The organism is Streptomyces sp. Mut1 (genome assembly GCF_030719295.1).
In the GTDB taxonomy this organism is placed as follows: domain Bacteria; phylum Actinomycetota; class Actinomycetes; order Streptomycetales; family Streptomycetaceae; genus Streptomyces; species Streptomyces castrisilvae.
The window spans coordinates 1-57,671 of record NZ_CP120997.1 but is presented as its reverse complement, the minus strand read 5'-3'; the positions used below and the strand labels follow the sequence as shown (position 1 = coordinate 57,671).

Below are 57,671 nucleotides of genomic sequence, written 5' to 3'. Positions count from 1 at the left end.
TCGTGGACCTTCGCCGCGTCGTCCAGCTTCTCCCGCGCGGTGCGCGGCACCCCGGCCTGCGCGAAGACCTTGAACCGGGTTCCGGAATTTCCGTAGCCCCAGGACGGGGTCTCGATCCGCTGGCCGGCGAGTGCGGCCTTCACGGCGGCGATGTCAGGCATGTTCACCTCTGGAAGTACGGGTCGCCCCGGGCGGGCTGCGTGGGCAGCGAGGGTGAATCGATTCACTTCGTCGGTGAAACTAGCCCCCACAGCCGGAGGCCGTCAAGAGGGCCGGACACTCAAGCTGCCCCGGAAATCGGGGAGTCCAGCCACTGGGCGCCGCGTTCCCGGCACACCGCATCAACCGCTGGACGGTGGGCAAAGAGGTGGATAGAGGCCAAGGACGCCCGCCGGCCGCGCCGGATTCCGCCCGACCTCTTGACCCGCGGATCGGGCGAGGCTAATTTCCGGGCAACCTCGTTGAAACAATTCATCCCGACGGGTGGCGGGCGCACATTCCCCGAGACGTCCCCCGAGCAGCTTTCCGAGCCACTGCCTGCACTACTCACGGAGACACGCAATGACGCATCCAGAACCGGAGCGGATTCCGGTGCTCGCGCTGGAGGGGGTGAGCAAGTCCTTCGGCGCCGTGCGCGCCCTGCGCGAGGTGTCCCTGCGGCTGTACGCCGGTGAGGCGCATGCCCTCGCGGGTGAGAACGGCGCGGGAAAGTCGACCCTGATCAAAACCCTGACCGGGGTGCACCGCCCCGACAGCGGATCGGTCCTGCTCGACGGCGCTCCGGTGGAGTTCCACGGGCCGGCCGACGCCCGGGACGCGGGCGTCGCCGTCATCTACCAGGAACCGACCCTCTTCCCCGACCTGTCGATCGCCGAGAACATCTTCATGGGCCGGCAGCCACGGCGCTCGTTCGGCCGGGTCGATCACCGCGCGGTCAAGGACGCCACCACCGCCCTGTTCCACCGCCTCGGCGTCGACCTCGACCCGGACCGGCCCGCCCGCGGCCTGTCCATCGCCGACCAGCAACTGGTCGAGATCGCCAAGGCCCTGTCGTTCGAGGCCCGCGTCCTGATCATGGACGAGCCAACAGCCGCCCTCACCGGCAGCGAGGTCGCCCGCCTCTTCGGCGTCGTGGAGACACTGCGCGAACAAGGCGCGGCCGTGCTGTTCATCTCGCACCGCCTGGAGGAGATCTTCGGGCTGTGCCGGCACGTCACGACCCTGCGCGACGGCGCCCGGGTGGCGAGCGAACCGCTCGACGGCCTGACCGAGGACGACCTCGTGCGACGCATGGTCGGCCGCGACCTGGACGAGCTGTACCCGAAACAGGAAGCCGAAACCGGCGAGGTCGCGCTCAGCGTCCGCAGGCTGACCCGCGAAGGCGTCTTCACCGACATCTCCTTCGAAGTGCGGCGCGGCGAGATCGTCGGTCTCGCCGGCCTCGTCGGAGCCGGCCGCAGCGAAGTCGCCCGCGCCGTCTTCGGCGTCGACCGGTTCGACGGCGGCGAGGTCGAAGTGCTCGGGCGCACACTCGAACCGGGCGCACCGAGCCTCGCCATGCGCGCCGGCCTCGCCCTCGTCCCCGAGGACCGGCGCGCCCAGGGCCTGGTGATGGACATGTCCATCGAACGGAACATCGGCCTCACCGGCTTCGCCGACACCAGCCGGGCCGGCCTCATGAACCGCGGGGCCGAACGCAGCCGCGCCCTCGACTGGTCGGTCAGGCTCCAGGTCAAGTACGCCGGGCTCGGCGACGTCGTCGGCACACTCTCCGGCGGGAACCAGCAGAAGGTGGTCCTGGCGAAGTGGCTCGCCACCGCCCCACAGGTGCTGATCGTCGACGAGCCGACCCGGGGCATCGACGTCGGGACGAAGGCCGAGGTACACCGCCTCCTGTCCGCGCTCGCCGCCGACGGCGTCGCCGTCCTGATGATCTCCTCCGACCTCCCGGAGATCCTCGGCATGGCCGACCGGGTGCTCGTGATGTACGAGGGCCGGCTCACCGCGGAGCTGCCGCGGGCCCAGGCGAACGAGGAGAGCGTGATGGCCGCGGCCACCGGCCGCACAGCCCCCGGAGGGAAAGCGGTATGACCGTCACCACGCAGCCGGCGGACCGTGGACCCGCTCCCGAGGGCGAAGCCGGCAGGCGCCTCATCGACCACGTGTTCAAGGCCCGCGAGGTCGCCGTCGTCGGCGTCCTCGTGGTGATGCTCGCCGTCACCCAGCTGACCAACACCGAGTTCCTCTCCGAACAGGGCGTCAAGGACCTCCTCCTCAACGCCACCATCCTCGTCCTCGTCGCGACCGGCCAAGCCGTCGTCGTCATCACCCGAAACGTCGACCTCTCGGTCGGCTCCGTCCTCGGGATCTCCGCGTTCGCCGCGGGCGACTACCTCCAGAGCGGCGGCAGCCCACTCGTCGCCGTCCTCTACGCGGTCGCCGTCGGAGCCGTCTTCGGGGTCCTCAACGGCGCCCTCGTCAGCCTCGGCAAAGTACCCGCCCTCGTCGTCACCCTCGGAACCCTCTACGTGGTCAGGGGCATCGACTCCATCTGGGTCGGCTCCCACCAGATCGTCGCCGCCGACCTGCCGGCCACCTTCGTCGACTTCGGACACGACGGCCTGTGGATCGTCCCCTACCTGGCGCTCCTCGCCCTCGCCGTACTCCTCTGCGTCGGCTTCTACCTGCGCCACTACCGCACCGGACGCGACCTGTACGCCCTCGGCTCCAGCCCCGAAGCCGCCGTCCTCGCCGGCATCCGGGTCCGCAAACGCGTCATGACCGCCTACGTCCTGTGCGGTGCCCTGGCCGGACTCGCCGGCGCGCTCTACCTGGCCCGCTTCGGCAACGTCGACTCCGCCACCGGCAGCGGCTACGAACTCACGGTCGTCAGCGCCGTCGTGGTCGGAGGCGTCGCCTTCACCGGCGGCTCCGGCACCGTCTACGGAGCAGCCCTCGGCGCCCTGCTGCTGACCTCCATCAACAGCGTCCTGCCGGCCATCGGCGTCAGCTCCGTCTGGGTCACCGCCATCAACGGAATCCTGCTGCTCCTCGCCATCGCCGTCGACCGGATCCTCGCCCTGCGCGTCGCCGCAGTCCTCCGCAAGCAGGCCGCACGGATGAGGAGCGCCCGCCATGCCTGAGCCCACCCACACCTCCCTCGCCACCCGCCTCAGCGGATCCGTGCGCTGGGACACCACGGTCGGAGCCCTGCTGATCGTCCTGCTGCTCTGCTCGTTCTCGTTCGTCGACAACTTCGGCAACGCGCTCAACGTCTCGTTCCTCATCGGCAACACCCTGCCGATCGCCCTCATCGCCCTGCCCATGACGATGCTCGTCGTCTCCGGCGAGGTCGACCTCTCCGTGGGCTCCACCGTCGGCCTCTCCAGCGCGGTGATGGGCTCGCTCTGGAACAACGGCATGGCCATCGAGACGATCATCCCGCTGTGCCTGCTGCTCGGCCTCGTCTGCGGCCTCGTCAACGGACTGCTCGTGACCCGCCTGGGACTGCCCTCCCTCGCCGTCACCATCGGCACCATGGCCGCCTACCGGGGCATCGCCCAGATCGTCCTCGGCTCCGACTCCGTCACCGACTTCCCCGGCCAGTACCTCGACTTCGGAGCCGGCCGGTTCGGCGACACATTCATCCCGTACGCCGCGCTGCCCCTGGTGATCCTGTTCGCCATCGCGGTCGTCGTACTGCATGGCAGCCGCCTGGGCCGCTCCCTGTTCGCCATCGGGGCCGGAGAGGAGGCCGCCCGCTTCTCCGGCATCCGCGTCAAGCGCCTCAAGCTCTCCATGTTCGTGACGACGGGCGCGCTGTCCGCGCTCACCGGCGTCTTCTGGACCCTGCACTACGCCAGCGCCCGCTACGACAACGCCACCGGCCTGGAGCTGTCCGTCATCGCGGCCGTCCTGCTCGGCGGCATCGACTTCGACGGCGGCAAGGGAACCCTCGGCGGCGCGATCGCCGGAGTGTTCCTGCTCGGCACACTGCAGAACGTGATGAGCCTCCTCAACGTCTCCGCCCAGTCCCAGATCCTCGTCACCGGCGTCCTGCTTGTCATCTCGGTCCTCGCACCGCGCATCGGCCGGCAGATGGCCACGGCCAGAGCCCGCAGGAAGAGCGCGGCCGCACCACCAGCGGTCCCGGCCGCGCCCTGAACGAGCACCCGGCATCTCCACCCCCGCACCTCCTCAACCGAAGGAACGTCATGAACCGGACCGTCACCGTCAGGACCCGGCGCCTCACCCTCGCCGTCGCGGTAGCCGTCGCCCTCGCCACCGCGGCCACCGCCTGCGGCGGCACCACCAAGAGCGACACCCGGAAGGAGGACGGCAAACCGGCGGCCGTCGGCACCGCCGACCCGAACGCCCCCCTCAAGAAGGGCCTCACCGTCGCGTTCCTGCCCAAGCAGGTGAACAACCCGTACTTCACCACGGCGGACGCCGCAGGCAAGAAGGCCCTCCAGGAGCTCGGCTCGGCGTACAAGGAAGCCGGCACCAGCAGCGGCACCGACACCGCCGGGCAGGTCTCCTACGTCAACACCCTCACCCAGCAGCAGGTCGACGCCATCGCCGTGTCCGCCCAGGACCCCGGCGCACTGTGCACCGCACTCAAGCAGGCCATGAAGAACGGCGTCAGCGTCGTCACCTACGACTCCGACACCAAGACCGACTGCCGCAACATCTTCGTCTCCCAGGCATCCGCCGAAGACCTCGGCCGCTCCCAGGTACAGCTGCTGGCGAAGCAGATCGGCAACAAGGGCGAGATCGCGATCCTCTCGGCGGCCCAGACGGCCACCAACCAGAACACCTGGATCGACTACATGAAGGACGAGCTGAAGAAACCTGCATACAAGGACATCAAGCTCGTCAAGACCGCCTACGGGGACGACGACGCCCAGAAGTCGTTCCAGCAGACCCAGGGCCTGCTCCAGGAACACCCGAACCTGAAGGGGATCATCTCCCCGACCACCGTCGGCATCAAGGCGGCAGCCCAGTACCTGTCCGGCTCCAAGTACAAGGGCAAGGTCGAACTGACGGGCCTCGGCACCCCCAACGACATGCGCGCCTACGTCAAGAACGGCACGGTGAACGCCTTCGAGCTGTGGGACCCCGCCAAGCTCGGCGCACTCGCCGCCCACACCGCCGTCGCCCTGGAGTCGGGCCGCATCACCGGCAGGGAGGGCGAGAAGTTCGAGGCCGGCGAGCTCGGCGAGTTCACCATCGGCAAGGACAGCGTCGTATCCCTCTCCACGCCGACCGTCTTCGACAAGAAGAACATCGACGACTTCGACTTCTGACCCGCGACCCGCACGTACGTACGCGGGGCCGCCCGGAACAGCGCATGCGGCCCCGCACTCGCCCCGACGAAGCGATGACGCCGCTCACCGAGGTGCTTCACCTCGCCTGCCCACCCTGCCTCGCCCTGCCTGCATGGCAAGGTAGCCGCAGGACGGGGAGGAGCGGTCACAGCTCCTCCCCGTCGCGCTCGACACACAAGGAGGAGATCACTGATGTCCCGCTCGGTATCTCGGACGGTTGGAATCAAGGATGTGGCGCGGACGGCCGGTGTGTCCGTCGGCACAGTCTCCAACGTGATCAACCGCCCCGACAGGGTCGGCACCGAGACGCGGAACAAAGTGCTGTCCGCCATCGAGCAACTCGGCTACGTACGCAGCGAATCGGCACGTCAGCTACGGGCCGGCGAGAGCCGCATCATGGGCCTGATCGTCCTCGACATGGGCAACCCCTTCTTCGTGGACGTCGCCCGCGGCGCCGAGCGCACCGCACGGGACAAAGGGCTCGGCGTCATGGTCTGCAACAGCGCACAGAATCAGAGTGACGAGGCGGAATACCTCTCCCTCTTCGCCGAGCAGCGGGTCCGCGGGGTCCTCCTGACACCGGCCGACGCCAGCGGACGCAACATCGAGACCTTCCGCCGCTCCGGCATCCCCTTCGTACTCGTGGACCGGGTGGGGGACGACCCCGACACCTGCTCCGTCTCGGTGGACGACGTACAGGGCGGCACCCTCGCCGTGCGCCACCTCCTGGAGGCCGGACACACCTCGATCGCGTACGTCAGCGGCCCGAGGACACTGAGCCAGGTCAGGGACCGGCGCACCGGGGCACTCCACGCGCTGCGCGAGGCCGGCCACACCCCCGACGCCCTGCGGGAGGTGACCACCGAGCGGCTCGATGTCTCCGCCGGCCGCGACGCGGGCGCCAGGCTCCTGGGCCTCGCACACCGGCCGACAGCGGTGTTCTGCGCGAACGACCTGCTGGCACTGGGTGTACTCCAGGCGATGTACTCGGCGGGCCTGAGCGTTCCCGAGGACATCGCGATCGTGGGATACGACGACATCGAATTCGCTGCCGCGGCGGCTGTTCCACTCACCTCGGTCCGGCAGCCGGCGGTGGCGATGGGCACGCTCGCCGCGGAACTGCTGCTGGAGGAGACGGATGGCGACGCGCACGAGCACCGCAGGGTGGTACTCCAACCCGAACTGGTGGTCCGCAGATCCAGCCTCGTCGCCTCACGACCCCGCCGAACCTGAGCCGGCAGCCGCCCTCCAGTGCGGCAGCGAACTCGACCGGAAACGGGGAGGAAAAAAAATGGGCCTGATCTACGGCTACGACATCTATCTACGCCCTCGGAACATCGCCGGGGCTCTGGCAAGTCTGGCGGAACTGGCGCCACCGGCCCGTGCCGTGCCGCCACCGCTTGAGATCACCCTGCCCGACGGCGACCGGCTCGCCCTCCCGTTCACGTCGAACTTCACGAGCGACCCGGTCGACTGCTCCACGAGCGGCAACCTCGACCTCGACACGACCCTCATGTTCGACGTCGATGACGCACTGCGTGAGTACGCGCGGACAGACGGCCCTGAACCCGAGCCGACCCGACGCATCCAGGTCGGGTACATCTACGTGACGATCCGCTTCGAGTCGCGACTGCACCCCGACTACGCGTCGATGGAGTGCTGGGCAGCGACATCGGAGATGAGCCGCTTGTTCGCGCGGTCGACCACCATCAGGAAGGCGTTCACCGACCTCACCGCTGCCGGCGGCGGAGTGTGCTGCCTCTTCGACACCGGCGACGGAGCCCCCGAGCAGGTGTGCTGGCTCAACGGCGAACCCACCCGGGAAACAGTCCCCGGCCCCCGCTTCCCGGACCACCAAGCACTGGTGGCGACCTGGCCCCACCCCGAGAAGTGATCACGCACGACTGAGGCCACAAGACCAGCATCTGACTCTACGACCCGGCATCCGGTATCCGTCAGGCGCCCCGCAGCCCGGCGCCTTTCGAACTCGCCCCGGCGGATCGACGATCACTGGGCCGAACGGCCAACCGTCAGACCCACCACGCATGGCGGCCCCCCCGCTCGGAGCAGATCCTCGCCCGCCCGCACTACATGAGCAGCGGGGACCGAACCGGGCTTCGCGTCCTCCCGGAGAGTCGCACGGCTGTGCCTTGTCTGCGACGAGTCTGTGTCATTCCTGCCTCAGTCTGAGATGGGCGTCACGGCGCGCCTCGTTGACGCGCTGCCGTCGCCGTGTCGCTCCGGCGCGTCCGGTCGTACGGCCGGACGTCTCGTCCAGTTGTTGCACGTTCCGGCTGTCGCACCGCGCAGCCCCCACCGCAAGTTAGGTAAAAATGACACACATGCGACGCATAGTCTTCGCGGCTGCCCTCACCACCCTGGGCCTCGGGCTCACGGCCTGCAACGACGGCGAGGACTCTGCGTCGGCGCAGGACTCGCCCTCGGCCTCCGCCTCCGCCCCGGCCTCGTCCGACCCGAGCAGCGAGAGCCCGTCCGCAGACCCGAGCGACGAAGCTTCCGCCGCACCCAGTGGTGACGTCGCCGCACCGGGCACGAAGTTCAAGATCGGTGACCGAGCGGTCCTGCCGTTCAAGTACGGGACCGAGAAGAAGGGCACCATCGCCGTGACGGTCACGGCGATCGAGAAGGGTGCCGAGGCCGACATGGCCCCATTCGGTGACAAGGCGAAGGGCATGACGCCCTACTACATCCGGATGAAGGTGGAGAACGTCGGCGGCACCGACCTGTCCTACTCATCGCTGAGGCTGCGCGGCAAGCTGGAAGGCGGCCGGCCCACCGGCGTCATTCTGATCGGCGACCTTCCGGGCAAGTGCGACAACGAGACGGCCCCCCGCGACTTCAGCACCAAGGGCGCCTCGTACGAGACCTGCTCGCTCAGTGCCACGAAGACCGATCCCATCGCGGTCGCCTCGTTCGAGGAGGGCGACGGCTACAGCGGCAGCCCCGTCCTCTGGACCAGCTGACGACCCCTTCCCGTGTCCGCACACCGGGCATCTCGTCCGCGACGGGATGCCCGGTCTGCGACCGGCCCTCGCGTCCTGCGCCAGGTGCGGTGCGCCTCCGGCCGGATGGCGGATCTCGGAAAACGCCCGGGCCGCCGGAAGCGCGGCCATGCCCCGTCGGGCTCGGCCTCCTGGCCTCCTCATACCGATCCGTCCCCACTGCCGCCCTGACGCAGGGTGGTCCGGGCCTGGACCTGCGACAAGGCAATGCGGCGGCGCGCTATATCGACCCCAATGATCTTCACAGTGAGGGCGTCACCGACCTCGATGCCCTTCTCGGACGACTCATTCAGCTCGCTGTTGTGCACCAGCCCCTCGAAGCCGTCCTCCCGGTCTTCGACGCGGACGAAGACGCCGAACGGGACGATCCGGGTGACCGGCCCGGTGACCACCCGCCCGATTCGCTGTGCGATCCGCGGCCACGGGTCTTCCTGCAGCGCTCGGAGCGAAAGCGGCACTCGTTCCCGGACCATGTCGACGTCGAGTACCTCGGCTGTGATCTCCTGGCCGACGCTGACGACGTCGGACGGGTAGTTGATCGGATGCCAGGACAGTTCCGGAATGTTGATCATCGCGGTGAAGCCGCCGATGTCCACGAACGTGACGCCGAAGTCGGCGATGAGTGTGACCGTGCCGGTGACGACCTGGCCGCGCCGCAGGGTCTTCAGGAACGCCCAGTCCCGGTCGCTGGGCGTTGGTTCGGTCTGCCGGCGTGCACGGAGAACGCCGTCGCTGTCGGGCAGTACAGCGGTGAACAGCGGATGCCGCTCATCGGTGGCCAGGGATACGACGCCGGCGGCACGCGCGCCGGTGATCCGGGAGGCCGCTGCCTCGAATCGGGTCTCGTCCACGACCATGCTGGTGATCCACCCGTCCTCGTCCTCCCAGAGGATTTCCACCAGCCCCTCCTCGGGCAGAGAGTCCATGGCCGCGTCCACGCCGGTGAGCAGGTCCGGCCAGACGGCCAGTTGGGCGCGAGGGGCCAGCTGGGAGCGCACTGCCTCGATGTTGTCGCGGGTGAGGCGGTGCCAGCGGGAGGCGTTCCCGGCGTAGGTCTCCTCCAGGAACGTGGCGCGGTGGCTGCTGACCGTCCACCGCAGGCGTGCCCAGAAGTCGGCGTCGGCCGGGCGCTGTAGGTGATGTGGGTCATCGGGGGCGAAGTCGTACGGCGACGCGTGCAGGCGTTCCGGGAAGAGCCCGAGCGAGCGGGTGCGGGCCAGCGCCGCTTCGCAAGGGCGGCTGCTGCCGATGTAGAGGTACTGGTCCCAGCCGACGTGCACGGTGAATGCTCCCTCGGCCTCCAGCCGGCACCAGGCGCCGTGGTCGCGGAGCATGGCCCGGACGAGTTCCAGGCCGGCGGCCATTGGTACCAGGGCACCGTCGTGGAACCCGGTGAGGCCCGCAGGAAATACGTCGGCCAGGCCGTAGCCGTCGATCGGTGGCTCCAGGCCGAAGTGGGCGAATCCGCCGATCTCTGGCTCACGGACGGACAACTGCTCGACACCGGATTCTTCGGCGAAGGCGACGATGGCCTGGAGGTATGCGGTTTCGACCGGTCCGTGGTCACTGGTCGCAGGCTCGACGCCGGTGTACCGGCCGTGCTGATCGCGGTCGGCAGGATCGTACTTGGTGACCTGATAGACGTAGGGCAGCACGTCACCGCCCACCGAAGGCTGACGCTGCTGCTGGGGCCTCGACGGAGTTCGGCGGGAAAGCGGCTTCGACGTGCTCAGTGCGAACCCGGTACCGGGGCCCGTCCCCGTGGCCCGGTTGTGTGCTGTGGCTCATCGGGCGAGTGTGCCGGGCTGAACCGTCCGGCTCAACTGGGTTCCCTGGGCACCCTTCACGGCGGGATGTGGTTCATAGGTCGGGTTCGTACGTCGGGATGGTCCAGCGCGGTACTGCTTCGGTTGAATCGGTGGAGTAGACGTGGGCGTCGGCGGTGACCATCAGCCCGTTGCCGGGGCCTTACGACCACCCCGCACGCCTACGGGCGGGTGCCCCAGCCCCGAGGGCGCCGGCGCTCAACAGGCGTGCGCCGATGCCTGGTCCGGCCCGCTCGCAGGCTGGAGTCGATCGGTAAGGTGTTCGTATGACTACAGGGGTGGGCCGCAGAACGGGCGTCGAGGAGTGTCGTCGGCAGCTGACCGGCGTCGCGCTCGCCCCGCTCAGCCGCCGCTCGCCCGACAGGGTCCACACCGACGGGACAGCGTCGACCGCGGGCATCTCACGCCCACTGGTCCACCACCACTTCCCCGGCAAACTCAGCTCGTACGAGGCCGCGCCGAGGCGAACCGCGGATGATCCGACGGCCCGGTTCGTCACGCCGGTGACGCGGTGAGCGAAACGGGCGTGTGGGGCCTGGTCGTTGAGACGACCGTGGGCACCGGGGAGCGCAAGCACACGGAGGCCCAGGTGGTGGGTCACGTCACGGGGTCCCGGGAGGAGGCGCTCGCGGAGCTGGAGCGACAGGCGCGGCGCTACTCACCGACCCACCCCCTCAGCCCCAAGCGCCGTCGACTCCTGCGGGTCGGCGACGGATGCCTGCTCGTCGTGGACGGGGCCTGGCAGTCGTTCATCACCCGGTTCACGGTGGCGGAACTACTGGAGGACTCGGCGGCGCCGAAGGCCCCCGAACCCGTGGTCGAGGCGCCCCCGGAGCCCGTACCCGAGGCACCCCCGCCCGCTCCCGCACCGGCGGAGCGGGAGCCCGAGCTGGACGCGGACGGGGTGCCGGTACGGCCGGCCTGGCTGGGCCGCCGCGACCTGCCGTGAGGCCAACTCGCGTACGACGGGTCAGGTCGGGCCTCCGCCCAAGCCCCGCACTCCGTCTTCGCCACCCGGACGACCCGGCCAGCGGGTGCCGGCCTTCGAGCGGAGTGACCGGCCGCGCTGGAGAAGCCTCGCCGCACATTCTCCCTCTCCCTCGCCGCGCTCCACGAGGTCGCCGAGGAGCGGTAAGGCCGCCTCGCCGCTGCCGTCAAGCGTCTCATCGGCCCAGGCGGGTGGCCTTGATCGCGCGTCGGGCGAAGACGTCATCACGGAGGGCTTCCATCTGCCGCAACGCCTCCTTGCGGTCCCGCTTCGAGAGCCGGTCAAGATACGTGTGGCCGACGAGGTGATCGGTCTCATGCTGCAGACACCGGGCGAAGTAACCCGTCCCCTCGATGACGAGAGGGTTGCCGTCCTGGTCGAACCCACGAGTGACAGCGCGATCGGTGCGGGGGACCGCCATGGTGGCACCGGGCACGGACAGGCAGCCCTCGAATTCGTCGACAAGCCGCCGACTCCTCGGATCGGGCAGGTCCAGGACGGGGTTGATGATGTGACCGACATGCCGGATTCCATGGTCGTCCGGGCAGTCATACACGAACAGCCGCAGGTCGACGCCAACCTGGTTGGCGGCCAGACCGGCGCCGTCGGCGACGTGCATCGTCAGGAACATGTCGTCGATCAACGCCGACAACTCCGGAGTCCCGAACTCGGTCACCTCCCGGCACGGATGACTCAGTACCTCCTCGCCCACCACCGTGACCCTGCGAACTGAACCCCGTTCCGCCTCAGGCGGCAGAGCCGGATACGTGTCCACTGCGCGGCCCTGGACACGGACTCGTCTGTCGACGGCACGGGACCGCTCGTGACGAACAGACATGGCTGTCTCCCTTTTGCATACGCCACAAACGCCGCGGAGGTCACCGCGGCTGATGCCTTCGGCAGGACTGCTGCTTGCCAAGCGCTTTGCAAAGTAGCAGACTTTGCAAAGTGACTGAAGATGATGTCAACGCCCCTGATGACCAGGCAGCCGGCACGGGCCAGGAATTGCGCGAGCATGAGGTCCGCACCGCCTTGCTGGACCTGCTCGCCGAAGCAGGCGCGGTCACGGCGACCGAGGCCGCCTCTCAACTGGGCTACAGCTCCGGCCTCTGCTCATTCCATCTACGGCAACTCGCACGTCACGGATACATCGAAGAGGCCCCCCACAGCGGAGGCCGCGCACGTCCCTGGCGTTTGAGGCAGCAGGCCCCCGATGTCGACGGTCCCGTCGAAGAGCGGTTCGGCGACTTGGCCCGCGGGCTGGAGGACGAGAGCTGGCAGCGATGGCTGACTCAGCGAGACGAAGCGCCGTCCGAATGGCGCCTCGACGAAGCCTTCAGCGCTGTCGCCTACCTGACACCGGAAGAGGTGCACCGGGTCGCGAGCGTGATCCGACGGGCGCTCGCCCCCTACCAGGACCGCGAACAACGCACCCTGGCCCGGCCCGATGGCGCTCGACCGGTGGCCCTCATCACTCGACTGTTCCCACTGCTTCCCCCCACAGCGGACCACACGGACCAGGGCTGAGGAGCCGTCGTAGGCGCGGCACATCACCTAAATCCATCCGCCAGAACCATTGACCAACATATATATGACTTCGTATCTTTCCTTCTAGTGCACGCCACAGTGCACCCGACCGCGGGTTACACCGCGGAGCCGAAGGGAAATGGCTATGAGTCGAGGTTCGATCTTGATTGTCGGTGGTGGCATTGGTGGTCTGTCGACCGCTATTGCCGTCCAGAAGATGGGCTACGACACGACGGTTGTCGAGCTCCATTCCGACGTCCACTCGTCCGTCTACGGTGTCGGCATCATTCAGCCGATGAACGCTCTGCGCGCGCTCGACATGATCGGTGTCGCCCAGGACTGCGTCGCGGCCGGCTACCCGGCCAAGCGCTGGGGCGGGCTCTACTCGACCGACGGCACCTTCATCAAGGAGATGCCGGGCACGCCCGTCCCCGGTGTCGACCTGCCCCCGATGAACGGCCTCACCCGGCCCAAACTGCACGAGATCCTGACCTCGCACGCCGTCGCGGCGGGCGTGACCATCCGGTACTCGACCACCTTCACGGAGCTCAAGGACGACGGCGACGGTGTCGACGTCGGCTTCACCGATGGGTCCACCCGCCGCTTCGACATCGTCGTCGGTGCCGACGGCGTCTACTCCAGGACCCGCGGCCACGTCGTCGAGGGCGAGGTCGCGCCCTACTACATCGGACAGTCGGCCTACCGTGTCAACATCCCGCTCCTGCCCGAGATCGACAGCATCATCCTGCAGGCCGGCCCCGAGGGCATGGCCGGTCTCGTCCCGATCGGCAAGGACCTGGCCTACCTCTTCTACAACGCCCGCATGGAGAAGCAGGAGCCGGACTCGGGCCTGGACAGCAGCGAGAAGCTGCGCGAGTACCTCGCGCCGTTCGGCGGTTTCATGGGCCGCATCCGCGAAGAGTTCGTCACCGACGACTGCGACATCGTGCTGCGGCCGGAGGAGTCCCTGATTGTGGACGCCCCGTGGCACAAGGGCCGCATCGTCCTGATGGGCGACGCCGTCCACGCGATCACGCCGCACCTCGGCCAGGGAGCCGCTCAGGCGATCGAGGACGGCGTCGTGCTCGCCGACTGCCTCGCCGAGCATGACGACCTTGAGGAGGCCTTCGCGGAGTACACCGACCGCCGCTTCGAGCGCTGCAAGCTCGTCGTCGACACCTCGCTCGACATCGCGGAGTGGGAGATGGGACGCAAGCCGGGCTTCGACAACGTGGCCGCCACCGATCACGTCCTGGAGGTCATGGCTCAGCCCCTCTGAGCCGTACTCACACGCGAGGCGGGCCCATTAAGATAAGCGGGATGAGCCTTCCCTCTCGCCGACGCGAGTTGGCCGACGTCCTGCGTGAGCTCGGGTGGACCGTCCACCGACGGTCACCCGAGCGCGCGGGCGTCGGCCCGATCCCCACCACCGAACTGGCCCTGCTCAAGCAGGTCATCGACGCGCCGGGATCCACCGTCGGCGAGCTGGCCCAGGCGCTGGGGCTGCGCCAGCCCAACGTGAGCGCGGCGATCCGCGTCCTGGTCGGCCGCGGCTTCGTCGTCAAGGAGTCCAGTCCCGAGGATCGTCGCGTCACGCGGGTCAAGTCCACCGCAGCCGGGCGTGCGGAGCACGAGGCCATCGCGGAGAGCTGGGCGGCGCCGATCCGGGAGGCCCTGGACGGGCTCGGTCCTGAGCACCGGGCGGCGATTGAGCAGGCTACGGAGGCGCTGGCGGCTCTCCACGAACGCCTCCAGGTCCTTGAAACGGGCGGGTCGGAGATCGACGCCTCCGTCTAGGGCGTTCGGGGAGGGGTGCCCCTCCTGGCGGGCGCCTCTTTTGCTGCGGCCCGCCTCTGCCGGGCCCGTCCCCGGCGGCGGGCGGGGAAGTCCTCACGCCCTCGGTCCGATTACCGGCTCACGGCCCGGATCCTTTCCGGAATTCCGGCGCTCTCTTGCATATCGGCCGTCGTGGCGACGGCGAACAAAACCAGAGAATCCTTCTGGACGAGACGAATGTCCGCGCGGCCGAAAAGGCTCAGCCGTGAAATCTCGCGGGCGAGCCTTTTTGGTCGTCCGTAATTGCGGGAGCGGCACCCCGTCGTTGGACCGGGGCCCGGCCACTCACGGCTCTGCATTTCTCTGCCACGGGATTTCCCATCCGGGTTGCCCCCTGCGTGCGGTGCCCGCTCGTGCCTGACCGCCGAGCCGCCCTTGACCGGCCGCCCGGCGATCATCGACTTGTTCGACGCGTCGGTCAGTGCTTCACATAGACCTCCGGGACGTACCACCCCTCGGTTTCGAGCGGGGCGTCCTCGGCCGGCCGGTTCGACTCCAGCCGGCGTCGCAGGTGTCGGCCGTCCGGGCCGTGCCGCGCGTAGTGGTCGATCAGCAGGTCGTGACCGAGGTCGTTGTTGAGGTCACGCCAGACCGTGTGGACGTGCTGGCCCGCTGCGACCGCGTTGTCGGCCTCGATGAGCAGGTCACGCGTGGAGATCCGGTAGTAGTGGGCGGTGTTCGCCTCCCGTCCGCCCGCCCAGGCGAAACGGATGTCGCGCGGGTCGGCCGCCAGTACCTGCTCGCGGTACTGCCGGGCCAGCTCGTCGGGACCGGTCTCCACGTAGTAGAGGAGAAGGTCGCGGACCGCGTGGAGCTGATCACCGGTCAGGTCGGCGCCGCTGATGCCCGACGGGTCGGCCTTCACGAAGCGCAGGCGTTCGCGGTCCTCGTCGGTCGTCTCGTAGCCGGCGATCCCGAGGTCGACCCAGTCGGGCCATTCCTCGGCGCCGACGCGGGGCACCTGACGGGTCACGAAGTCGGCGGGCGCGACCTCGTGGATGACGGCCTGCTCCTGGGCGTCGGGGGACAGCGAACGCAGGATCGCCAGGGCCCGGCGCTCGTTCTCGCCGAGTGCGTCCAGCACACCCGCGCCGACCGGCTGCGCGCCCATCGCCAGCGGGGTGACGGTGAGGTAGCGCTGGGCGATGATCGTGTAGCTGAGTGAGAGATGGTGACCGATGACCCGCCAGCCCCACGTGTCCTCGAAGCCGGGCCGTCCCCAGAAGCTGAACCAGTAGCCCTCGGGGTCCCGGAAGTTGCCGGCCAGCACACCGAAGCCGCGCTCGATCACCTCCAGCTCGCGCAGCATGTTCTCCGTGGCCATCACGGACAGCGCCTGGCTGTAGCCGCGCATGCTGAGGCCGGCCTTGAGCAGAGAGTGCGCGATGACCTTCTGGTGCCGGTCGAGGGCGTGCAGCGGGATGCCGGCCCGGTCGGGCTTGGGGATGAAGTCCCAGTCCTCACGGCCCGGAGCGTCCATGTCGGGCACGACGGCCGCGGTCTTGAGATCGGGGCGCAGCGAGTCGAGCAGCGCCCAGGTGGCGAAGAGCATCCGCTTGATGGTGACGGGTGCCTCGTAGGTCACGGCGCCGGGGGAGGAGCCGCCGGGGGTGGGCAGATGAGTCATGGGTCCTTCCTCAGGTGCTGAGCACTGCGAGCAGGTCGCAGTGGACGACGGCGCCGCGGTCGAGCCGGGCCGCGATCGCCTGCCGGGCGGGGCGGCTGTCCGGGTCGGGGAACATCGCCAGCCACTCACGGTTGAGTGCCTCGCGGTCGCCGGGGTCGGCGAGGTGGAACGTCATCTTGAGGATGTCGTCCGTGGTACCGCCGAGTCCGGCCAGCAGGGTGCGCACGTGTGCGAAGACGTGTGCGAACTGCTGGTCGGCGTCGCGGGCCATCTCGCCGGTCACCGGGTCGCGGCCGGTGATGGCACCGGTCGCGACGAACGGGCCGATCCGGCTGGCGGCCGGGATCGGGTTGACGTGGCTGAACCCGGGCAGGCCGATGCTGGTGCGGGTGCTCATGGCTGCTCAGCCCTCGGCGATGACGCGGTTCTCGATGTGGCCGAGGCCCTCGATCTCCGCGCGGACGACGTCGCCGGTCTTGAGGAAGTCGCCCGTCGGCGCGCCGATGCCCGCCGGCGTGCCGGTGGCGAGGATGTCGCCGGGCATGAGGGTGAAGACCTGCGAGAGATAGGCGATCTGCTCGTAGATATCGTGGATCATGTCGTTCGTCGGCCAGTCCTGGCGGATCTCGCCGTTGACGGTGAGCGTCATCCGCAGGTTGTGCGGGTCGGCGATCTCGTCGTCGGTGGTCAGCCACGGGCCGATCGGGCCGTGGGTGTCGAACGACTTACCCAGCGTGAACGTCGGCGACTTCTTCTGCAGCCAGTCGCGGACCGACACGTCGTTGGCGACGAGGTACCCGGCGATGACCGAGCGGGCGTCCTCGACGGACACGTGCTTGCAGCGGCGGCCGATCACCACGCCGAGCTCGATCTCGTAGTCCAGCGCGTCGGACAGGCGGGGCTTCACAATGCCGTCGTAGGGGCCGGCGATGCAGGACACCTGTTTGTTGAACCACATCTGGTTCTCGGGGATCGGGATGCCCGCGGCACGCGCCTCCTCGGCGTGCTCCCTGTAGTTCATGCCGATGCCCAGGTACTTCTGCGGGGTGTCGATTGGGGCCTCCAGGGCCACGTCGGCCAGCGAGTGCGACGGGCCGTCGGCGGCGAGGACCGCCTGCTTCAGCGAGGGCAGCAGAGGCAGGATCGCCCGCAGCGACGTGTTCCCGACGACGTCAGAGATGTCGGTGACCCGGTCACCGTCGACACGGCCGAGCCGCGTCGGCCCCTCCGCGGTGTGGAAGCGTGCGATCTTCACTGCTGCTCCTCCTGAGCGATCCTGTCGAGGCCGGCCTTCTCCTCGGCGGTGGGGGCCCAGACGTGCTCGCCATCCGGGGTCATCTGGAAACTGACGAAGCGCCAGGCGCCGTCCTCGCATTGCCGCAGCACCTGGATCACCTGGCCGGCGACCGTGCGTTCGGAGCCGTCCGGGCTGCCGAGGCGGTTGATCAGACGGCCCGTCATGATCGCGACGCCGCCGATCACACGGATCGTCAGTTCGCCACGGGTCGCGCCCCTGTAGGGCGCGCGGGTGGCGATGTGTTCCAGGAGCTGGGCCTTCGTGTGGGTCAGGCCGGGCGCGTGGGTGTGGATCAGCGAGTCGTCGTACAGGTCGCGGAGCGTGTCGAGGTCGACCTCCAGGAGTGCCCGCCGGCGGCGTTCCTCCACGTCGAGGATCGCCGCGCTCGTGGCAGCGTCGGCGAGGACCACCGGGGCGACGGTCATGCCCTGGCTCCGTACTCGTCGAGGTCGTCGGTGCGGTAGCCGGTCGCCTCGCCGGCCTCGAATCCGGGCCGGGGTGAGCCGACCAGCGCGTGGTACTTGCTGAAGATCCCGTCGGCCTCCGCGAGCGGGAGAACCTCTTCGATGTCCTTGAAGCGCGTGCCCCGGGTGCGCTCGGCGACCATGCGCCGGATGACCTCGTAGCCCTCGCCGCGCATGTTCATCACGATCCGGTTGACGCCCTCGCGGCGGGCCGCGTCGTACGCGACGAAGGCCGCGTGCGGGTCGTCGGGGTGCTCGGCGAGCTTGTCCACGATGACGCGGGCGTCGAGCATCGCCTGGGTGATGCCGTTGCCGCCGCGCGGGTACATCGCGTGGGCGGCGTCGCCGAGCAGGACGACCCGGCCGTCGACCCAGTTGTCGAGCGGGTCGTGGCGGATCAACGGGAAGAGGTAGACCTCGCGGGCCTCGCGCATCATCCGCCGGACGTCGAGGAACGGCAGATCGACGGTGTCGAAGAGCGGAATGACCTCGCTGATGTCGCCGACCTGGTTCCAGTCCTCGATGGTCTCCTCGCCGTTGGTCTCGGCGACCCAGTTGACCAGTGTCTTGCCGGTGCCCTCGAAGTTGTCGGCGATGGGGTAGACGATCATCGAGGCGGTGTTGGGGTCGCCGATGTGCAGGATCGTGTGGCCGTTGCGGAAGGGCTCCATGACCGTGGTGCCGCGCCACATGGTGATGCCGGAAAAGTGCGGCTCGGAAAGGTTGGGGAACATCTGTCTGCGGATGGCGGACTTGATGCCGTCACAGGCGATGACCGCCGCGTGGCGCACCTGCTCCGTGCGGCCGTCGTCGTGCCGGAGGTCGAGCGTCACGCCCGTGTCGTCCTGCGCGTAGCCGGTGACACCGGCGCCCAGACGTATCGCGTCCGCGCCCAGCCGCTCCAGCGCGACCTTGTGGAACAGCATCTGGAGGGTGCCGCGGTGCACGAAGCGCTGTTCGTGCAGGTAGCCCATGTGCACGCCGCACTTCTCGGCGTAGATCTCCTGGCCGAAGTGGTTGTAGAAGATCGAGTCCTCCGCGTCGACGGAGATCGCGCGGAACTCCTCCAGCAGGCCGAGACCGTCGATCTCGGCTGTGCCGACGGTCTTGATGTCGACGCCGACGCCGAGCGGCTTCAGTTCGGGCACAACCTCGTAGACGACCGGGCGGAAGCCCTTCTGGTGCAAACGGAGCGCGGTGAGCAGGCCGGCCGGCCCGGCGCCGATGATCGCGATGTCGAGATCGCTGGTGGTCATGTCATTGTCCTCGTCTTGTGTGGGGTGTGGTCGCGTGGTCAGGACGCCGGAGCGGAGAGCTCGGCGAGGAAGCCGGTGGTGGCCGCCCAGGCCCGCGCGGCGCTGCGCGCGTTGTACGCGAACAGCTCGGGCTCGGGGGAGGCGGCGGCCTTGGGGCTGGTGAAGGCGTGCGTGGTGCCGCTGTAGACGTGGAACTGGTGGTCCAGCCCGGCGGAGCTCAGGTGCTCCTCCAGCCGGCTCCGCATGGCAGGCGTCGCCATCGGGTCGTCGGCGCCGGTCATCAGCAGCACGGAGCCCGATCCCGGAGTGCTCCAGTCCTGGCCGAGCAGGTCGAGCCCGGGGTGCACCGCGGCGACGCCGGCGACGGCCGCCCCGGTGCGCAGGTACTCGAGCGCCGAGGAGCCGCCGAAGCAGTATCCGAGGAGGGCCAGGGGACGGCCGGTGAACTCCGGATCCGTGTCGACTACCGCGTGGGCGGCGGCGACGCGCCCCAGCCACCGGTCGCGGTCCCGGGTCATGGAGCCGATCAGCGGTCCGATCTCGGTGACCGAGGACGGTGTGGCGCGTTCGCCCCACACGTCGGCCAGGAACACCGGATGTCCGGCCTCGGCGAGCAGTGTCGCGTTGCCGATCATCTCCTCGCCGAGGCCGAAGGCGTCGTGGATGAGCAGGACCCCGGCGGCGGAGGAGTCGCCGGCCGCTCCGCCCGGACAGGTGATGACCAGGCCCCGCATGCGGGTGCCTCTGTGCTGGTACTCGACGTCACGGACGACTGTCTGGGGCACGGGTCCCCTGCCTCTCTGCACACGGGTTGTGGCATGTGCCACAACGTGATCCGAAACCGTAGGCGAGATCGTGTACGATTTCAACCACGATTTGCGGCGTCCGTAGGTCTTGTGTTGTAGGCGATTCTGTATATGGTTTCGCACACGATCCTGAGTGTTCGGCACCACAGCCCGTACGTACCAGCCAGGGAGCGCCCGATCCCATGTCAGAGATGTCCACGGTCACCGGCGTGAAGTCGCCGTCCGTATCAACCCCCGCACCGGACGCCCCTGTGAAACACGGCGGCGGCTGGGCCTGGTTCGCCTCCCGCTTCGCCGTCATCGGCGTCTGGATCGCGCTCGCGGTCCTCTTCTCGGTCCTCCGCCCCGACACCTTCATGACGTCGGGCAGCCTCAAGGTGATCTTCGGCAGTCAGAACCAGTCGGCGCTCGTCTTCCTGACCGCCGCCCTGCTCTGCACGATCATCGTCGGCGAATTCGTCGACATGTCGATCGCCTCCAACTTCGGGCTCGCCGCCATCATGCTGACGATCCTCAACGTCAACCACGGGTGGAACGTGTGGGCGGCGGTGCTCGCCTCGCTCGCCCTGTCCACCGTGGTGGGCGCCGTGAACGGCTGGCTCGTGGTCAAGGTCGGCGTCAACACCATCGTGGTGACGCTCGGCATGGGCACCTTCCTCCTCGGCATCGCACTGTGGGTCTCCGACCTGATGCCGGTCAGCGGTCTTCCCACGGATTTCAAGGACATCGCGCTCCTGCCCGTCGCCGGCCTTCCCATCAGCTTCTTCTACGGGCTCGCGCTCATGCTCGGCCTGGCCTACGTCCTGCACTTCACGCCGCTGGGCCGCACCATGCGCTTCGTCGGTGAGAGCCGCGAGGTCAGCCGGCTGGCCGGTGTGCGCGTGACACGTCTGCGTATCGGGGCCTTCACGACCGCCGGCCTCATCGCCGGCGCCGGAGGGGTGCTCTCCGCGGCGGCCACCGGCGGCTTCGACCCCAACGTGTCGCAGAGCTACCTGCTGCCGATCTTCGCGGCGACCTTCCTCGGCACGGCGATCCTGCAGCCGGGGCGGTTCAACCCGATCGGTACCCTCATCGCCGTCTTCTTCCTGGCCACGGGCGTGCTCGGACTCCAGCTTTTGGGCGCGACCTCGTGGGTCACCAGCGTCTTCTACGGCGGCGTCCTCGTCGTCGCCGTCACCATCTCGACCGTGTTGCGCGGCCACTCGCGCTGATCACCCGCCGGTCACCCCTGGACCAGCAGCCCTGCCACCGCGTCAATCTCAGCAGACAACGGAGTTCGCCATGAGACCCGCACGTCACACCCGTCGCGCCCGCACCTGGCCCGCGGCCGCAGGCATCGCCCTCCTCGCCGGTTCCCTCGCCGCCTGCGGCGGTGACGCGGAGGACACCGCGTCCACCAGCAACGACGGCCCGGCCTCCGTCGCCAGCGGCAATCTGGCCACGGCGCTGAAGCCGCTGAACGCCTACCCCGTCCCGACGGAGAAGCTCGACAAGGCCGGCTCCATCGCCGGAAAGACGATTTTCTACGTCCCGATCACCAAGCAGGCGCCGCAGTTCACCACCACGGAGAAGACGCTCGCCGCCGCCGTCAAGGCCGCGGGCCTGCGCCTCCAGGTCTGCGACGGCAAGGGCACGCCGACCGAGATCGGCGGCTGTATCGGCCAGGCGACGGACGCCAAGGCCGCGGCCATCATCGCGGACGCCATCCCGTACGGCCTGGCGGCCAACGGCTTCGACGCCGCGCAGAAGGCCGGCATCCCGGTCGTCATCAGCAACCAGGTGCCCGACCCGGCCCACCCCGCCTCCAAGACGCTCACCTGGATTCCGGTCCCCGGGACCGAGCAGCAGACCCGCATCTTCGACTGGATCGCCGCGGACGCCAAGGGCAAGGCCAACATCCTGGTCAATCAGAGCTCCGACGGCCCGTCGCCCGCCGCATACGTCACCGGAGGCGAGGCCGCGCTGAAGAAGAGCTGCCCCGACTGCAAGCTGACGGTCAACAAGGTCACGTCCTCCAACTTCGCGCTCGTCCCCTCCTCGACCAGCGCCGCGCTGCTCAAGGACCCGAGCATCAACTACGTCGACGCGCAGTTCGAGCAGTACCTGCAGCCGACTCAGGGCGGCGTCCAGCAGACCTCGCGCACGGACATCAAGGTCGTCACCGGCTCCGCCTCCCTCGGCGGCCTGAAGGCCCTCAAGTCCGGTTCCCTGGCGGCCGCCACCGCCCAGGCCGCGGCCTTCCAGGGCTGGGTCGACACCGACGCGGCGCTGCGCCTGATCGTTGGTCAGCCGGTGCCGGAGTACAACATCCCGACCCGACTGTTCACGAAGGACAACATCGGCGACGTCAAGCTGACCGAGGAGGCCGAGCTCTCCGGCGAGTGGTTCGGCCCGGCCACCTACACGGACGACTTCAAGAAGCTGTGGGGCGTCGCGTGAGCGGGCTCGCCGGCCGGGCCCCGACGGAACGGACCGGTTCGCCGCAGGGCCCGCGGCTCGCCGTCGAGGGGGTCTCGATGACCTTCGGCAGCGCCACGGTCCTGCGCGACGTCGCCATGGATGTGCGTGCCGGGGAGATCCACGCCCTCATCGGGCAGAACGGGTCGGGCAAGTCCACCCTCGCCAAGATCCTCACCGGTCTCTACCGCCCCGACGCGGGCAGCCGGATCACGGTCGACGGCATCGGCCTGCGGCTCCCGGTCCGGCCCGACGAGTCCCGTGCCGCGGGGGTCGCGGTGGTGCACCAGAACCTCGGCCTGGTGCCGGACGCCACAGTGCTGGAGAACACCCGCCTCGGCAGGTTCAAGGGCTCGCGCTTCCTGCGCCGGATCGACTGGAAGGCCGAGGCCGAGGCGACGCGGGCCGTCTTCCAACGGCTCGGCCCGCACCGGATTCCGCTCGACAGCAAGGTCTCGGATCTGCACGAGGACGAGAAGGCGGTCGTCGCGATCGCCCGTGCCGTGCAGGACCTCGAAGACGGCCGCGGAGTCATCATCTTCGACGAGTCGACGCGTGCCCTCGGCCGTGAGTCGCTCGAGCGGTTCTACACCCTGCTCGACCGCATCGTCGCGACCGGCACCGCCGCTCTCCTCATCACGCACCGCCTGGAAGAGGTCGTGGAGGCCGCCGACCGGGTCACCGTGCTCCGCGACGGCGAGATTGTCGTGGCCGGCAAGGACGTCGAGGGCATGACGAAGTCCGACCTCGCCCACCTCATGCTCGGGCGTGAGGTCGAAGGCCTCGAACACCGCACGGCGGTCGGCGCCGCGAACGACGACGTCTCCGTCGTGGTCGACGGCCTCACGGGACCTACCGTGCGCGAGTTCTCCCTGCGCATCCGGCCCGGCGAGGTCGTCGGCGTCACGGGCCTCAGCGGGGCCGGCCACGAGGACGTCCCGTACCTGATCAGCGGTGTCAGCGAGGCGGACGGCGGCACCATGACCCTGCCCACGGGGCCGGTCGCCCTCAAGGGCCTGTCGCCGGCCTCGGCGATCAGGAGCGGAATCGCGCTCGTCCCGGAGGGCCGCGAGTCGGCCGGACTCGTCGGCGCGATGACCGTGACGGAGAACATCTCGTTCCCGCAGACCTGCACCGCGACCGCCTCGGGCAGGGTGCGGCCACTGCGCAGCGGAGCCGAGAAGCAGCTGGCGGCCGACTGGATCGAGCGACTCGACGTACGCCCCCCGTGGCCGCACGCCGTGCTCGACAACATGAGCGGGGGCAACCAGCAGAAGGTGCTCCTGGCCAAGTGGCTCGCCACCGATCCGACGCTGCTGGTGCTCCACGAGCCCACCCAGGCCGTCGACGTGGGCGCGCGCAAGACCATCGTCGAGGCGGTCCGCGGGGCCGCTCGCGAGGGCCGCGCCGTTCTCGTCGCCAGCTCCGACGAGAACGAGCTCGCGCTGCTGTGCGATCGCGTACTCGTCTTCAGCAACGGTGCCGTCGGGCGTGAGCTCACGGGTGAGTTCACCCCGCACGACATCGTCGAAAGCATCTACACCGACAGCTCGCGCACCAAGCTGCGCGAGCGCAGCACACAAGGAGTGTCATGACCGTCGTCGACATCAACATCCACCACCTGCCCGAGGACCTGTTCACGAACGAGAAGATCCTCAACGGCTTCCTCAACAGCGCTCCGCGCGGCTTCGGCGAGATCGCCCGTGTCATCACCATGGAGGACGGCAAGAAGCAGCTGGTTCTGGAGAAGCCGAAGGGCTACGCCAACCTCAACTACGTCGAGGGCGACTACTCGACCGAGGCGAAGCTGAAGGCCATGGACGACGCGGGTGTCGACTACGGCATCATGCGCGTCCCGGTCTGGCAGGAGTGGCTCGGCCTTGAGACCTGCAAGGCCGTCAACGACAACGCCGCCAAGATCGTCGCCGAGTCCAACGGCCGGCTGTTCTCGACCGCCTGCCTCCCGCCGTGGGGCGGCAAGGAGAACATCTACGAGCTGGAGCGCTGCCTCGACAACGGAGCCGTGGGCGTCCAGCTCGCCTGCCACTACGGCCAGCTCTACCTCGACGACGAGGCGTTCAAGCCCTACCTCAAGGTGCTCAACGACAAGAAGGTCCCGGTCATCGTCCACCACACGCCGCTCCCGGTGGAGTGGAAGTCGGTCATCGAGTACCAGAACTTCCGTCGTGAGTACGGCCGCATCATGGACCAGGGCATCGCGGTCGGGCGCGAGCTGTTCAGCGGCATGTTCGAGGAGTTCCCCGACCTGAAGTTCATCCACACGATGCTCGGCGGCAACTGGTTCGCGGCCACGGACCTGCTCACCCCGCACGCACCCAAGGCCGGCGAGGCGATGCAGCGCCTGTCGACGACCGGCGGCGACAAGATCAAGCAGTACTTGGAGAACAACATCTTCTTCGACCTCACCCACCCGCACTCCTGGGGCAAGATCCAGGTCGAGGCGGCACTGAAGATCAACGGCGCCGACCACTACATGTTCGGCTCCTCGTTCCCCGTCTTCCGCTCCTGGATGAGCCAGGGCGTCGAATTCGTCCGGAACGAGCTTGAGATCAGCGACGCCGACCGCGAGGCCGTCTTCCACGGCAACGCGAAGAAGATGTTCAACCTCCCGATCTGACACCCGAGCAGAGTGAGACCGATGAGCGCCCTACCTGACGAGGACATCGACGGCTTCTTCACGACCTCCCGCACGACGGGCCGTGAGGAGGCGGTCGAGCTCACCGACGACAGCTATCGCACCTTCCTGCTCGACCTCGACGACCCCAAGCTCGCCGAGGTCCGCGGGATGACCTATGAGGAGTTCGCCCAGAACCGCTACCAGGCGCCCTTCCTGCGCGACCTCCTCACGTACTGGGACGGCCTCTACCGTGAGCCGTTCGTCGGGATCACCTCCGACGGCGCGGTGCGCGAAGGGCTCTACGCCCTGAGCTCCGCCGCGCCGTCGGACACCGGGGGCGGGCCCGCCGAGGCCGCCGACCGTTTCCTCGGGATGCTCACCCCCGGTGAGCTGGACGCGGTCCGCTACGACATCGACGCGCCGCAGTGGCGGGCGTGGAGCAACCCCGAGTTCATGGTCTACCGCGTGGGATTGAGGATGGAGGTGCTCACCGACGACAAGAAGGCGGCGATCCACGGCGTCCTCCGCGCGTCCCTCAGCCCCGAGGGCTACGCCCGGGTCGAGGGCGCGATGGAGCTCAACGGCCGGCTCGGCGACCTGGTCGGCCTGCCCACGGTCATGAACCGGCACAGTTACTGGTTCTCCGTCTTCGGCGACCCGGCGGCGGGCGCGGCGGGTGAGCCGTGGGGCTGGCAGCTCTTCGGCCACCACGTGGCCCTGAACTTCGTCTCCGTGGGGGGCCGGCACGTCATCGCTCCGGTGTTCCTCGGCGCCGAGCCCGCGCTCATGGACGACACAGCCGGCCACCATGAGCCGCTGTTCGCGGAGCGGGAGCGGCTCGCCCTCGAATTGGCGGGCTCCCTCACGGCCGCCCAGCGCGACCGGGCCGTCGTCTTCGAGTCCGTACTCGACCCGGCGATGCCGGAGGGACGGCTGCACCCCGCCGACGAGCGGCACGTCGCGGGCGCGTTCCGCGACAACCGGGTGATCCCGTACGAGGGGATCCCGGCGGACGAACTCGACGAAGCGCAGCGCGACCTGCTCCGCCGTGTCGTCGCCGACTTCCTGCGTCTGCTGGTCGAGGGGCAGCGCGAACTCGCCCTGGCGGAGTACGACGCGCACCTCGACGAGACGTGGTTCTCCTGGTACGGCGCGACGGACGGCTCCCAGCCGTTCTACTTCCGGGTGCACAGCCCGGTACTGATCGCGGAGTTCGACGACCACGCCGGGGTGTGGCTGAGCAACAAGCTGCCCGCGCGGTTCCACGCGCACACCACGCTCCGGCACCCCAACGGCAACGACTACGCCAAGGCGCTCATCGCCCGGTGGCGCGAGCGGGGCGAGTGAGCCGTGCCGCTTTCAGAACTGCTGGTCGGGCAGGGTGGCCTCGTACGTCGTGACCGCCTCGATGGTGTTGATCTCGTGCTGCTTCGCGGCCGCCTCAACGGCCTCGGCCGACGCGCCGGCCTCGATGAGGTGGAGGATGCCCTCGTGCTCGGCGATGGCGGCCTGGGCGCGACCGGGGGCGTACCAGAAGGCCGACTTGCGGACGATTTCGAGCCGGGCCCATTCGTTGTCGACCATGTCGACGAGACGGCGGTCGGGGCAGCGGCACGCGAGCAGCCGATGGAACTCCCGGTTGAGCCGGCCGAAGCGGGCCGGGTCGAAGGCGGCGAGCGCCTCCTTCATCTGCCGGTCCAGTGTATGGGCCGCCGTCAGGTCGGCCTCGGTCAGATGGGGCGCCGACAGCGCCGTCGCGTAGCCGCCGAGGCGCGCCACGATCTGCAGACCCTGCTGCCACGCGTCGGTGTCGAACGTCGCCACCAACGCGCCGACGTTGGGCACGATCTCCACCCAGCCCTCGGCCTGGAGCCGGCGCAGGGACTCGCGCCACGGCACCGAGCTGATGCCGTGCTCGCGCACCAACTGGTCGATGACCAGGCGGTGCCCCGGCCCATAAGTACCGTTCATGATCCGTTCCTTGAGGATCATGAATGCCTGTTCGGTCTTGGTCGCCATGCAGCAGATCCAACCACAATTCCGTACACGATATTGAAGTGAGCCCTTCCTTGAACACCACACCCGCCTCCCCCCTCACCCCAGCACTACGGGCGAAACTCGCGTCGGTGCCGGTGGCCGGACTCTCGGCCCAGCTGCGCCGCCGGGGCCTTGAAGGCGTGTTCATCGACGGCGTCCGTCCTCTCGTGGCGGGACAGAAGTTCGTCGGCACCGCCCGGACGCTGCGTTTCGTTCCCTTCCGCGAGGACCTCTTCCGCAGCCACGGAGGGGGCTACAACGCGCAGAAACGCACCTTCGACTCCGTGGCGGAGGGAGAGGTCCTCGTCATCGAGGCACGCGGCGAGAGAGGATCGGCCACGCTCGGTGACGTCCTCGCCATCCGCGCCCATGCCCGCGGCGCCGCCGCCGTCGTGACCGACGGCGGCGTGCGCGACGCCGAAGCCGTCGCCGCCGTCGGCATCCCCGTCTTCACCGCGGGGCCACACCCCGCCGTGCTCGGCCGCAAGCACGTTCCCTGGGACGCCGACCTCACCATCGCGTGCGGTGGTGCCACCGTGCAGCCCGGCGACATCCTCGTCGGCGACACCGACGGGGTCGTCGTGATCCCGCCGGAAATGGCGGAGGCGGTCGCCGACGCCGCCATCGCCCAAGAGGAGGAGGACGGCTGGATCGCCGGAAAGGTCGCCGAGGGACACCCCGTCGAGGGGCTCTTCCCGATGAACGCCGAATGGCGGGCGACGTACGAGGCCGAGCACTCCGCCCGGCCGGAGACGGCGCCGCCGGACGCGGCGTCCGCGGGCAGGGCGCCGTCGGACACGGCGCGGACCGACTCGTGACCCGGACCCGGCCGGCACCGGCCGCGAGCAAGTCACGGGTCGCCTACGAGTGGATCCGGGAGCGGATCACGTCCGGGGCGTTCGGCCCCGGCTACCGCCTCGTCCTGACGACGCTCGCCGGCCAGCTCGGCATGAGCGTGGTGCCGGTCCGCGAGGCCATCAGCCACCTCACGGCCGAGGGCCTGGTGACCTTCGAGCCCAACGTGGGCGCGAGCGTCTCCATGGCCGACCCGGACCGCTACATCCACGCGGTTGAGGTCATCACCGTGCTGGAGAGCGCGGCGACGGCGCTCTCGACTCCCCACCTCACCCGGCGGGACATGGCGCAAGCCCGGAAACTCAACGCGGCCATGCGCACCGCGCTCGGCCAATTCGACTTCCGGCGCTTCACCGCGCTCAACCAGGAGTTCCACCACACCCTCTACTCCAGGTGCCCCAACCCCCGGCTGCTGGACCTGGTCGACGGGGAGTGGTCCCGGCTGGGCCACATGCGCGACTCGATCTTCGGGCTCGTCCCCCACCGCCCCAAGGAATCGGTGTGCGAGCACGACGAACTGCTCGACCTCATCGAGGGCGACGGGACGCCCGACCGGGTCGAACAGGCGGTACGCCTGCACCGCACACGCTCCCTCGACGCCTTCCGCACCCACCAGCCCGACGGCGCACACAGCCCGCACCACGACGACCGCGCCGGCCAAGGAGCCTGACGATGCTTCCCGACAAGACCCGTGCCGACCTCGCCGCCGAGATCGAGCGGGCACACACCGAACGCACCGTGCTGCCGCGCATCACCGCCCGGCATCCCGAGGCGACGGTGGAGGACTCGTACGCCATCCAAGGGCTCTGGCGCGACCGGCGCATCGAGGCCGGCCGCCGCCTCGTCGGCCGCAAGATCGGTCTGACGTCCAGGGCGATGCAGGCGGCGACGGGCATCTCCGAGCCGGACTACGGCGTCATGTTCGACGACACAGTCTGGGACAACAGCGCCGTCGTCCCGTTCGACGCGTTCTCCAACGTCCGCATCGAAGTCGAACTAGCCTTCCTGCTCAAGGCACCGCTGAAGGGCCCGCACTGCACCGTCTTCGACGTGCTCCGGGCGACGGAGTACGTCATCCCCGCGCTGGAGATCCTCAACTCACACTTCGAACTCGCGGGACGCACGATCGTCGACACCATCGCGGACAACGCCGCCTACGGCGGCATGGTGCTCGGCGGCAACCCCGTCGCACCCCACGCGGTCGACCTGCGCTGGATCTCCGCGCTGCTCTACCGCAACGAGACGATCGAGGAGACCGGCGTCGCCGCCGGTGTGCTCAACCACCCCGCCACGGGCGTGGCGTGGCTCGCCAACAAACTCCACCAGCACGGCACCGGCCTCGACGCCGGCGAACTGATCCTCGCCGGGTCCTTCACCCGGCCGATGTGGATCTCTCGCGGCGACTCGGTGCTCTGCGACTACGGAACGATGGGAACGATCTCGTGCGCCTTCCGGTGAACCTTCCGCCGAACTTCCGCGATGCGCTCGCCGCCTCCGACCGCCCCCTGGCCGGCATGTGGGTGTGCAGCGGCAGCCCGCTCGTCGCCGAGATCTGCGCGGGCGGCGGCCTCGACTGGCTGCTGATCGACATGGAGCACGGGCCCAACCAATTGGAGTCGGTGCTCGCGCAGCTCCAGGCGGTCGCCGCCTACCCGGTCAGCCCACTCGTCCGCGCGCCGGGCCTGCTGCCGGTCATGATCAAGCAGATCCTCGACCTCGGGGCCCAGAACATCCTGATTCCCATGATCGACACCCCGGAGCAGGCGGAGACGGCCGTGCGGGCGGTGCGCTACCCGCCACGCGGCAACCGCGGGGTCGGCTCGGCCCTCGCCCGCTCGGCCCGCTGGAACCGCGTCGACGACTACCTGGCCAACGCGGACGAACACGTCTCGCTGTTCGTCCAGATCGAGTCGGTCACCAGCGCCGAGAACGCTGCCGCGATCGCCGCGGTCGACGGCATCGACGGTGTCTTCGTCGGCCCGTCCGACCTCGCCGCGTCAATGGGTCTGCTCGGCAAGCAGACCCACCCCGAGGTGGTGTCCGCGGTCGAGCGCACCTTCGACGCGGTCCGCAGCGCCGGCAAGCCCGTCGGCGTCAATGCCTTCGACCCAGCCGTCGCGTCGGCCTACCTCGAACACGGTGCGTCGTTCGTCCTGGTCGGCGCCGACGTCGCGATGCTCGCCCGAGGCTCCGAAGCCTTGGCCGAGCAGTTCACCGGCGCGCCCGCCCCGGGCCGCGCAGGCAAGTGAAGGAGCACTCCTTGTCCCTTTCCCCGGACTCAGGCCGCCCCGGTGGCCAAAGGCCTCCCCGAGGCGAAGCCCGTCCCGGTGGCCCGCGCCGCCGTCCGCCGCGCCAGGTCGAGGTCGTCGACGTCCGGCCGCTGACCCCGCGCATGCTGTCGGTGGTGTTCGCGGGCGAGTCCCTCGCCGGATTCGCCGAGCCCGCCCCGACGGCGCACATCAAGCTCTTCCTGCCGGACGCCGACGGCAACGTCGCGCGGCCGGTGGCCGGCCCGGACGGCCACCTCGCATGGCCCGACGGCCGACCGGTGATGCGGACGTACACGCCCCGACGCTTCGACGCCCAGGCCCGCACCCTTGAGGTCTGGTTCGTTCTGCACGGCGACGGGCCGGCCGCGCGGTGGGCCGCGCAGGCCGAGCCCGGCAGCCGAGCCGCCATCGGCGGCCCGGGCGGCGGCTTCTGCGTCGACCCGGCGGCGGCCTCCTGGTGGATCGGCGGCGACGAGAGCGCCCTGCCCGCCATCGCCACCCTGCTCGAAGCGCTGCCGGACGATGTCACCGGGCAGGTGCACCTGGAAGCGGCCGGCCCCGAGGACCGCATCGGCCTGCCGGCACCCGCTGGTGTCGTAGTGACCTGGCACGACCGTGCAGGCGAGCCGGGCGCCGCCCTTGTCGACACCTGCCACCGGGCCGACCTCGCGGACGACACGCACATCTGGATCGCCTGCGAGGCATCGGCGGTCCGCAAGGCCCGCTCCTACCTCCTCGGCGAGCGGATGCTGCCGCGCCCGCAGGTGACCACGCGCGGCTACTGGCGCGTGGGCGAGGCCAACCACCCCGACCACGACTTCGGCGAGGACTGACGGACGCGCCCCTCGTGGGCCGACACGTGGAGCCGTCCGGCCCCGCCCGGCCATCCGGCGACCGTGCGTCCTGGAAGCGAGGCCCGCATGGGGGAGGAGGCACGGGGTGACGATGAGGGGGCGGCCGAGGCGGGTTCCTTCCAGTCGGCCACGGCGTCCTGGAGGCGGTCCAGCCGTTCGTACAGGACCACGTAGCGTACGGTCCGGGCCCCGAGAAGGCCGCTGTGGACAGTCGTCAGCCTGGCCCATCACGTATTCGGCCTCAGCGAACAGGCGCCGGCCGTAGTCCTCGGGCAGCGCGACGGCGAGCGCCCGGACCGAGGAACTCCGGTCAGAGACCGATCGCCACGTGGTCGGACGGCACGTGATGTCCAACGGAGTTCCGCGCTGCTTGTGCAGGAGCTTCCTGCATCCGTCGCTGGTCAGCCTTGGCGAGCACCCCGGGCACCGCGAGCACCCCGGGCACCCCGGGCACCCCGAGCACCGCGGACGATCCGGTCGATGACGGCTGCGGCCTGCCTGCTGCGGATTGTCCTTCAGCCACCTGCCGAGGTGGTCCTGGACGGCCTGTCCGGCGCAGGCGCGTACGCCGGCGTTGCCCGGCAAACCGCGCCTGGAGCCCTAGAACTCGGGACGGTCCAGCTACACCGAAACGACCCCAGTCAGGCTCCCGCCGATCCGATCGGCGTCGAAGCCGGGGCCCGCGGCTGTCAGCAGCCCGGCAGGGCATCGAGCCCGGGACCGCCCCCGCCCCCGCCCTGTCGTCGGCGACACAGACGCCGCCGTCGGGCGTGAGAGTGACACCGACAGACGGGGAACAGCCGTCCAGAACCTCATTCACCGCCCGGCCCGCGGCCGGCCTTGTAGTGCGGGGTCGGGTCACAGGGGTGAGCAGAGGTGACCTCTGGATGCCAGCACCTGAACAGCAGGTCGCGTGGCGGTCCGCAGGTGGAAGGTCCGCCATGGCTCGTGGAGGGCAGTTCCTTCCGGAAGAGTGCGGGAACGACGCGGTCGAGTGGGTGTTATTCCAGCCGGAGAGGCCGGTCGCGGACATCGCCCGGATGCTGGCGGGCACAAGGCAGAACTCGCCATCTGGATGGAACGCGAACTCGACCGGTACCTTTTCCGACTCCCCGGCCGGGCGGGCTGCGGCCGCTACGGGATTCGGACACCGCCAACGACGAGTGACGATGACATTGGCCGTATCTCGTCTGCCGCCCCCCGACCCCGCACAGGCTTAATGATGCTCCCGCGCCATGCACTGCGCGGGCGGTCGTGACGACAGCACGGGGGGACCATGGATCACACAGGCGGCATCGGCGTACCACCACCTCCCGAGCCCCCGTCACAGCCTCCGCCCTGGCCCCCGTCTCAGCCGCCTCCGCAGGTCCCGCCGATGCCACTGCCTCCCCGCAAGGGAAAACCGCTGGAACTCCGGGTCCAGCGACAGATCCTCTGGGTGGGGTCGGCGGCGGTGCCGTTGCGCAATGTCAGCTGGGTCGAAGTGTTCAGGCTGAAGCCCGCCTGGGGCAAGGCCGGCGTCTACTTCCTGCTGTTGGTGATCCTCGCTTTCTTGATCTCCGCCCGGCTCGACTCCACGGACGGGGGCGGCTCCGCCCCGGGCGTCCTGATCCTGTTCACCCTGGCCATTGTCTGCGCTGTCCTGTTCTGGTCGAGGAAGCCGGTACTGGTCGTCGAACTGAACAGCGGTTCCAGGGTGGTCCTGACCCTGCCGACCATGGATGAACTACGGGCAATCGCCGGGCAGATCGTGTACGCGATCGACCACCCGGAATACGAATTCTCCGCCGTCCTCGAGCAGTACAACACGACGAACAACTTCGGTTCCGTCGTCAACATGAACGGCGGCAGGGGAAATACAGGGATCAAACTATGAGCGACACATCGAACTACTACGGCGACGTCGTCAACGTGAACGGCGGCGAAAACGTCATCGGCATCAACCACGGCACCGTCGTCCACAACGACCACACCGCCCAGGACATCGAACTCCAAGCCGCGGTCACAGACCTCACCCGCCTCCTCGACGACCTGCGCCCGAACCTCACCCCGGGCCAGGCCCAAACCGTGGAGAACGCGCTGCCCGCGCTCACTCCCGACCGGTCCGCCCTGCGCGAGCGCGGCATGATCCTGGCGTCCGTCTCGCAGATCGCGGCGACCGTGGGAGAGGTGGGCAGGCCCGTGATGGAGGCGCTGGGGCGGCTGCTCGCGCTGCTGAGCTGACGGATCTTCCCCGGTGGATACGGTCTGGCCCCCACCGCAGGCAGTACAACGAGCCCGGACCTTGAGGCAGGGCGTCGCCACGACGATCGAGTTCCTCCGCAGCTTCCGCTGGGGCCAGTCGCATCGGGGGAGCGGTCGTTACGGTTTTCAGGGGATGCGGGTTGCGCGTTCCGTGCCGGTGACGCGACAGTCGCCGCTCGCGTGCGTCAGGTGAACGACAACGGCTGTGCTGGTCTGGTTGTTGACGGTTGTCACGAGGGCCGTGTTGTCACTGGACAGCTTCGATGATTTGGCCTTCCAGGCTTGTGACGCCCCGTACTTGTCGTCCGGAATGGGGTTGGCCTTGGCCTCCTCCATCGCACTCTTCATGGTCTCCTCCACTTCGCGAACTTCATGAAGCAGATGCGCATCAAGGACAAGGATGCGTACTGGCTGGATACGCGCATGGATGACGGCGGCACCTGCCGTTACGGTGTCGGCGGCGGTCAGCCCGTGATCTGCGAATTCGTCGCGCAGTAACACCCCGGCGCCAACACGCATCGGCCCACACCCTGACCGTCAGGGTGTGGGCCGAAGCCGTTGTGCGGGCGCGTGCGGCTCAAGGAGTGAGGAGGTGGACGGCGGGGAGATTCCCGGCCTGAGCGGCATCCTGGTCGATGCTCAGCCCCGTGTACGCGCCCAGCGCGGTGAACACCAGGGTGGGCAGGCGCGTGCCGTGCTGTTCGTAGTAGGCGGTCACCTCGTCGGCGGTGGCGTCGGGGATGGAGGGGAAGACGGCACCGGCGGCGGTGAGCGCCGCGTCCAGCGCCGACTCGTGGCCGGTGGTGGTGCCGAACTCTGCGCGCCGTATCACCTCGTCGCCTTCGACGTGCAGGATCGCGGCGGGCGGGCTGTACAGGTTCCGGCTGGCGCACAGGATCTCTTCACCCGGGCCGGGCCTCATCGAGGGGACGCGGCGGAAGCCGGTTGCCCAGGTCGCGGCGTGGTCGTTCTCCAGCACGTACGTCCACTCACCCTCGCTGCCGTACATCGCGTAGGCGTAGCGGGTGGGGTCGTGGCCGGGCGGGGTGGGCTGGCTACGCAGTTCGGCCAGCGGGGTGCGGGCGGCGAGCTGATCGAGGTCGGCCCCGAGGTTGATGAGGAGCTCGTCAGCGTCGATGCCTCGGGCGAGTGTGAGGGAGATGCCGCCGCGCATTCCGGGGACGGGCGTGGCGGTGTGGGCGTGGGCGCCTATCCAGGTGAGGCCGTTGGTCATGGAAGGGGGGTCCGTTCGCTGGTGAGGGCAGGGTCTTTGAGGAGTGCCAAGGTGGGCTGGTTTCACCTGTTGAGCGCGGGAGGTGACGGCTCGTCGACTTCAGCCGGCAGCGACCCTGGACGCGGAACAGGCATGGCCGCTGGTGATCATGTGGGTGTCGAGTCCGTATGAGCACCGAGCGAGTCCATGCCTGCGCACCCATCTTTCCGCATGCCGTCATGCCTCCGGCAACTGGGGGACTCCGTCCCGCCCCGTTGGAGACAGTCGCTGGCCTGCGGAGATATCTGGCCACGGCCCCTGCCCCGCGGGCCCGTCGCGGCATCCGCTAACCCTGGGCGACCCTGGCCGCCGCCGTCCTGGCCGGCGCCGCCTCGATCACGGCGATCGGCGAGTGGATCGCCGACGCTCCGCAGAGCGTCCTTGCCCTGCTCGGGTTCCGCCCCGACCCGCCGACCGGACTGATCCGCCCGCCCCACGCCACCGCCGTCCGCCTCGTCCTCGTTGCCGCGGATGGCGACGCCCTCGAACGCGCCATCGGCGACTTCCTCCAGGCACGCAAGGCCCCGGCCCCATCCTCGGGACGGAAGACGATCGCTGCCGACGGGAAGACACTCCGCGGTTCCCGCACCGCAAGGCGCACGGCCACCGCTTTGATCGCCGCGATGACCCACAGCGGTGAGGTCCTCGCCCAACGACAGATCGACGGGAAAAACAACGAGATCCCGGCCTTCGTCCCGCTCCTGGACGGCATCGACCCGACCGATGCCCTCATCACCGCCGATGTCCTGCACACCCAGCACGACCACGCCGCCTACCTCCACGAACGCGGGGCTCACTGCCTGGCCGTCGTCAAGCGGAACCATCCCGGACTGCACGAGCGCATCCGCCGCCTTCCCTGGCGCGAGATCCGCCGCCTGAAGACCGCCGCCTTCGCCCACACGACTACTACCCGCACGCCCGCCAGGCCCTCCAAGCCGTGCGCTGGAGACGCAATCTGGGCACGGGCAAGCTGACGATTGAGCGGATCCACCTGGTCACGAGTCTGCCGCCCGGCGCGGCCGACGGCAGCGAACTCACGGCCTGGATCCGCGGCCACCGGCGCATCGAGAACCAACTCCACCACGTCCGTGACCGGACCGTCCACGAGGACGCCTCGCACATCCGCACCCGGCACCTACCCCGCGTCATTGCCGGCCTGCGTAACCTCGCCATCGGCGTCCACCGCCAAGACGGCCACACCAACATCGCCGCTGCCCTCCGCCGAACCGCCCGCGACCACCTGTGGCCCCCTCACCGCCCTCGGCCTGGCATGACGAACCCGGACACAAGATCACTTCTCAAAGACCCTGTTCCTCAACGTGTCTCCGGTCCGGACTTGGGCCGGAGACAGGTCGATCAGCGCTTGGCCGAGGCGATGATGATGCCGATGACGGCGGTCCGGCCGGTGAACAGGGCCAGCCTCCGCGCCGTCTCTGCTGTCAGGTCGACGGCATCGAAGCCGTCGGCGGATTGGACGAACTTCATCGCGATGTCGTGGAAGCGCGGGCCGCGGAAGTAGGAGACGTGCGTTTCGTCGGGGGCCAGAGGCTGGCCGCTCTCGTCGGACACGAGCGTGTGGGACGCCTTGCGGGACTCGTAGCAGGTGTTGACCTGCGGCTGGATCTCGGTGCGCATCGCGGCCGGCACGCGCCGCCGGTGGGTGGGTGCGTCCAGGCACTTCTGGTACGAGAAGGCGACTTTGCTGCCGTCGACCAGGACCGCTTCCGGGCCTTTGCTGTGACCACGTGGGGTGGGGATGATCCGGAACGGGTCCACCCCCGGACCGACCTCCGCCGCCGCGTTGGGGTGCATGTCCAGCAGGTCCCGCAACAGCAGGTCGTCGTCCTCTTCCTGTCGGGCCTACTTCGTCGCGTAGCAGCGCGGGCCGATCCAGACCTCGGGCACGATGGGCTCCTCTGCCAAGCGGGTGACGGGAGCGCTCACGCTAGAGCACGTTCCCCGGTCCGGACGGAGCTTCGCTCTTGCTGTCAGCCTGCCGGGGGCAGGGAGCCGATTGATGATTCCCCGTGATCTTGGACACTTGTTCGTTATGCCGCGAGGGTGTGTTGATGCCGCTGCCTGGTCTCGGCCGGGGTGAGGTAGCCGAAGGGCTTGTGCTTGCGTAGGCGGCGGCGGTTGTAGAAGGTCTCGATGAAGGTGAAGACCTCTGCGCGGGCGGTGGCCCGGTCGGGCCAGGTCCGGGTTCCGATCTCTGCCTTGAGCAGGTCCCAGAAACTCTCCGCCGCGGCGTTGCCGAAACATGATCCGGTGCGTCCGCAGCTCTGCTGCCGCGTCCCCAACTCCCGTATTCGATCTATGAATTGTGCCGATGTGTACTCGCTGCCGCGATCGCTGTGGATCACGCATTTGGGCTCCAGCCCGCCTCGGCCGTAGGCCATGGCGAGGGCGTCGACGACGAGCTCGGCGCGATGATGATCGGCCATCGCATAGCCGACGACCTCGCGGGTGGCCAGGTCCAGCCAGCAGACGAGGCAGAGCCAGCCCTCGGCCGTCGGGAGATGTGCGATGTCGCCGACCAACTCGATCCCGGGACGCTCGGCGTGGAAGTCGCGGCCGATCAGGTCCGGGGCCGGCCTCGCCTTCACGTCCGGCCGGGTCAGCGAGCGGTGCTTGCGGCGGGTGACGCCACGGATGTCGCGCTCACGCATGACACGGGCGATGCGCTTGCGGTTCACCCGGTGCCCCAGACGCCGCAGCTCGGCGTGGATACGCGGAACGCCGTAGGCGCGACGGGAGGCGGTGTGGAGCACGGTGATCTCGTGGGCGAGCGCGTCGTCGGCCGCCCGGCGAGCCTGGCGGGCGGCCTCGCCCTCGCGCCAGGCGTAGTAGGAGGAGGAGCGGGCCGCGTGCAGCACCCGGCACAACAGCACGATCGGGTAGTTCGCCTTCTCCGTTCTCCGCATGGATCAACCGGTACAACATGGTCACCGGTCGCTCTCTCAATCGCGTCCCGCTTGAACTCCTCGGTGTACCGGTTCGTGTGCTTGCTTCCCACCTGGTGCTACTTCCTCTGGAACCTCAGGTCGCGGTCTCCAGGTGTCCATGATCAAGGGGAAGCTTCAGTATGGTGCTTGCCCGTTTTCCCGTACACACGCCATCTGTGTGCACAATTACTTCACATTTTCCATGCCATCAACGCGGTGTGTGGTGGCATGGTTGATCGGCTGGCGAGCGCCATGCCAGTACGTCTGCTTTGGGGGATTTTTCATGCGTGTCCGCGCCGCTGCCGCTTCTGCAGTCATCGTTCTGCTCGCACTGTTGGGTTCAGCGGCCTGCTCGGCCTCTTCGGGTGACGCTCCGTCATCCCGCGGTTCGGAGTCCGTGAAGGAGGAGGTCAAGCAGGAACAGGTCTCGCGGAATGAGCCCGCAGTCGATCCTTCTAGGTGCGCGGTTCCTGCCGACGAGATGCCGGAGGAATGCGAGGTCCACCCATCCTTCGCGGTGACCCAAGAGGGGGTCCCGGCCGAGGGGATGCCGACACCGGCGCCCAGCAACTAGGACATGGCGGGAGGGTCGAGTCATGGGTCCCCGCCCTGCCCCTTCACCCCGCTCGCCCCACCCCGCCGAACGCGCCGCACCTTCGCCCAGACCGTGCAGCTCCTCGAACTCTTCGTCCACCGGGGAGGCCGCGCCGCCACCGCCCGCGAAGCGATCACCGTGGACGGCGAGAAGGTGCAGATCGGCCTGTGGCTGGCCAAGGCCCGTACGAAGAAGCGTGCGGGCCGGCTGCCCGTCGAGCACGACCATCTGCTCGCACTCCTCTTCGAGGGCAACTGGGCCGACGACACAGTTCAGCCCGTCGCCCTGGCGTAGCCCGATGACACCGCACCGTCGTCCAAGGAACTTCCTGCACCCAAGCCCCCGCCGCAGTGGCCCCCGTCCGGAGATCCGAGGACGCCGCTCTACGAGTGCTCGGGCCGGCCCCGGCCATGCCACGCCTCCATGCCGCGACCGAGGGCATCATGGGATGCGGAGCCCGTCCGCAGCCCTTCGCACGCCGGGGCCGCACCGCTGGCCGCCTCAGACGGACGGGCCCCAGCCGGACTCTCACGAGGCAGCACCCCACATGACTGAGTGCCCAGCCGCTGGCTGCCGTCAACCGCATGGACGCCTCCTCGGTCGGCGAATGACGGGCCATCGTTGCCCGTACTTGGGCAGGGCTTCAGAACGGTGGCTCTTCGGACCACAGGTGTGTCGTTGGCACGACCGGTGGCGGGGTCTTGTGGAGGAGAGTGGTCAGGGCCTCCTCAACGCGGCCGAGGTCGACGAGGTAGCCAGCGAGGTCGTGGCTGTTCCTACGGTCGTGCTGTCGGAGAACGGCGACGGCTTCTTCAATGCGCCCGGCACCGGCGAAGAGGTGTGCAATGTGTTCCGCCGCGTACCAGGTGTTGCCTTCGGGGTGAGCCCGGGCCCGTTTAACCGCCTCGTCGATCCCACTGCAGGCGGCGATCAGCGGCAATCGCATCCAGTACAGCTCCCACTCGCCCTCACCCCCGCGCTGGGCGTCGAGGGCGTCGAGGTGGGCCAGGCCGTCGGCGGGACGATCCTGTCCCAGGCACAGCTCGGACAGGGCGTGGAGAATCCAGTCGTCGTTGGGGTGGGCGTCGGCCTGGGCGCGCATCACGGCGATCGCGTCTGCGCCCCGTCCGTTTCGGGTCAGGAGCTGCGCGAGCTCGTAGGCCGCGTTCGGGTCCCGGGCCGCTGGGCCGTCGGCCTGCCCGTATACGGCGATCGCGCCCTTCACGTCGCTGTCCTCCTCCAGCAGCTCCGCCAGCTGCTGTACGGCCTCCCCATGTCCGTCCAGCGCGGCGTAGGCGCGCAGTTCCTCGATCCGGCCGTGCCGCGCCAACAGGCCGGCGAGTTGGTCTCGGCCGTTGACCGAGGTGATTTGTCGGCGGCGGAGCAGAGCGATGGCCTCAACGATGTGGCCCTGGCGCTCGCGGATCGTCGCGAGCAGGCCGAGCGCCGTGTCGGGATCAAGGCCGCGGCAGCACCATGGGCCGTCGCAGCAGTGGTCGGCCCGAATCCGGGCGGCGAGCAGCGCGACCGCCTCCTCGTCGCGGCCGGCAACGGAGGCGACGTCGACCAAGGTGGTGGCGAGCACCCAGTCGTCGACGTGCGGCACGAGCAGGTTGAACGCCTCCTCGGCGCGGCCGTGCCGGGCAAGCAATCTCGCGTAGGCCTCCAAGGCCATCGGGTGCCCGGCTTCCATACGGATCCGGGTGACGTCGATCGCCTCGTCGATGCGGCCCCAGCCCTCCAGCAACTCGGCCGCGGCAACAACAGCCGTCCACCAGCCCGTTGCCACGTACGGGGCGAGCGCCTCCCACGCGTCGGCCTCTCGACCCTGACCACTCAGCACCCGAGCCCACGCCAGCGCGCAGAACCACTCCCCGCGTCCGGCCTGCAACTCCACCACGTCGTCATGGCCTCGCTCGAGCAGCCGCGAGACCAGCTCCGGCGGGATGCAGCCGGACCTCGTCCGGGCGCGGTAGTCAAGATCAGTAGCGTCCACGGCCAAGGACCATAGCGTTCGCCCTGAGCCAGGCCGACACCACCGCCAGGTTCGAACCCAGCACAGATGGAATGAACCTCATCCCGTTGTACCCCCGGCAGCATTGTGGCGGCTTCGCTGGTTCGGTGCCCGGCCGATCTGCTCGGCGACGCCTTGGACCTCCTTCTAGTCGTAGGCGGTGCGCACACCGGAGAAGCTGTAGCCGGCGTGCCGGGCGAGCTCCTCCAGCCGAGGGCAGCCTCCTCATGCACCGGGACTTCACCAGGGCCTGCTGCGAGGACTTCACTGCTCTCTGCCTGGAACTGGCCCGCAGAGCCAGGACGGACAGCGCCCTGCACCTAACCGCGGCCATCGCCTCCAGCACAGGATCCGCCCCCCTGACAGCGGTCGTCTCCGAGTATGGCGGGGCTTTCATGAGCATCCCCGCCTATGCCCGCCGCCCGCACCGCATCCAGCCCGTCACCGCGGTCCTGCCCCCGACATCCAGCGACACGGCACTGGATGAGGCCACCCACGACCTCTTCACCGACCTGATGAACCAGTTCGGCCTCGACCCGCAGCTCTGAGACACTCCACCCGTACGCGAAGGCAGAGACACCCATGTGCCAAGAGACCTCGATCTACCGACGCATGGTCTGACTCCGGCGGTGGGAAACTTGCGAGTTCAGGCGTGGAAAACCGCCGTTCATGGACGCGGTGGACCGCTAGGTGTTCTGTCCTGGGAGGTTGTGGACGGGTGAGGTAGGTCTCGGCTGAGGGATCTTGAATGGGTGAAGGCCTTCCGGGTTCGGTGTGGATTGCGACATCTGCACCGACCAGAAAGGCCCTCGTGGTCCACCGTAATGCACCCCTGACCGAGACCGGCCGTCTGCGTCTGGCCCGCTTGCGTCGTCGAGGACAACTGGCCCCTGCGGCGGGCCGCCGAACGCTTTCAGGTCTCACCGACCACGGCCCGGCGATGGGCCGACCGCTACCGCCGGTCCGGCGAAGCCGGCATGACCGACCGCTACTCCCGTCCGCACACCAGCCCTCGGCGGACCCCGACCCGCACCGAACGCCGGATCATCAAGGTCCGGGTCCTGCGCCGGTGGGGACCGGCCCGCATCGCGCACCTGCTCGGGCTGGTGCCCTCCACCCTCCACCGCGTCCTGACCCGCTACCGCCTGGCCCGCCTCACCCACCTGGACCGGGCCACCGGCCGTGTCATACGCCGCTACGAACGTGACCGGCCGGGCGAACTCGTCCACGTCGACATCAAGAAGCTCGGCAACATCCCCGACGGCGGCGGCCACAAGGCCCTCGGCCGGCAAGCAGGCCGCAAGACCCGCTCGAACGCCGGCCACAGCTACATTCACACCGCCGTCGACGACCACTCCCGCCTCGCCTACAGCGAGATCCACACGGACGAGAAGAATGGAGACCGCCACCGCGTTCCGGACCCGCGCCCAGACGTTCTACGCGGCCCACGGGATCACCGCCGAACGGGTCCTGACCGACAACGGCGCCTGCTACAAGTCACACGCCTGGCGCGACCTCCTGGCAGCGGCCGGGATCACCCACAAGCGAACCCGGCCCTACCGGCCACAGACCAACGGCAAGGTCGAACGCCTCAACCGCACCCTGCTCGACGAATGGGCCTACGTCCGCCCCTACCACTCAGAGCAGGAACGACGCGACGCCTTCCCCAGCTGGCTGCACACCTACAATCACCACCGCGGACACACCGCGCTGAAAGGCCAACCACCCGCCAGCCGCGTCCCCAACCTCACAGGGCAATACAGCTAGTGCTCGTCTTCACACGGGTGGTCTCCCCAGTCCAAGGAACCGCGGGAGCGGTCGACCACAAGCTCTCCATGATTGAGGGTGTACGGGGGTGCTGCCACCTCCGGATCGGCCATGATGATCACTTGGACCCGCCCCAAGACGTTCATGTCGATGGCCTCCTCGGCGCCGAGGAGCACTTGGTCGTGGTAGGCGGCGTAGTGCCGGGCCGCGCCCGGGCGCCGGTCCAGAGCGAAGCGGGCCGCACGGAGTTCTGCTTCGGTGAGTTCACCGGCTTCGCGGCGGCGCCGGCAGCTGCGGCACAGGTGGATCAGATGCCAGGGGTTGGGGGCCTCCGGCCTCAGGCCGGTCTTACGGAGGAACGCCGGGGTCCTTCCCGCGGCGGGGTCCTCCAGGGCGACGATGTCGTGGGGCTGAGGGAGCTGCCGGGTCGGGTGGGACATAGAGCACTCCGGGCTGAGCGCGAACAGCAGCCTCCGAGTGGCGTCGGACATGCGAGGCGGCTCCCCCTGGGCGGCAAGCGCCTCCTCCTCGCGCTTGGCCTGATACCACAGCCGTTCGAACCGACGGAGGGCCTTCTCGATACCAGTCGCCTGGCTGATGCCCACCCCCCAGTCGCGGACCTGCAAAGTCAGCCAGTCGACGATCGCCATCGTCAGACGCTGTTCGGGCACCTTCGCCAGCCGGAACGCATTGTGGACCCCACTGGGGCTCTTGCCGATCGCCTCGGCCAACTCCCGGACACTGGGCAGCCCGGCCCGGCGATGCAACAGGTGAAGCTCCTGGTTGAGATCTCGGCGAGCACCGGATGGCAGATCCGGCCGTTCGATAACTCCGAGGCGTCCCATGTCGCCCTTGCCCTTCTCTCGTGCGGATTCGTTGTGTCAGCGGGCTGCGGGGTTACGTCGAGTGCGAGCGGTGCGACGACGGCGCCATTCGAGCCGGACCCGCCGGGCACCCCAGACAGCCAGTGCGACGAGGAGCCCAGACGCGACGTTCTCAACGATGTTCATGGTGAAACCCTCCCAACGCCTGTGGGGCTAATGGACAGATCTGAACAGCGAACTCGCGACTCCCCCGATCGACACCAAGAGGCCCTGGGCGATCACACCCAGGGCCTCTCTGCACTCTGCGCTTGACCGCCCAGCTCAACGACCGACGGCAACCGGTGTCACGCCCACTCCATGCCGAGCTTCCGTAGCGCGTTGTCCAGGGGCGGTTTTTTTGATCAGTGGGTGGTGGGTCGGCCTGGGCTGATCAGTTTGGTCCGGGGTGTGGTGCGGGGTGGAACGATAGGGGGGTTGAAGAGCGGGAGTCCTTGGGCCGGGAGCTGGGCTGCGGGTTTGTCAGGTTCGGGGGTTGTTGGTCAGGTGGGGTCAGTCTCATTGCGTGTTGATCAGGTTCGTTGAGCGTTGTTATGTGGTCGTGTTGAGCCAGTACAGGGCGGTGTCCATGTCTCGTGCGGTCCAGTTGCGGATCGGGGCTGGAGCGTAGGCCAGGAGCTGGTCGATCGCTTCTATGTAGCGGCTGTAGCGGCCGGGTGCGTGGCTGAGGGTGATGCCTAGGGTGCGCAGCCCGCTGTGGGCTCGCCGGTCGTAGACGGCCATGCGGTCTGGCGCGGCTGCTGTGAGGACGGCGGAGGCGAGGGCGTCGCCGGTGCGGAAACCCGGTAGCGAGGCCAGGGCTGCTCTGCCGGCTTGTGCTGCCGAGCTGCGGCTGAGAGTGGTGTCCCGGGCGGCGATCGTGGCTGCGGCCGTTACGCGGCGTACGTCGGCGTCCGCGAGCGCCATGAGTTCGGCGGCCCAGGGCGTATCGGCTCTGAGCCGTTTCCACATCAGCAGTGCTCCGATGTCGGCTTTGCCGATGTCCCCGCTGACACACGCACGGTGGGTCACGTCTTGCAGTGTCTCGTCGTAGTACGGACTGACAGCGTCGGTGTAGGCCTGGCGGGCGGAGGAGAGGCGCTGCCATTGTTCGGGCGCGGGGGCGAAAGGGCTGTCTGTCACGGCTTGCTGCTCCGTCTTGCCGCAGGAGGTGGGTCGGGTGGTGGTCAGCCGTTGCTCGGGGCGTTGCCGCGGTGTTCGCGGAGTGCCTGGAGGATGCGCGTCCGGTGTTCGTCCTGGGAGTTGTCGGGGTTGGTTGCGGGGGCGTCGAGGAGTGGGCCGAGGTGGTTGTGCAGCGCTTCGAGGCCGATGAGCGCGTCGAGGCTTTGCAGGGTGTCGTGGTTGATGACGGGGAACAATGCCCGGTCGGGAGGGAGAAGTACGGCGACGAGGTCGAGCGTGGTCCATGCCTGGTCGAGCCGCTGGTTGATCCAGGTCCGGGCGGCCTCGGGTTTGGTGTGGCGCCATGCCCAGATGAGGGTGATCTCCCGCTCGGTGAGTTCGTCGACGGACCGGCTTGCGGAGGGGGCGAGGTGCCGTGCGATCTCGTGGCTAATCAGTGAGCGGGCCTCATCTATCCAGTCGAGGGTGGCTGCTGCCTGTGTGTGGTCTGGGCTGTCGGAGTCGTTCCGGGCGGTGACGCGTTGCAGAGTGCGAGCAGCCAGCACGGCTCCGTCAGGGGTCTCGGCCATGATCTTGAGGATCGCGGGCCGGTCGGGCTCGGCAAGGTCGGTCAGGAGGTCTTTTGCGAGGAAGTCCATGGCGCGGTCTGCGGTGAACAGGCCGAGAGCCCCTTGCGGGGCGGCGGTGAGGTGGCCGTATTGCGGGGCTGCGGCTTTGAGGAGCGCGGCCGCCGGTAGGGGAGTGCCGGCGGCGCGTTTGTAACCGATGCGGCGGGTGATGCGCTGGGTGTCGTCGCGCAGGCGCAGGAGCAATTCGTCCGCTTCGGTGCCTGGGGTGTTGTCGGCCAGTTGCTGCAGGGCGGTGTCGAGGGTGTGCTCGGGAAGGTCGTCGTCGGGGACGCCGAAGACCATGTACCGGTCGAAGTAGTCGATGCTGCCGATGCCGCGCCGCAGCGCGATGGCCTGAAGGTTGATGCCATGGCCGAGAGCCTGCCGGACTGGTGCGAACAGCATGCCCATCAGGCCGATCACGCCGTCCAGGTGCTGTTCGGCGACGCCGGCGCTCTGCAGCCTGATGCGCCAGCGGTCGATGCCCTGTTCGGGCCGCTCGTCGCGGTGCGAGGGCAGGTCCATGCTGGTGCCGGTGAGTTCGGCTCGGTGCTGCCACAGCAACTGGTAGGCGCGGGGCTCGCTGGTGCGCAGGAAGGTGACGAGCAGGAAGTCGACGATGTCGACGTTGCCGGTGAGCTGGCCGAGGGTGGCGTCCACCTGGCCGAAGAAGCGCTTGATGGCCCGCGGGGTACGCAACCGGGCCTGTAGGTACCGGTAGTAGGCCTCGGAGAGCCTTTCCTGATCGTTGGGTGTCAGGGTCAGGCTGTGCGAGGCGAGGACTGCGGAGAGGGAGCGGTTGACCAGGGTGTCGGCGTCGCGCTCGCGGAACGCGGGAAGGTCCATTCGGACCTGGATGATCTTTTCCATGAAGTCGCGTGCGCGGGGCTCGCTGTTGCCGACCAGCTCACTGCGTTGCAGGACGTCCAGCAGGGTCCGTTCGTCGAAGCTGATCAGGTAGTACACCCCTGGGAGGTGGCCTACCAGGCGTACCAGCTTGAAGACGACGAGGAGCTCTTCGGGGGTGAGGCGGTCCAGGTCGTCCATGACGACGAGGACAGGGTGGCCCGCTTTGCGCAGGGCGTCCTCGGCTTTGTGTTTGGCGGCGGATGCGCTCGTGTCGCCGCTGATGCGGTTGCTGACCTCCTGGATCAGTCCCTCCGAGTCCAGGCCGAAGAGAGCGGTGACCTTCCCCAGAGGACTGATGGCCTTGCCGAATCCGCCGATCTTCTCTCGCGCCTCGGACCACCGTCCGTCATTCGGGAGGGCTTCGCGGATCTCGCTGAACAGTGCCAGCGTCAACGACTCCAGGTCGGAGTACAGCCATGGGTTGAGTTCCGCGACCAGCCAGCCGTCATCGTTGGCTGTCTCCCGTAGACGGCGTGTCACCTTGCCCAGGACGCTGGACTTGCCTGAGCCCCAGGGGCCGATCAGCGCGAGGACTCCGGTTTCGGTCTGGGCTCGTACCCGGTCCAGCAGGCTGATCACATGCTGGGCGTACTGTCCGTGCCCGAGAAGGTCAGGTCCTTCCTCGTGGTCGAGGAAGGGCTCGTCGTTGAAGAAGTGCGCGTCGGCCATCTGTTCATTGTCGGGGCAGGCCTCGGCTCGGGTACGGGCGTTAGCGAATCAGGTTGGGGGCGATGCCGATGCTGACCAGGAGGTGCTGTTGGTGGGGGTGGAGGAGGGGCCAGGCGCGGCGTTGTCGGTCGAGCCAGTGGCGGGCTGCTGGGTGGCGGGGGTGGGTGTGGGCTTGGTGGTAGGTGCGTTGCCACAGGATGGGCCAGGGCGGGTTCCACCAGGGGTCGATCGCGGCGAGTGCCTGCTGGGTGGGTAACGCTGGGAGGGGGGCTTGTTGGTGTGAAGCGAGGTAGCTGGTCTGGGGTGTTGCTGTTTCGCTGAGAGGTGGAATTGGCGGCTCGGGCAGGTGGGTGGGGGTTTCTGAGCTGGAGTTATGTGTTCTGTGCTGAGTGGGGCTGGGTGTGTTGTAGGTAGTTCTGGCGTGTAAAGGCCCGGTTGGTGTTTGTGCTGGTCAGGGCTGTTCTGTTTGCTCGGTGGGCTTATCGGCCTCGGCGGGGGCGGTGTTGGGTTTCGGCGAGGTGGTCGAGGCGGATGGTGTCGAGGGTGGTTTTGGTGATGCGTTCGGTGCCGTCGCTGATGGCGGTGATGGCGGCTTGGCGGATGAGTCGGGTGAGGGATCCGATGCGGCCTGCGGTGCGCTGGTGGAGGTAGGGGGCTTGGCGGGGGAGGGTGCCGGGTTTGTGCTGCTGGAGGTCGAGGGCGTTCTCGATGTCGGTGATGACCTCGCGGAAGGGTTCACGCTTGCCGTGGCGGGCGGGGAGGGGGCCGCAGTCGACGAGGGTGGCGCGTCCGGCGAGTTGGGCGCCTCTCACGCCGGTGAACAGGGGTGTGTCGGTGACGTTGATGCCGGCGTAGACGAACGTCGCTGGAAGGCGTTCGCTCAGGTCTTTGATCAGGTCGGCGGTTTGGGCGCCGGTGGTGGTGCGGGGGTTGAGGCGGTGGATCTCGTCGATCATCACCAGCTGGACACCGGCCTGGGTGTAGGTGTGGCAGACGGCTTCGGTGATCTGGGTCTGGGTCATGCGCGTGGCCACGGGGATGCCGAGGTAGCGGGCGAATTCGGTGATGAGGGTTTTCGCGGTGGCGCCGGGCGGGACCAGAACATACGCGACGGGTACCGCGGCGTGCGCTGATCCGGGTGGTGGCGGGTTTTTGCGGGTGTGGGCGAGGTGGCAGGTACGCCCGACGTTCAGGAGCGCGGTGGTTTTCCCGGCTGCGGCGGGTCCGGTGACGATGAGGGAGGGCCGTGCGGTGGTCTGCTGGTGGCGGCCGAGGATCATCAGGGTGCGGACCTGGGTGGCCAGGGTGTGGATGGCGGGGGTGCGGATGGTGACGAAGCTGGAGTGGTAGGCGAGGCGTTCCTCTGTGCTGCGGGGCGGGTCACCTGGCCGGGGAGGGGCGACGGGGTCGGTGGTGGCGAAGCGGTGCCAGCCCTGCCAGGTGGTCAGCGGCCAGGACAATTCGGCCTCGCCGCTGTCGCCGGGACCGCCTGATGTGCTGTTCGCGTTTGGCGGGCTCGGGTTCACCACTTGTCGGCTTCCTCGTGTGCGTTGTAGAGCCCGAATCCGGTGGCCGGGGCGGGGCTGACGTCGTCGTCGGGCAGGCCGTCGAGGTCGTCGATGCTGTCGTCGTTACCTTCGGTGGCTTGCTGCGCCGGGCTGTCGGTGGGTGCTTCGGTGTCGTGGCCCCCATCTCGGGCTGCGGGGAGAGAGAGGTGAGCGGTGCGGGCCAGGAGTGCCCGTTCCGTTGTGGTGGCGTGACCGCTGTGGACGCGGCGCATGAGCTGGTCGAGGGCATCGGCAAGGCCGGCTTCGTACTGCTCGGCGTCACCGTGGTTGCCGTCAACCGCCTGGGTGCGGATGTGCTGCCAAGTGCGTTCGTCGAAGGGCCGGTGGACGTGGTCGCGGTGGATCCACGGGATCTCGGTGAGTTCGCCGTCGGGAAGGCGGACCCAGATCTGGCGCACGTCGTGGGGGTTGTAGTGGATCTCCCATTTCCCGCCGCGGCCGGCGACGGGGGATGCCTGGCCGCGGTGCGGGGCGAGGAGGTCCGCGTCGTAGGTGCGGTGGTGGATGGTGATGCCGCCGGGGGTGATGGCCTGCCAGCGCACGGGGAGCAGTTCGAGGTAGTCGCGCCCGGTCAGCGGGACGGGGACGTATCCGGCGACGGCGACGAGCGCGGCCCACATCTCGTTCGGGGTAAGGGCCTTCCTGGGCATCATCGGGTGGCGCAGCCCTTCGTGGGGCCGGTGGTGGTAGTGCACCAGCCACTCATCGAGGAGGTCCTGGAGCTGGGTGACGCTGTAGCAGGTGTCTTTCTCGGTGTCGGGGCCGCGGCGGGTGACGTTGGATCCGGTGTAGCCGGGCAGGTGCTGGCAGAACAGGGCGTTGATGGAGCCGAAGGTGCGCTCGACGATGCCCTTCGCGGTGGGGGCGCGGGGCGGGGCGGGCTGGACGCTGATGCCGAGGCTTTCGCAGGCGGCGGTGAAAGCCCGGGAGACGTAGACCTTGCCCCGGTCGACGACGATCGTCTCGGGCAGGACGACCGGCCGGGCCGCCGCACCGGCCAGCCGCTCGTCCAGCGTGGCCAGCCGCTGGTGGGGGAGTGCGCGGGCGTGGCCCATGCGCAGGATGTCTGGCCAGGTTGGCCTGGCCGGGTGCGGGACGGCTATCTCCGCGAGCAGCAGGGCCGCGTCGACGGCTTTGGTCGCGCTCGGGCACAGCACGGCGGCGAGGATGGCGCGGGTGGCGACGTCGACGGCGATGGTCAGCTCGGGCCGGGCCAGGCGCCCGTCGTCGAAGAGGGCCAGGACATCCAGGCGGGTGGTGTCGATCTGGACCTGCTCGCCCGGCCGCAGCGCCGTGGCAGGGGTGAAGGCCCGCCCCTCGACACTCGCGGGCACCTGGCGGACCGGACCGCTGGGCAGTTCGCCGGGGCGGGCGAGGGAGGTGACGAGCCGGTACAGCGTGGCCTGGGACGGCACGGGCACCGTACCGGGGCCATGCTGATCTTCGAGGATCTGGTTGATGAGCGGGAACAGGCCGTTGATGGTGCCTTTGGAGCGCCCGCGCCGGCGGCGCAGCGCTTCACGGACGGCGGCGACGACCCGTTCGTCGGAACGCCCGGTGGGGCTGGAGGCACGGGTGGTGCGGTGGTCCAGGAGCCCCCACAGTCCCTGTTTGCGGTAGGCCAGGCGCATGCGCTGCACCGTGGTGCGCGAGACACGGCTGAAGCCGAGCGCGGTCAGCTCTTCGGCTTTGGCCTGTTCCCGCTCGGCCAGCGTGTGCCGTGCGGGGTCGTACTGCTCCCGCACCGCTCCAGCGCTGCCGGGCCCGTCGGCAAGGCCGCATTCGATTTCTCTCACGTGCCGCTGCCAGGCCATGGCCTTCTCCCGCGCCGCGGCGGGGGCGGTCTCGAACAGCCCCCACTGCGGGGCCGCCTGCGGTACATCGGCCCCGATGACGCTGAAGCCGGGGTCGGCGAACAGGTACCCGGCGAGCACCGCCTCACCGCCGCCGTCCGGGCCGACGAGATGGATCACCTGCCCGGACAGGGCGACGACCTGCCACTTCACACCGCGGAACCGGACCTGCGCCCCGACCTTCACCAATGGCCGGGCGTTGTGCCGCGCGGTCACCGGGCCCCTCCCGCCGTGACCGGGCCATTCCAGCCCGCAGGACCGACCAGGACGCGTTCATGCAGTGGCGCCTCCAGGTCTGCCGTCGCCCGCCCGTGCCACAGGGCGTGGAAGACCGCCGGCAGGACCTCGATCGGGTCGCCGGCCGCTTCGACGCCCTCGATCAGCGGCCGCGGCCGCGCGAACGCCTCCACCACCGCGGGCGTCAGGCCGGGGCGGCCCGCGTTGCGGGGGTGGCGGTAGCCAGCCAGCCACTTCAGATTGGCGGCCAGGACGTCGTCGAGCGGCGCAAGACGCCGGTAGGTCCAGCCGATCTCCTCACACGCCGCGCTCACCTCTTCGGCGGCCTTCACCGCGCGGTCGCCGCCGGCCTCCGGGTGGCTGGGGCAGTCGGCCAGCAGACCCGTGCCGTCGCGGTACCGGGCGAACAGCTGCGGTACCCAGGAACGCACCCGGCCCCGCTCCTCGCGCCACAGCAACCGCACCGGACGCCCCGCGAACCCGGTCACATCGGGGTCGCGGTCCAGGACCATCAGCTGGGTGCGCATCGCGTTCGACCCGGCCGCCACGTGCTGCCCGGTGGTCGCCGACCACCACAGACCCGGCCCCCAGCGGCGCCCCGGGATCACCGGGAACGCCGACACCGGCGGCAACTCCTCGAATCCCACGGTCATGGCGGCATCCGCCCACCGCTGCTGCACCGGCTGCCCCACCGGATCGAGGAACACCGCCTCGAACCCACTGCGACGATCCACGGCCGCTCGCCTCGCCCGGCCCCCGGGCCGGGCGGCCTCTCCTGTGCTGATCACCCGCGTCAGCCAAGCCGCTCCCGCTGACAGGTGCCGCTGTTTTCAGGGTTTCTGCCACAAACGAGTGCTGTATCAGCTAATAGCCGATGCGCCCGGTCCCACCTTGCTCTCAGCCGTCGTCTTCCTGCCCGCCTGCCGTCAGCATGCTCCTCAGTGTCCCGGGGGACATATCCGCCCACCGGGCCACCTCCTCCAACGGCACCCCGCCGTTCATTGCCGCCACCGCGGTCCGCTTCCAGGCCGCCTCGACCAGACCGGCACTGTGACCGAGGCCTTGCAGCAGCTGCCGGGCGACCTCGGCGGTCGGCCCGCTTTGCACGCCGCGCAGCTGCAGCAACTGCTCCTCGGCACTGCCGAGGAGACTGCTGATCCGCATCCGCTGCTCGGCCGGCACCACCGTCCGCCACATCGTCCCCGAGCCCGGCGCCCTTTTCTCCTTGCCCAGCACCCGCAACTGCCCCGCCATCGTCACCGGCTGATGCTCCCGGCGCAGCCACCAGGGGTCGTTGTCGTATCCGGGGGGCCCACCGGCCCCCCGGCGCAGCCGGATCACGCTGCCCATCCACGCGATCAGCGGACCGCCATGGTCCGCCGCAGCCAGCGGCCCCAGCCACTCCCGGCCCACACGCTCACCGAGCCGACGGCAGAACAACCCATCGACGGGCAGCACTCGCGGCTGCCCGGCACCGCTGTCCACCCACACCAGCCGGGCCATAGCCGGATCAAGCAACACATCGGCCACGGCCACCACCTCGGGAAAGACCACCGCGTCCCGCCCCACGATCCGCCACCACTCCAGATCACCCCCGGCATCACCGCCCGCGGCCTGACGCAACCGCCGCGGCCAGACCTTCTCCCGCTCCCACTGCAGGGCCTGCTCCCACCAGCGGGCCACCACCGCCTGCGCCAACGCGAACACCCGCTCCGGCTCGGCCCCCGCCCGCACCGCCCGCCGCGCCACCCCCACCCACCGCCGCTGCGCCGCGACCACCTCCGGCAGACGCCGCACGTCCAGATACTCGTGAGGCTGGTCGGCATCCGCATCAAGGAGCCACCGCCCGTGCCGGACACACACACGGTCCCACCGCGGGGCGTACAGCACCGCCCGCCCAGCCGTCCCCGTACGCCGGGCCGTGCACAGACGACAGCCGAACGCCACCGGCCCGGCAACCGCACCACCGATCCGCCACACCGCCGCCGGCTCCCCTGCATCCGCGGCCGGCAGCCTGGCATCCTCCCGCCCCCAGGACGGCAATGCCCGCGCCAGCACGTGTTCCTCGAGGCCGCACAGATCTGCCAGGAGCTGCCGTCCAGCCGCATTCAGCAGCACCTCGACGTCGGCCCGACAGGTCCCGCCCTCGTGCTTGGGCTGGTGGTTGCGCCAGCGCCAACTGGACCGCAGCGCCTTCGCTTCCAGTCCGTAGCGGCTGGCGATGCGGCAGATCAGCGACGAGGTCGTCTCCCTCGGTAAGGGAGCGGTCCGCAGTAGGCCAAGGTCATGGGTCACTCCGCCACGGTCTCGTATTCGCAGTCTCGGGCGGGTGCTTTCAGAACGGATGCCCAGCACATTAAGCGGAGCGGTTGGGAGAGACACCGGGTCGGCCCTAACACCTCGACGCCGCCAGCAGCGGCTGGGGAAGGCGCTGCGCTGCCTCATGGAGGCTGCGTTGTCAGTGGCGCGTGGTAGACCTGATTTGCAGTGAACTTGTCTGCTTTTACCGGTAGTTGATCAACATCGAGTGAAGAGGTACGACATGGTGGAGACGGAACTTCCCGGACAGGGGGTGGTGTTCTGGCCGGTGGGCACGGGGGACTCCACCACGATCGTGGTCGGCGACAACCTGGTCATGCAGGTGGACCTGCGGGACATGAAGGCCGCCGACGAGGACGATGCGGTGGTCGCCGCCATCATTGACCGCCTGGAGGAGACCCTCCCGCAGCCCGACGGCACGACGCCCTACCTGGCGGTTTTTGCCCTGACCCACGCCGACTCGGACCACTGCTGCGGCTTCGGCGACCTTCTGGAGAGCTCCATCCTGATCGGGGAGATCTGGGCGACACCTCGGCTGTGGCGCGAATTGTCCGAGGACAAGCCCATGTGCGAGGACGCACAGCGCTTCCAGGACGAGGTCGAGCGACGCGTGGACGCCACCCTCAAGGCTGTCAAGGACGGCAAGGAGCCGGACAGCGGGGACAGGGTGCGCATCATCGGCTATGACGAGGACCGCGAACTGCACTCCTACGCCGAACTGCCCGACGAGTACTTCACCTTCCCCGGCGACGTGATCACCAAGATCGACGGCCAGGACGTCGCGGACCGGTTCGAGGCGTTCGTCCACGCACCGTTCAAGGACCACTGCGCAGGCGACCGCAACGACACGTCCTTGGCCCTGCAGGTCCAGCTGAAGGCCAGTGACGGCACAGTCGGCCGACTGCTGTTCCTGGGCGACCTCGCCTACCCCATCATCAAGATGATCTTCGAGAACAGTGAAGCCGCAGGCAACTCGGACCGGGTGGGATGGGACGTGCTGCTCTCCCCGCACCACTGCTCGAAGAAGGCCATGTACGCCGAGGGCGAGGACGGCGAGGAGGAGCTCAAGCAGGACCTTCTCGACCTGCTCCAGGCGCATGCCAGTCCGGACGCCCGGGTGATCGCCAGCTCGTTGCCCTTCCGCGAGAAGGACGAGAAGGGCAACAACCCGCCGCACCTGCTGGCCCGGGACGCCTACGCATCGATCACCGACTACGAGGTGCTGTGCACGGGGGAGTACCCCTCCAAGGAGGAACCCCGTCCGGTGGTCTTCTCCCTGGAGTCGGGCCTGGGCCTCGAACTGGTGGACGTCGCCGACCTGGAGAACAAGGCCCGGATGCTGGAGGCCGCAGGCGGGGGACGCCGGCTACTGGCCACACTGGGTGCCTCCCGCTACCCGGCCGCAGCCTTCGCCACCGGTGCCGGCCTGCCGCACCCGCGAGGTACGGACGCCGCGCGCGCCGGTGTGCAGCAGGCCAGGGGCGACAAGGCCGAGCCCGCGGTACAGATCGGATTCGGTGCCGCGTGAAGGACAGCACCACCCTGGAACTCACCGAGGGCCAGCAACTCGCCCTCGAACAACTGCACCGGATCGTCCAGGCATCTCAAGGATCGGTGGCGGCCACCCACGTGGCCGCCACAGCCGACGGGTACGTCGAGGTCCGCGTCAGCGTCGGCTGCGCCAACCTGCCGCGCACCCAGGACGGCCTGCGGCTGCGCAGCGTCGAGGCGGTCACCCTGCGGATCCCCCCGGACTTTCCCTTCAGGGCTCCCAGCGTGCGGACCCGGCATACCCGCTTCGCCGGCACCCCGCACGTCAACTGGGGCCGCCACCTGTGCCTGTACCGCTCGACGGCGACCGAGTGGGATCCGGCCGACGGCATGTACGGGTTCATCACCCGCCTCCTGGACTGGTTCGAGGCGGCCGCCGCAGGACAACTGGACCGGCCCGGCGAACCCCTGCACCCCCCGAACGCCCTGACCGACCACACCGCGGGACTCCTCGTGATCCGCCACGACGCGCCCGTCGCACGACCGGACGGGCCGTGGCTGGGCGCCGCCGTACTGCACCAGGTCAACGACATCAGATGCGACGTCGTGGGCTGGCTCGCCGTCGAGGACCCCTGGCCCGACAGCCTGGAACAGTTGCGGGAGAGCGCTGCGCTGCCGGCTGGCGCCCGCGCCTTCCTCGCCCCCGTCGTCGTCACCACGAAGCACCTGACGTTCGAATACCCGCTCACCGCGCGCGAGCTGGTGGAGTTCATGGCCCGCGACCACATCACGCCGCGCCTGCTGCTGGGGCTGACGGGATTCGTCGCAGGCCACAACCGCACCCTGCTGTGCCCCGACGCCACCGTGTCGAGCGGGGACGACGAGGACACCCCAGCAGCGCCGGTGCACCTGCTGCTGGGCACCCCCTCGCGGGGTATCGCCGGCGACGGGCCGCGCCGGACGCACCTGGTGGCCTGGCACCTGCCCGACTTCGCCGATCAGGTCGGGCGCCTGGCCGCCGACACTGCCTTTAGCGGGCATGCGTACCTGGCCGAACTCGGCGACGAGGTCGTCCGGTTCGGCACCGACTGGCTCGATCGCCAGAGCACCCGGTGGATGCGCGTCTATGAAGCCCGGCCCGAGGTCACGGTCCGACGCGATCACGCCAGCCCCGCGGCCTGGCTGCGCGGCAAACGCATCCTCGTCCTGGGCGCGGGCGCCCTGGGAGCACCCGTCGCCGACATGTGCGCCCGCGCCGGAGCCGCGCACCTCACCGTCGTCGACCATGGACTCGTCCACCCCGGAATCCTGGCCCGTCAGCCCTATACGGACGCCGACATCGGCTTTTCCAAGGCGAGGGTCCTGGCCGACCGCCTCAACCGGATCGACCCCCACGCCACCCGTGTCGAAGCCTTCGTCGGCAACGTCACCACTCGGCTGTCCGCCCTCGACCTGCACACCTTCGATTTGATCTGGGACTGCACCGCCAACCGCATCGTCCGCGCCCACCTCGAACGCGCCCGCCGCACCGACACTGCCGCCTGGCCCCACCTGGCCACTCTGATGATCGGCCACCACGCCACCCGCGGCATTGCCGCCATCTCACCCCGCGGTGCCACCGGCGGTGGCACGGACGTTCTGCGGCGTACCGCGCTGGCCGCGCACGCCGATGCCACGCGCGCCTTCGACGACCTGATCGACGACTTCTTCCCCACTACACCCCCGACCGAGCTCTTCCAGCCCGAACCCGGCTGCTCGGACGCCACCTTCACCGGATCGGCCGCCGACGTCACCGCACTGGCCGGACAACTGGCGACCGGCGTCCTCCACGCCCTGGCCGAACCCGCCGACCGGCACACCATGGCCGTCCTCATCGTCCGCATGCCCACCGGCCCCACCAGCACCCAGCCGTCCGGGCCGCGCTGGCTGACCTGGCCCAACGACACCCTCGCCACGGACGAGGCCACCGGTTACGACGTGCGCATCACCCCCGCCGCACTGGCCGAGATGCGCGCGGAAGCCCGCCGCGGCGCCCGAGTGCGTGGCCCGCGCGTGGAAACCGGCGGCACCCTGCTCGGCGCCGTCGACGATGCCATCGGTGTGATCTTCATCGACGAGGCCACCGGCCCGCCCCCCGACTCCCTGCTGACCGAGGCCTACTTCCAACACGGCCTGGACGGCGTCGGCCGCCACCTCACCGCCCGCCGGAAGGCTACCGGCAACATCAGCCGCTTCCTGGGCATGTGGCACACCCACCCGCACACCGCTGCCCAGCCCAGCGCCACCGACCGCGCCGCCATGACCAGCCTCACCCTCCCGCTGGACGACGCCCCCGCCCGCGCCCTCGTCCTCATCGCCGGAGGACCACCCCCCGTCTGGAACCAGTGGCTCGCCACCGGGGACAGCCCCGACCTCTACGCCCACCTCGCCGCCCGCACCGCCTCGGTCACGGCCGAGCCGCCCCCGCCGCAACCACCCGCTCACCTCGGCCCCGCGCAGTGGTGGCCCGGCGGCTACTCCACCCACCCCCACAGTCCCGTCCCCGTCCCACGCAAGGGCTCCCGCTCATGACCCGCACCATCGGCCTCGCCCTATCCGGCGGCGGCTCCCGCGCCGCCGCCTTCCACCTCGGCTGCCTGCGCGCCCTGCACGACCGCGACCTCCTTGACCGCATCCGCGTCGTCTCCGGCATCTCAGGCGGCTCCCTCCTCGCCGCCCTATGGGCCTACGGCCCGAAAGAGTTCACCGACTTCGACGCCCGCACCACCGACCTGCTGCGCTCCGGCCTACAACTGGACATTGCACGCCAGGCATTCAAACCCTCTGCGGCCGCCCGCAACCTCACCGCAGTAGCCCGCGCAGGCACCCGCGGGCTGCTCACCCGCCACCGCGATGTCAGCGTCGCGCGCCCCGCCAACCGCACCGACGCCCTGGCCGCCGTCGTCGCCCACAAGGCGTTCGGCACCACCACCCTGGCCGACGTCACCCACCCCGGCCTCGACGTCGTCCTCACCGCCACCGACCTGGCCACCACCAACGCCGTCCGCTTCGGGAGCACCCGCAGCGGCTGCTCCCGCTACGGCACCATCACCGAACCCGTCCGCGTCGCCACCGCCGTCGCGGCCTCGGCCGCCTACCCCGCCCTCCTACCAGCCCTGGAACGCACCTTCACCTTCCAGCACCGCGACGGACACCACCAGCAGCACACCGTGCTGCTTACTGACGGCGGTGTCTACGACAACCTCGGGCTGTCCGTCTTCGAGCCGGGGCGCTCACCGCACTACACCCAGCACGTCTACGACGTCCCGTTCATCATCTCCTGCGACGCAGGCATGGGCGAACTCGCCGTCAAGGCGCCGCACTTCATGCTCGGGCGGCTCAGCCGCTCCTTCGCCACCGTCCACCGCAAGGCCCAGGACTCCACCCGCGCCCGCCTGCACGAGTGGGCCGCGAGCGGACGCATCGACGGTTTCGCCCTTGCCTATCTCGGAATGAAGGACGACCGCCTGCCCGCGCCGCCGGCCGACCTCGTTCCGCGCGGCGCGGTCGCCTCGTACCCGACCAACTTCGCCGCCATGGCCCGCAGCGACTTCGAGGCCATCACCACCCGCGGCGAACAGCTCATGCGCACCGTCCTGCCGATGTATCAGCGCACCATGGATCTTTGACGACAGCGACCGCGGCCTGGCCGCCCGCCTGCGCTACCTCACCAAGACCGACGCCAGATACGAGGCCATGGACCGCGCCGGGATCCACGTCTCCCCGCGCACACTGATCGCCTGGCTCGCCGAGGAACGCACCCCCAACAAGGCCAACCGCAACTGGCTCGACGCCGTGTACTGGGACCTGCGGCGCCGCAACGTGGCAACCGACCTCAAGCACCGCCTGAACAACGAGGGCCGCAGCACCCGGGTGGAGATCAACCCGGTCGACCAGTCCGGGGTCGAGCGCAGGCACCGGCGCGACGTGGCTAGCCGCAGCATCAACGTCCGCGGCGTATGGGACCGCGCGGTGGACGCCTGGCTAGCCGAGGACCTGGCCGAGCTCGACGTGATCTGGGATCAGATCATCGAAGACATCGGCTG

The 57,671-nt window shown here is 69.2% G+C and carries 51 protein-coding genes and 3 pseudogenes (1 of these 54 running past the window's edge); 32 read left to right on the top strand and 22 right to left on the bottom strand.

Translation table 11 applies throughout. The annotated features are described in order from the left end of the window. Nucleotides 1-161 carry the start of an L-rhamnose isomerase gene (rhaI, locus tag P8A18_RS00270; protein ID WP_306050546.1) on the bottom strand. Its footprint begins 1,006 nt before the window's first position, so 161 of the gene's 1,167 nt are visible here — the first part of the coding sequence; it begins with the start codon at nt 159-161; its stop codon lies off the left edge, out of view. 400 nt (nt 162-561) lie between these two features. On the opposite strand from rhaI, the gene P8A18_RS00265 reads away from it, so the two are divergent. The 7 genes from P8A18_RS00265 to P8A18_RS00235 all read left to right on the top strand — a co-directional run bounded on the left by P8A18_RS00265 (nt 562) and on the right by P8A18_RS00235 (nt 8,311). Then, complete coding sequence (locus tag P8A18_RS00265; RefSeq protein ID WP_306050543.1) at nt 562-2,091, top strand: sugar ABC transporter ATP-binding protein; 1,530 nt, start codon at nt 562-564, stop codon at nt 2,089-2,091. Then, entirely contained in the window at nt 2,088-3,143 is a 1,056-nt protein-coding gene (locus P8A18_RS00260; RefSeq protein WP_306050540.1) for an ABC transporter permease, read from the top strand. The genes P8A18_RS00265 and P8A18_RS00260 overlap by 4 nt, the downstream gene beginning before the upstream one ends. Continuing rightward, entirely contained in the window at nt 3,136-4,164 is a 1,029-nt protein-coding gene (locus P8A18_RS00255) for an ABC transporter permease (protein WP_306050536.1), read from the top strand. The genes P8A18_RS00260 and P8A18_RS00255 overlap by 8 nt, the downstream gene beginning before the upstream one ends. Before the next feature lie 50 nt (nt 4,165-4,214). Next, the gene (gene rhaS / locus P8A18_RS00250) at nt 4,215-5,306 is read left to right on the top strand and encodes a rhamnose ABC transporter substrate-binding protein (protein WP_306050533.1); all 1,092 of its coding nucleotides are present in this window, start codon (nt 4,215-4,217) and stop codon (nt 5,304-5,306) included. Between the two features lie 213 nt (nt 5,307-5,519). Beyond that, nucleotides 5,520-6,560, top strand: a complete 1,041-nt coding sequence (locus P8A18_RS00245) for a LacI family DNA-binding transcriptional regulator (protein WP_306050531.1) — start codon at nt 5,520-5,522, stop codon at nt 6,558-6,560. 58 nt (nt 6,561-6,618) lie between these two features. Further along, on the top strand, nt 6,619-7,221 hold the full coding sequence (locus tag P8A18_RS00240) for a hypothetical protein (protein WP_306050528.1): 603 nt from the start codon (nt 6,619-6,621) through the stop codon (nt 7,219-7,221). Between the two features lie 439 nt (nt 7,222-7,660). Further along, nucleotides 7,661-8,311 (top strand): hypothetical protein, encoded by a 651-nt coding sequence (locus tag P8A18_RS00235; RefSeq protein WP_306050525.1) that lies wholly within the window; start codon nt 7,661-7,663, stop codon nt 8,309-8,311. A gap of 179 nt (nt 8,312-8,490) precedes the next feature. Here the strand turns inward: P8A18_RS00235 and P8A18_RS00230 are convergent, their stop codons facing one another. Then, nucleotides 8,491-10,017, bottom strand: a complete 1,527-nt coding sequence (locus P8A18_RS00230) for a S1 RNA-binding domain-containing protein (RefSeq protein WP_306050523.1) — start codon at nt 10,015-10,017, stop codon at nt 8,491-8,493. A gap of 425 nt (nt 10,018-10,442) precedes the next feature. Between P8A18_RS00230 and P8A18_RS00225 the strand changes: the two are divergent. Continuing rightward, nucleotides 10,443-10,679: pseudogene (locus P8A18_RS00225) on the top strand (TetR family transcriptional regulator); the annotation flags it as partial. Nucleotides 10,680-10,687: 8 nt separating this feature from the next. After that, complete coding sequence (locus tag P8A18_RS00220) at nt 10,688-11,125, top strand: hypothetical protein (RefSeq protein ID WP_306050520.1); 438 nt, start codon at nt 10,688-10,690, stop codon at nt 11,123-11,125. 214 nt (nt 11,126-11,339) lie between these two features. Here P8A18_RS00220 and def read toward each other — a convergent pair whose 3' ends face one another. After that, nucleotides 11,340-12,002, bottom strand: coding sequence for a peptide deformylase (gene def / locus P8A18_RS00215; protein WP_306050518.1), 663 nt, complete (start codon nt 12,000-12,002; stop codon nt 11,340-11,342). 110 nt (nt 12,003-12,112) lie between these two features. On the opposite strand from def, the gene P8A18_RS00210 reads away from it, so the two are divergent. From P8A18_RS00210 to P8A18_RS00200, 3 genes are all read left to right on the top strand, one after another. After that, a complete protein-coding gene (locus P8A18_RS00210; protein WP_306050516.1) occupies nt 12,113-12,691 on the top strand; it encodes a winged helix-turn-helix domain-containing protein in 579 nt (192 codons plus the stop codon). 139 nt (nt 12,692-12,830) lie between these two features. Next, nucleotides 12,831-13,970 carry an FAD-dependent monooxygenase gene (locus P8A18_RS00205; RefSeq protein ID WP_371933623.1) on the top strand — a complete coding sequence of 380 codons (1,140 nt, stop codon included), beginning with the start codon at nt 12,831-12,833 and terminating at the stop codon, nt 13,968-13,970. Between the two features lie 41 nt (nt 13,971-14,011). After that, entirely contained in the window at nt 14,012-14,488 is a 477-nt protein-coding gene (locus P8A18_RS00200) for a MarR family winged helix-turn-helix transcriptional regulator (RefSeq protein WP_306050511.1), read from the top strand. Between the two features lie 457 nt (nt 14,489-14,945). Here the strand turns inward: P8A18_RS00200 and P8A18_RS00195 are convergent, their stop codons facing one another. The 6 genes from P8A18_RS00195 to P8A18_RS00170 are packed head-to-tail and all read right to left on the bottom strand — an operon-like array spanning nt 14,946 to nt 19,956. Next, nucleotides 14,946-16,154 carry a DUF3500 domain-containing protein gene (locus P8A18_RS00195; RefSeq protein WP_306050508.1) on the bottom strand — a complete coding sequence of 403 codons (1,209 nt, stop codon included), beginning with the start codon at nt 16,152-16,154 and terminating at the stop codon, nt 14,946-14,948. A gap of 10 nt (nt 16,155-16,164) precedes the next feature. Then, nucleotides 16,165-16,551, bottom strand: a complete 387-nt coding sequence (locus P8A18_RS00190) for a RidA family protein (RefSeq protein ID WP_306050505.1) — start codon at nt 16,549-16,551, stop codon at nt 16,165-16,167. 6 nt (nt 16,552-16,557) lie between these two features. Continuing rightward, the gene (locus P8A18_RS00185) at nt 16,558-17,409 is read right to left on the bottom strand and encodes a fumarylacetoacetate hydrolase family protein (RefSeq protein ID WP_306050502.1); all 852 of its coding nucleotides are present in this window, start codon (nt 17,407-17,409) and stop codon (nt 16,558-16,560) included. Then, a complete protein-coding gene (locus P8A18_RS00180; RefSeq protein ID WP_306050499.1) occupies nt 17,406-17,876 on the bottom strand; it encodes a nuclear transport factor 2 family protein in 471 nt (156 codons plus the stop codon). The genes P8A18_RS00185 and P8A18_RS00180 overlap by 4 nt, the downstream gene beginning before the upstream one ends. Next, nucleotides 17,873-19,171 (bottom strand): FAD-dependent monooxygenase, encoded by a 1,299-nt coding sequence (locus tag P8A18_RS00175; RefSeq protein WP_306050497.1) that lies wholly within the window; start codon nt 19,169-19,171, stop codon nt 17,873-17,875. The genes P8A18_RS00180 and P8A18_RS00175 overlap by 4 nt, the downstream gene beginning before the upstream one ends. Nucleotides 19,172-19,209: 38 nt before the next feature. After that, nucleotides 19,210-19,956, bottom strand: coding sequence for a dienelactone hydrolase family protein (locus tag P8A18_RS00170; protein WP_306050495.1), 747 nt, complete (start codon nt 19,954-19,956; stop codon nt 19,210-19,212). A 203-nt stretch (nt 19,957-20,159) separates the two neighbouring features. Here P8A18_RS00170 and P8A18_RS00165 point away from each other — a divergent pair, with 203 nt between their 5' ends. From P8A18_RS00165 to P8A18_RS00145, 5 genes are all read left to right on the top strand, one after another. Continuing rightward, a complete protein-coding gene (locus tag P8A18_RS00165) occupies nt 20,160-21,191 on the top strand; it encodes an ABC transporter permease (protein ID WP_306050492.1) in 1,032 nt (343 codons plus the stop codon). A gap of 70 nt (nt 21,192-21,261) precedes the next feature. Next, the gene (locus P8A18_RS00160) at nt 21,262-22,419 is read left to right on the top strand and encodes a sugar ABC transporter substrate-binding protein (RefSeq protein WP_306050489.1); all 1,158 of its coding nucleotides are present in this window, start codon (nt 21,262-21,264) and stop codon (nt 22,417-22,419) included. Then, the gene (locus P8A18_RS00155; protein ID WP_306050487.1) at nt 22,416-24,032 is read left to right on the top strand and encodes a sugar ABC transporter ATP-binding protein; all 1,617 of its coding nucleotides are present in this window, start codon (nt 22,416-22,418) and stop codon (nt 24,030-24,032) included. Before P8A18_RS00160 ends, P8A18_RS00155 begins: the two co-directional genes overlap by 4 nt. Next, nucleotides 24,029-25,075, top strand: coding sequence for an amidohydrolase family protein (locus tag P8A18_RS00150; protein WP_306050485.1), 1,047 nt, complete (start codon nt 24,029-24,031; stop codon nt 25,073-25,075). Before P8A18_RS00155 ends, P8A18_RS00150 begins: the two co-directional genes overlap by 4 nt. A 21-nt stretch (nt 25,076-25,096) precedes the next feature. Then, a complete protein-coding gene (locus P8A18_RS00145; protein ID WP_306050482.1) occupies nt 25,097-26,422 on the top strand; it encodes a DUF3500 domain-containing protein in 1,326 nt (441 codons plus the stop codon). A gap of 12 nt (nt 26,423-26,434) precedes the next feature. Here the strand turns inward: P8A18_RS00145 and P8A18_RS00140 are convergent, their stop codons facing one another. Beyond that, on the bottom strand, nt 26,435-27,094 hold the full coding sequence (locus P8A18_RS00140) for a GntR family transcriptional regulator (RefSeq protein WP_306050479.1): 660 nt from the start codon (nt 27,092-27,094) through the stop codon (nt 26,435-26,437). A gap of 38 nt (nt 27,095-27,132) precedes the next feature. On the opposite strand from P8A18_RS00140, the gene P8A18_RS00135 reads away from it, so the two are divergent. From P8A18_RS00135 to P8A18_RS00105, 7 genes are all read left to right on the top strand, one after another. Further along, complete coding sequence (locus tag P8A18_RS00135) at nt 27,133-27,930, top strand: RraA family protein (protein WP_306050477.1); 798 nt, start codon at nt 27,133-27,135, stop codon at nt 27,928-27,930. Then, complete coding sequence (locus P8A18_RS00130) at nt 27,927-28,637, top strand: GntR family transcriptional regulator (RefSeq protein ID WP_306050476.1); 711 nt, start codon at nt 27,927-27,929, stop codon at nt 28,635-28,637. The genes P8A18_RS00135 and P8A18_RS00130 overlap by 4 nt, the downstream gene beginning before the upstream one ends. A 2-nt stretch (nt 28,638-28,639) precedes the next feature. Continuing rightward, on the top strand, nt 28,640-29,425 hold the full coding sequence (locus tag P8A18_RS00125) for an FAA hydrolase family protein (RefSeq protein WP_306050474.1): 786 nt from the start codon (nt 28,640-28,642) through the stop codon (nt 29,423-29,425). Further along, a complete protein-coding gene (locus tag P8A18_RS00120; protein WP_306050471.1) occupies nt 29,410-30,216 on the top strand; it encodes an HpcH/HpaI aldolase family protein in 807 nt (268 codons plus the stop codon). Before P8A18_RS00125 ends, P8A18_RS00120 begins: the two co-directional genes overlap by 16 nt. An 11-nt stretch (nt 30,217-30,227) precedes the next feature. Then, complete coding sequence (locus tag P8A18_RS00115; protein ID WP_306050468.1) at nt 30,228-31,070, top strand: siderophore-interacting protein; 843 nt, start codon at nt 30,228-30,230, stop codon at nt 31,068-31,070. Nucleotides 31,071-32,466: 1,396 nt separating this feature from the next. Then, on the top strand, nt 32,467-32,967 hold the full coding sequence (locus P8A18_RS00110) for a DUF6232 family protein (protein WP_306050466.1): 501 nt from the start codon (nt 32,467-32,469) through the stop codon (nt 32,965-32,967). Further along, nucleotides 32,964-33,314: a hypothetical protein gene (locus P8A18_RS00105; RefSeq protein WP_306050463.1), complete on the top strand. Its 351-nt coding sequence runs from the start codon at nt 32,964-32,966 to the stop codon at nt 33,312-33,314. Before P8A18_RS00110 ends, P8A18_RS00105 begins: the two co-directional genes overlap by 4 nt. A gap of 147 nt (nt 33,315-33,461) precedes the next feature. Here P8A18_RS00105 and P8A18_RS00100 read toward each other — a convergent pair whose 3' ends face one another. Together P8A18_RS00100 and P8A18_RS00095 are read right to left on the bottom strand one after the other, a co-directional pair. After that, nucleotides 33,462-33,854: a hypothetical protein gene (locus tag P8A18_RS00100; protein ID WP_306050461.1), complete on the bottom strand. Its 393-nt coding sequence runs from the start codon at nt 33,852-33,854 to the stop codon at nt 33,462-33,464. Nucleotides 33,855-33,912: 58 nt separating this feature from the next. Further along, entirely contained in the window at nt 33,913-34,569 is a 657-nt protein-coding gene (locus tag P8A18_RS00095) for a hypothetical protein (protein WP_306050458.1), read from the bottom strand. A 341-nt stretch (nt 34,570-34,910) separates the two neighbouring features. Here P8A18_RS00095 and P8A18_RS00090 point away from each other — a divergent pair, with 341 nt between their 5' ends. Continuing rightward, nucleotides 34,911-35,582, top strand: a complete 672-nt coding sequence (locus tag P8A18_RS00090) for an ISAs1 family transposase (RefSeq protein WP_371933748.1) — start codon at nt 34,911-34,913, stop codon at nt 35,580-35,582. 382 nt (nt 35,583-35,964) lie between these two features. Here the strand turns inward: P8A18_RS00090 and P8A18_RS00085 are convergent, their stop codons facing one another. Together P8A18_RS00085 and P8A18_RS00080 are read right to left on the bottom strand one after the other, a co-directional pair. Next, complete coding sequence (locus P8A18_RS00085; protein ID WP_306050454.1) at nt 35,965-36,438, bottom strand: DUF3223 domain-containing protein; 474 nt, start codon at nt 36,436-36,438, stop codon at nt 35,965-35,967. Nucleotides 36,439-36,656: 218 nt separating this feature from the next. Beyond that, nucleotides 36,657-37,532 carry an IS3 family transposase gene (locus P8A18_RS00080; protein ID WP_306050451.1) on the bottom strand — a complete coding sequence of 292 codons (876 nt, stop codon included), beginning with the start codon at nt 37,530-37,532 and terminating at the stop codon, nt 36,657-36,659. A 688-nt stretch (nt 37,533-38,220) separates the two neighbouring features. Between P8A18_RS00080 and P8A18_RS00075 the strand changes: the two genes are divergently transcribed. Then, the gene (locus P8A18_RS00075; protein WP_306050448.1) at nt 38,221-38,442 is read left to right on the top strand and encodes a hypothetical protein; all 222 of its coding nucleotides are present in this window, start codon (nt 38,221-38,223) and stop codon (nt 38,440-38,442) included. Nucleotides 38,443-38,791: 349 nt separating this feature from the next. Here the strand turns inward: P8A18_RS00075 and P8A18_RS00070 are convergent, their stop codons facing one another. Continuing rightward, nucleotides 38,792-40,144 (bottom strand): tetratricopeptide repeat protein, encoded by a 1,353-nt coding sequence (locus tag P8A18_RS00070; protein ID WP_306050445.1) that lies wholly within the window; start codon nt 40,142-40,144, stop codon nt 38,792-38,794. Nucleotides 40,145-40,557: 413 nt separating this feature from the next. Between P8A18_RS00070 and P8A18_RS00065 the strand changes: the two genes are divergently transcribed. Beyond that, nucleotides 40,558-40,710, top strand: a complete 153-nt coding sequence (locus P8A18_RS00065) for a hypothetical protein (RefSeq protein ID WP_306050443.1) — start codon at nt 40,558-40,560, stop codon at nt 40,708-40,710. A gap of 263 nt (nt 40,711-40,973) precedes the next feature. Beyond that, nucleotides 40,974-41,929: pseudogene (locus P8A18_RS00060) on the top strand (IS481 family transposase). On the opposite strand, the gene P8A18_RS00055 reads toward P8A18_RS00060, so the two are convergent. The 7 genes from P8A18_RS00055 to P8A18_RS00025 all read right to left on the bottom strand — a co-directional run bounded on the left by P8A18_RS00055 (nt 41,926) and on the right by P8A18_RS00025 (nt 52,071). Next, nucleotides 41,926-42,774 carry a ParB/RepB/Spo0J family partition protein gene (locus tag P8A18_RS00055; RefSeq protein WP_306050440.1) on the bottom strand — a complete coding sequence of 283 codons (849 nt, stop codon included), beginning with the start codon at nt 42,772-42,774 and terminating at the stop codon, nt 41,926-41,928. The pseudogene P8A18_RS00060 and the gene P8A18_RS00055 sit on opposite strands and share 4 nt — an antisense overlap. A 567-nt stretch (nt 42,775-43,341) precedes the next feature. Continuing rightward, nucleotides 43,342-43,932: a hypothetical protein gene (locus P8A18_RS00050; protein ID WP_306050437.1), complete on the bottom strand. Its 591-nt coding sequence runs from the start codon at nt 43,930-43,932 to the stop codon at nt 43,342-43,344. 44 nt (nt 43,933-43,976) lie between these two features. Next, nucleotides 43,977-46,118: a KAP family P-loop NTPase fold protein gene (locus P8A18_RS00045; RefSeq protein ID WP_306050434.1), complete on the bottom strand. Its 2,142-nt coding sequence runs from the start codon at nt 46,116-46,118 to the stop codon at nt 43,977-43,979. Between the two features lie 479 nt (nt 46,119-46,597). Continuing rightward, nucleotides 46,598-47,566, bottom strand: a complete 969-nt coding sequence (locus P8A18_RS00040; protein WP_371933747.1) for a TniB family NTP-binding protein — start codon at nt 47,564-47,566, stop codon at nt 46,598-46,600. Nucleotides 47,567-47,640: 74 nt separating this feature from the next. Beyond that, complete coding sequence (locus P8A18_RS00035) at nt 47,641-49,755, bottom strand: TnsB C-terminal domain-containing protein (protein WP_306050429.1); 2,115 nt, start codon at nt 49,753-49,755, stop codon at nt 47,641-47,643. Beyond that, nucleotides 49,752-50,510 (bottom strand): TnsA-like heteromeric transposase endonuclease subunit, encoded by a 759-nt coding sequence (locus tag P8A18_RS00030; RefSeq protein ID WP_306050426.1) that lies wholly within the window; start codon nt 50,508-50,510, stop codon nt 49,752-49,754. The genes P8A18_RS00035 and P8A18_RS00030 overlap by 4 nt, the downstream gene beginning before the upstream one ends. A gap of 163 nt (nt 50,511-50,673) precedes the next feature. Further along, complete coding sequence (locus P8A18_RS00025) at nt 50,674-52,071, bottom strand: TniQ family protein (protein WP_306050423.1); 1,398 nt, start codon at nt 52,069-52,071, stop codon at nt 50,674-50,676. Between the two features lie 247 nt (nt 52,072-52,318). Between P8A18_RS00025 and mblB the strand changes: the two genes are divergently transcribed. The 4 genes and pseudogenes from mblB to P8A18_RS00005 all read left to right on the top strand — a co-directional run. Beyond that, a complete protein-coding gene (gene mblB / locus P8A18_RS00020; RefSeq protein WP_306050420.1) occupies nt 52,319-53,623 on the top strand; it encodes an anti-phage 6A-MBL system MBL-fold protein in 1,305 nt (434 codons plus the stop codon). Beyond that, the gene (cap2-3, locus tag P8A18_RS00015) at nt 53,620-56,157 is read left to right on the top strand and encodes an anti-phage 6A-MBL system cap2_3 protein (protein WP_306050417.1); all 2,538 of its coding nucleotides are present in this window, start codon (nt 53,620-53,622) and stop codon (nt 56,155-56,157) included. Before mblB ends, cap2-3 begins: the two co-directional genes overlap by 4 nt. Next, on the top strand, nt 56,154-57,254 hold the full coding sequence (locus P8A18_RS00010; protein WP_306050414.1) for a patatin-like phospholipase family protein: 1,101 nt from the start codon (nt 56,154-56,156) through the stop codon (nt 57,252-57,254). The genes cap2-3 and P8A18_RS00010 overlap by 4 nt, the downstream gene beginning before the upstream one ends. Before the next feature lies 1 nt (nt 57,255). Further along, nucleotides 57,256-57,671 (top strand): annotated as a pseudogene (locus P8A18_RS00005) (transcriptional regulator); the annotation flags it as partial.

Coding starts and splice junctions, on each gene's coding strand:
- P8A18_RS00265 (WP_306050543.1), top strand. CDS start 562: ATGACGCATCCAGAACCGGAGCGGATTCCGGTGCTCGCGCTGGAGGGG.
- P8A18_RS00260 (WP_306050540.1), top strand. CDS start 2,088: ATGACCGTCACCACGCAGCCGGCGGACCGTGGACCCGCTCCCGAGGGC.
- P8A18_RS00255 (WP_306050536.1), top strand. CDS start 3,136: ATGCCTGAGCCCACCCACACCTCCCTCGCCACCCGCCTCAGCGGATCC.
- rhaS (WP_306050533.1), top strand. CDS start 4,215: ATGAACCGGACCGTCACCGTCAGGACCCGGCGCCTCACCCTCGCCGTC.
- P8A18_RS00245 (WP_306050531.1), top strand. CDS start 5,520: ATGTCCCGCTCGGTATCTCGGACGGTTGGAATCAAGGATGTGGCGCGG.
- P8A18_RS00240 (WP_306050528.1), top strand. CDS start 6,619: ATGGGCCTGATCTACGGCTACGACATCTATCTACGCCCTCGGAACATC.
- P8A18_RS00235 (WP_306050525.1), top strand. CDS start 7,661: ATGACACACATGCGACGCATAGTCTTCGCGGCTGCCCTCACCACCCTG.
- def (WP_306050518.1), bottom strand. CDS start 12,002: ATGTCTGTTCGTCACGAGCGGTCCCGTGCCGTCGACAGACGAGTCCGT.
- P8A18_RS00205 (WP_371933623.1), top strand. CDS start 12,831: ATGGCTATGAGTCGAGGTTCGATCTTGATTGTCGGTGGTGGCATTGGT.
- P8A18_RS00200 (WP_306050511.1), top strand. CDS start 14,012: ATGAGCCTTCCCTCTCGCCGACGCGAGTTGGCCGACGTCCTGCGTGAG.
- P8A18_RS00195 (WP_306050508.1), bottom strand. CDS start 16,154: ATGACTCATCTGCCCACCCCCGGCGGCTCCTCCCCCGGCGCCGTGACC.
- P8A18_RS00190 (WP_306050505.1), bottom strand. CDS start 16,551: ATGAGCACCCGCACCAGCATCGGCCTGCCCGGGTTCAGCCACGTCAAC.
- P8A18_RS00180 (WP_306050499.1), bottom strand. CDS start 17,876: ATGACCGTCGCCCCGGTGGTCCTCGCCGACGCTGCCACGAGCGCGGCG.
- P8A18_RS00175 (WP_306050497.1), bottom strand. CDS start 19,171: ATGACCACCAGCGATCTCGACATCGCGATCATCGGCGCCGGGCCGGCC.
- P8A18_RS00165 (WP_306050492.1), top strand. CDS start 20,160: ATGTCAGAGATGTCCACGGTCACCGGCGTGAAGTCGCCGTCCGTATCA.
- P8A18_RS00160 (WP_306050489.1), top strand. CDS start 21,262: ATGAGACCCGCACGTCACACCCGTCGCGCCCGCACCTGGCCCGCGGCC.
- P8A18_RS00150 (WP_306050485.1), top strand. CDS start 24,029: ATGACCGTCGTCGACATCAACATCCACCACCTGCCCGAGGACCTGTTC.
- P8A18_RS00145 (WP_306050482.1), top strand. CDS start 25,097: ATGAGCGCCCTACCTGACGAGGACATCGACGGCTTCTTCACGACCTCC.
- P8A18_RS00140 (WP_306050479.1), bottom strand. CDS start 27,094: ATGGCGACCAAGACCGAACAGGCATTCATGATCCTCAAGGAACGGATC.
- P8A18_RS00125 (WP_306050474.1), top strand. CDS start 28,640: ATGCTTCCCGACAAGACCCGTGCCGACCTCGCCGCCGAGATCGAGCGG.
- P8A18_RS00110 (WP_306050466.1), top strand. CDS start 32,467: ATGCCACTGCCTCCCCGCAAGGGAAAACCGCTGGAACTCCGGGTCCAG.
- P8A18_RS00105 (WP_306050463.1), top strand. CDS start 32,964: ATGAGCGACACATCGAACTACTACGGCGACGTCGTCAACGTGAACGGC.
- P8A18_RS00100 (WP_306050461.1), bottom strand. CDS start 33,854: ATGCGTGTTGGCGCCGGGGTGTTACTGCGCGACGAATTCGCAGATCAC.
- P8A18_RS00095 (WP_306050458.1), bottom strand. CDS start 34,569: ATGACCAACGGCCTCACCTGGATAGGCGCCCACGCCCACACCGCCACG.
- P8A18_RS00080 (WP_306050451.1), bottom strand. CDS start 37,532: ATGCGGAGAACGGAGAAGGCGAACTACCCGATCGTGCTGTTGTGCCGG.
- P8A18_RS00065 (WP_306050443.1), top strand. CDS start 40,558: ATGAGCATCCCCGCCTATGCCCGCCGCCCGCACCGCATCCAGCCCGTC.
- P8A18_RS00055 (WP_306050440.1), bottom strand. CDS start 42,774: ATGGGACGCCTCGGAGTTATCGAACGGCCGGATCTGCCATCCGGTGCT.
- P8A18_RS00045 (WP_306050434.1), bottom strand. CDS start 46,118: ATGGCCGACGCGCACTTCTTCAACGACGAGCCCTTCCTCGACCACGAG.
- mblB (WP_306050420.1), top strand. CDS start 52,319: ATGGTGGAGACGGAACTTCCCGGACAGGGGGTGGTGTTCTGGCCGGTG.
- P8A18_RS00010 (WP_306050414.1), top strand. CDS start 56,154: ATGACCCGCACCATCGGCCTCGCCCTATCCGGCGGCGGCTCCCGCGCC.